Below are 57,671 nucleotides of genomic sequence, written 5' to 3' on the forward strand. Positions count from 1 at the left end.
AACCATTGGCCACCTCCTTAAAAGGGAGATGCTCTACCAGCTGAGCTAACGGGTCGTCTTAATTAAAATGGAGTGGAATTATAAGAAATTTTACCTTATTTGTCAAGGGTTTTTTGCAAAAATTTTGAAATTTTTTTCAAAGAGCTTTTTGCAGCTTGAATTTGGATTTCTTCCCTAGTACCAAAAAACTGAAAAATATCTATATCTTGAACCCCTAAAGAGTCCATAAAACCGATAACTACGCATCCTACAGGTTTGTTTTTTGTTCCACCATTTGGCCCAGCCACTCCTGAAATTGCAATTGCATAATCTGCATCAAATTTCTTTAGAACTCCACTTAACATTTCCTTAACAGTTTCAACTGAAACTGCTCCAAAATTTTCTAGAGTTTTATTTGATACATTTAACTCTTGATTTTTTATTTCATTTGAATAGGAAACTATGCTTCCATTAAAAATATTTGATGAACCAGAAATTCTTGTTATTAAAGATGCAACTAATCCTCCTGTGCAAGATTCTGCACAAGTTATTGATTTATTGTGTTTAAAAAGTAAGTCCTGCATCTTAATCATATCATCATCATTAAATATATCATCAAACATATTAAGCTCCTTTTTAAATGTCCCATTTAAAAAGGGACTCTAATCTTATGATTTCTTTTATCGTTGGAAGTAAATTCCAACTAAAGAAACCTTTTGCACTCTCTTTGAAAAATCCTAAAGTGAAGAACGAGTTCTTCTTGGTATAAAAAAAAAGAGTATGAGAAAACTCATACTCTTTTAAACTAGATTAATAGCTAATATTATTCAGTTAAATCAGCTAAAAATTGTTTTTCATCAAATTCTAGACCTAAATAATCAACAATATATCTTATATCTCTTTCTGCATTACCTAAACATGAAGTTGCTCCTGGACTTGGAGTCATGTTGAATATGATTCCATTACCTGGGTTAATAGAAGCTTCTCCAAGCATTAGTTTTTTCTCTGTTTTATTTAATACTTGTGGTCTTACTCCACCAAATCCTTTAGCATACTCTAAATCATCTGGAGTTAAAGAAGGAACAATTTTTTTAGCATCTTTTACAAATAGACCTTTATTGATTCCTGGAACTTCAAATAAGAAGTTTTTAAATACATAGTTTCTAATTTCACTATCTTTAATTAAATCCCACATAATTTTCATAATGCTTCCATCAAAATTCATAGTTTTTAGACATTGGAAGAATGATTTCCCACCTTTATATCTCTCTAATACTAATAGTGCAAGTGCTGTTGGTCCAAATCTTGTTTTTCCATCACATAAAATATCAGGGTCTCCATGAAGTGCAGCAAATGGAAGTTTTGGATTTTGTACCATATAAACTTTTCCATTTAAGTATTTGTTATTTGTAATATAAAAGCTTCCGGCCATTGATAAAGAACCCATATCTTTACCATAACCCATCTTATGAGCTAGAAATAAAGAGTGAGCACCAGCATTTACAATAACAAAATCAGCTGTATATACTGATCCGTCCATTGTACTTACTTTAAATTTATCACCAATTTTTTCAATATATTCAGCTTCTGAATTATAATAAATATCTGTGATTTTTTCTGGATCTGCTTTTTGTCCTGCTTTTGCTAACTCTTGAGTCATAGCACCAAAATCAACAGTTGTATATTCGTCTCTTGCACCCATTGCAACAATAGGTTCTGGTCTTTCTACTTTTTTGTCTTTATCTGCATAAACTAATAATGGCTCTAACTCTTTTAATTGTTCTTTATCCCAAAGTTCTAAATATGGAAATAGTTCTTTAAACTCGTTATATCTATTTTTAATAAACTCAACTTCTTTTTCTCCAACACCTAAAGCCATTTTTTGATGTTTGAACATTACTTTGTCTTGTAAATTATATTGAAGACAAAACTTTTCTATCATTTTTGCTGTTCTTTTAGTGATTTTTGCTTTATCTAACGTATAGTTAGTTTCAATATCACCTACATGGATAGTTTGTGAGTTACTTGTACCTTTAGAGTTTAGAGTTGCTAAACTTTCATATTTTTCAAGCATACAAATACTTTTTATATTTGTATATTTTGCAAATTCATAGAATGTCGCTGCACCCGAAATTCCACCACCTACAACTAATATGTCATAATGCTTATTATTCATGTTCAATTCCCCATAATAAAATATAGCAAAATAATATCATAGTTAACAAAAAGATTCTCTGTAATATAAAGTAAATTTATTCAGATGTGAAAAATTATTCTATTTAGTAACATAATATAGATAATAATTTGTCTCAAATGTGTACATTAGAAACAAAAAAAGGTTAATATGAGTAAAAAACCTAAGACAATGTACAATTATTGTACATCATGTGTTTTAGAATATAATCTATTTAATAAATTATTTATATGCAAATTTTGATGATAACTTTATATTAAATTATCTTTAGATATAATCACCCAATTTTAAGAAATAAGGTAATTATAATATGGATTACAAAGAGAGTATATTACTTCCAAAAACAGATTTTCCAATGAGAGGAAATCTTCCAAACAACGAACCAATAAAATATAAAAAGTGGGATGAGCAAAAAGTTTATGACAGAATGAAAGAGAACAGAGTTGGAGCTGAAACTTTTACTCTACATGATGGTCCTCCCTATGCAAATGGTCATATTCATATTGGTCATGCATTAAATAAAATATTAAAAGATATAATTAATAAATTTCACTATTTTGATGGAAAGTCAATTAGATATGTTCCAGGTTGGGATTGTCATGGTTTACCAATTGAGCAAAAAGTTGAAGAAAAAATAGGAAGTACAAAGAAAAAAGAACTTCCAAAGTCAAAGTTAAGACAACTTTGTCGTGATCATGCAACTAAATTTGTTGATATTCAAAGAGGTGAGTTTAAAGAATTAGGTATTATCGCCGATTGGGATAAACCTTATTTAACTATGGACTTTAAATTTGAAGCAAATATTTATAGAGAACTTTGTGCTATTGCAAAACAAGGACTTCTTGTGCAACGGTCTAAACCAGTATATTGGTCTTGGGCTGCTCAAACTGCCTTAGCTGAAGCTGAAGTTGAATATGAAGATAAAACTTCACCATCAATTTATGTTGCATTTAAACATGAAGAAATGGATGCAAGTCTAATTATTTGGACAACAACTCCATGGACACTTCCTGCAAATACTGGTATCTCGCTTAATGGCGAAGAAGAGTATGTCTTGACAAGTGATAAATTTATTGTTGCAAAAAAACTATATAACTCATTAGTTGAAAATGAAGTTATATCTGGTGAAGTTGTAAAAACAATTAATCCAAATGATTTAGAAAATACATTTGCAATTAATCCTTTAAATGATAGAAAATCTAAAGTTATATTAGGTGAACATGTAATGATGGACTCAGGTTCTGGGGCTGTACATACTGCACCTGGTCATGGTGAGGATGATTATAAAGTAGGTCTAAGATATGATTTAGATGTAATTATGCCAGTGGATGCATATGGAAAGTATGATGAAACAATTAATAGAGAAAAACTATTTAGAGATACGGAAAAATACTTAGGACTAAATGTATTTAAAGCAAATGAACTTATCCTTGAAGAGTTGGGTGATGCACTATTAAAAAGAGTTGATATTAGACACTCTTATCCACATTGTTGGAGAACACATACCCCTATTATCTTTAGAGCAACAAAACAATGGTTTATATCAATAGATGATAATTATGGAAAAGAGAATAAAACGTTAAGAGAAAATGCACTTAAAGTTGTGGAAGATTTAACTTTCTATCCTGAGTGGGGAAGAAATAGATTAAAATCTATGCTTGATGGGCGTCCTGATTGGTGTATTTCTAGACAAAGAGATTGGGGTGTTCCAATTGCATTTTTTAGAAATAAAAAGACTGATGAAATAGTATTTGACGAAAAAGTATTAAATTATACAGCTATGATTTTCGAGCAAAAAGGTTGTGATGCTTGGTATGATTTAGAAATCAATGAATTGTTATATCCAGGAAGTGGTTTAAATCCAGATGATTTAGAAAAAACAACTGACATTTTAGATGTTTGGTTTGATTCTGGTTCTACTCAAAATGCAGTTTTAAGATCTAGAAATTATGATGCAGGAACTTTTCCAGCTGATATGTATCTAGAAGGAAGTGACCAACATAGAGGTTGGTTCCAATCTTCACTTTTAACTACACTAGCTTCAAGTGAGATAGCTCCTTATAAATCGATTTTAACACATGGATTCACTGTTGATGAAAAGGGTGAAAAAATGTCTAAGTCAAAGGGTAACGTAGTTGCTCCTGATAAAGTTTTAAAACAGTATGGAAGTGAGATTTTAAGACTTTGGGTTGCAATGAGTGATTATCAAAGTGACTTAAAGATTTCTGATAATATTTTAAAACAGATGGCTGAGCAGTATAGAAAGATAAGAAATACAGCAAGATTCTTATTAGCAAATATCAATGACTTAGAAGCTTTAGTTGATGTAAAAGATTTTGGTATTTTAGATAAATGGATAATTGCAAAAGCAAAAAAAGTTTTTGATGAAATTGATGATGCATTTAAAATCTATGAATTTTCAAAAGGCTTAAATAAGTTAAATAATTTTTTAGTTGTGGATTTGTCAGGAGTATATTTAGATATTTGTAAAGATAGATTATACTGTGATAATAAAAATGATATTCATAGAACTTCTGCTCAAACAGCAATGGCATTGATTGCTAAAAAACTATTATTAGTATTGGCACCAATTCTTACTTATACAGTAGATGAGTTACTAGAGTATTCACCTAAAATATTAAAAGATGATGTAAGTGATGTATTTGATTTAGTTAAATTTGATTTACCTGAAGTTGAAAGTAAGCTTAACGAAGAAAATTTAATAAAAGTTAAAGAGAAGTTTTCTGAATCAGTAGATAAACTAAAAAAAGATAAAATAATAAAATCTACTTTAGAACTTGATATTTATACAAATTCTAATGATGTACTTGCTTTGCCTTCTATTGAAGCTGAAGATTGGTTTTTAGTAAGTGCAATTTTAGATTCAAAAGAAGAGACAGCATTAATAAGTTTTGAAATAGATGGAATAGTTTTTGAAGCATATAAAGCGAAAAATGCAAAATGTCCTAGATGTTGGAAGTTTAAATCACAAAGTGAAGATAAACTCTGCGCTAGATGTGATGAAGTTCTAGGTTAAGCATTTATGTTTGAACAAGAAGTTACACTCTCTACAATATTTATTACAATAGGAGTAATAGTCGTTCTGACAGCTATTGGAATATTTCTTGTAAAGAGAAGAATAGAAAAATAAAAGGTTTTTAAATGATGCCATTTAGTGATGAAGATTTACTTCCCGTTGTTAAAAATATCATTGATAATAAAATAGCGCCTATGCTTGCAAAAGATGGTGGAGCTATGTCATTATTAGATATTAAAGATGGGAAAGTCTATGTTCAACTACAAGGTGCTTGTGTTGGCTGTAGTGCAAGTGGAAGTACCTTAAAATATGTGGTTGAAAAAGAATTAAAAGCAGCAATTCATCCTGATTTGATTATAATAAATGTAGAAACAGGGATGGAAAATCGATTAGAGGAGCTATAATGATAAATGAAAAAAAATTATTAAATGATGCAAATAGCTATTTTTTAAATAAAGAATTCGATAAAGCTATGTTTATTTATGCTCAATTAACATCAGTATTTAAATATAATAAAGAATATCCAATTTATGCTCTTTTTTGTGATGTAGCAAGTGAAGATGTTGACAAAGCATTATCTTTATTTGATTATTTTACAGTTGCAAAAGATCAAAATATAGAAGAAGCAATTGCCTATGTACACAAGGTAATAGATGCATATGATGGTGATATTGATAAAATGATGGATATATTAAAAGATCTTACAAACTCAACAGTTGATTCACTTGATGCTATTAAATATGATGATTTCAAAGTTTTAATTCAATCAAGAGGCTCTTTTCGAGTTGCTTTTGAAGATATAATGTTTTCTACAAAAGTTGCAATAGATTCAAAAGATGATTTTTTTGATTTTGTAACAAAACTTATAGAAAATGATTTTAATACAACAGCTTATTCATACCTTGAGGGGTTTAATGAATATTTTGCATATGATTCAAAAATTGAAGAGCTTTATAAAATGCTAGAAGAAAAAAAACTTGCAACTAGTCATAAATAACAAAATATATACAGATAATTCTAAAGAGGCAGATGAAAATTCTGCCTTTGTTTATTCAAAACAAAATAAAATTTTTATAGAAGATGCTAAAAAAAATGGATGTAAAGAGTTTATTAAATCAGAAGATTTAAAAAATCATTGTGACTTTTCATCAATAAAAGTTATTGGAATAACAGGTACAAATGGTAAAACTACCACAGCAGCTGCTATTTATTCTATACTTTTAGACTTAGGTTATAAAGTTGCTCTTCAAGGAACTAGGGGCTTTTTTATAAACGAACAAAGAGTAGAAGAGTACTCTTTAACTACTCCTGTTCAACTTGGAAACTTTGCTCATGTACAAAAAGCTATAGAAAATCATTGTGATTTTTTTGTTATGGAAGTTAGTTCCCATGCAATAGAGCAAAAGAGAATAGAGGGTTTAACTTTTGAACTTAAAATTCTTACAAATATTACAAGAGACCATCTTGATTATCACAAAACCATAGAAGAGTATATAAATGTTAAAAACTCTTTTTTTGATGATGAGAGTAAAAAGCTAATTAATAAAGATGAAAAAAAAGCTAAATTCAATCCTAAAAATTGTTTAACTTATGGATTAGATGAGCCATCAACATATAAAGTTCAAGCATACTCTTTTAAAGATGGTATGCATGTTGCTTTACAAAACTTTGAAAAAGTAGAGAGTTTTACTTCTATGATGATGGGTATATTTAATGTATACAATTTAACCGCTGCAATAGCAGCTGTTCATATGACTACAAAAAAATCTTTAAATGAAATCTGTGAGGCTGTTGAAAACTTCGCAGGAGTTTCAGGAAGAATGGAAACTCTTAGTTTAAATCCATATATTATAGTTGACTTTGCCCATACTCCTGATGGTATGAAAGAGGTATTAGGAAGTTTTGGACATAAAGATATTATAGTAGTATTTGGTGCAGGGGGAGATAGGGACAAAGATAAACGTCCACTTATGGGAAAAGTTGCACAAAATTATGCAAAACATATCATAGTAACTAGTGATAATCCAAGATTTGAAGACCCAGATTTAATTATTGAAGATATTTTAAGAGGTATTAGCGATAAATCAAAAGTGGAAGTTGAGATAAATAGAAAGCTTGCGATAAAAAAAGCTATTGATTTATATACTAAAAATAGTGTTATTTTAGTTTTAGGAAAAGGGGATGAAGAGTATCAAATCATATATGACCAGAAACTCCCCTTTTGTGACAAAGAGGTTATCAACTCTTATCTATAAGCTCTTATAGTAAAACCTCTTTTATCAGCTGTGTCAGCAATATAATTTACATAAGTAATAATAGCTTCTTTTCCTAGTTGTTTCTTCACGTGCCAAGATGCCTCTAAAACTCTTTTTCTTGATAATCCTTCCATTAGATAATCTTTTAAAGGTTTTTTATCAATATCTTTATCTTTTATATTTGAAATTATATCTTTGATATAAACTTTATCTTTTATATCAACTACTGGAATTATTTGAAAAGAAGTTGCATTTTTATTTTTCTCTAAAAACTTATTGATTCTGTCTGTACATGAATTATAAAATTCATAAGTTCCTTCTGTCTCTGCATAACATCCAGTTGCATCATATCTATTAGGTCTATTTTTTTGTGCGTCAACTCTTATTTCATTTTTTTCGATATTTGCTAATTCAAACTTTTCATTGAGTACTGATAACTCTTCTTTAAGTTGTTTTACAATTAAATTAATTTCATCTTCTTTTGCTTGAATATTATTTGAAAGTTCTTCTTTTGTAACATAGTTTGCCTGTATATCTTTTGGTAAGTCTTCAAATATAAGAGTTGCTTTTTGGGCATTTTCTTTTTGATTTTGTGAAATTAATAAATAGCTGATTATTGCCATAAGTATTAAAATTATGTATAAAAATTTAAAGCCACTTTTACTCTCTTTAACTTCTGGTTCAGTTTTTTTTGGAGTAACTTCTTCTTCTGGTATTTCTTCTTCAACTGTACTTGCTTCATTTAAGCTCTCTTGGGAACTTTTCTTTAGCAAGTCAATTAATTCTTCTTTATTCATATATCTTCTTTTTCAAGTTTTTAATATTATAAGCTAAATTGTTTTAAAATTCAAGTTAATCTTTGTTTTTTAGGTAAATATAGAAAATTAAAAATATTATTCCCATAAATAGAGGATAAAAGAATAGATACTCTTTTAATAATAAAATATTATCGTCTATATCTGATTTTTCTAATGTATTTATACTCTCATAGACTTCAATTAAATCTTCTTTTGAATTTGCAACAAAAGATTTTGCTCCTGTTTCTTGGGAAATGAAATTTAAAATTTGTCTATTTGATTCACCTATACCAATAGTATATATTTTTATATTATATTTTACTGCAAGTTTATTAACAATTTGAAGTGGAATTTTACTTGCAGTATCTTCCCCATCTGTTAGTAGAATTATAATATTTGATTTTGCTTTTTTATTCTTTAATATATTTATAGATGTGGCAAGAGAGTCAAACATAGCTGTTTGTTCACCTACTATTCCAATATCAATATACTTAATTATCTCTTTTTGTGAATTTTTGTCAAAACTAAGTGGCGAAGCTGTTAATACAGAACTTCCAAATACTACAAGTCCAATGTTATCATTAATTCGTTTTTCAATAAAGTCTTGTACTACACTGTTTACTACATTCCATCTATTTTGGTTTATATTAGCTTTATTAAAGCCTCGCTCTCTCATAGAACCACTAGTATCTAAGTCTAAAATTATATTTATACCATCTTTTTTTAAAAGTTGTCTATCTAGGATTTTTATTGGTGAAGCAAGGGCAATAAGAGAAAAAATAATGGCTAAATACTTAATAATATAAATTAAAGTATTTTTATTTGAGGAGGAGTTTTTGAATATTTTAAGATGAACAAAATAGTAAGCAGGATTTTGTGCCTTACAATAGATATCACAAAAAATAAATAAAAATATTAGACATAAAAACCAAGGATACTCAAAACTAAAATTATCAAACATCTACATTTTCCATAAAGAGTTCATATTTTTGATATATAGTATTATCAAATTTTTTTACATCTTTTTTATATTTATATTCTTCTAATTCACTTATTAGCTCTTCTGCCAATTTGATTTCCCTATGGCTTTTTGCAAGTTTTTTAACATATTTTGTAATTTCATAAGCGGCATTTTTTGTATTATTTAAATCAAGATTTTCCAATCTTTTGTAATATCTTTTTCTAGGATTATTTTTGCTTTTGAAATATTTATATAATAAATATATAAAAGAAAATATAAGAATTAAAGAAACTCCTATTAGAAGTATAAAAAGATAAAAAGAGATATCAGGAATAGTCTCTAAAGCTTTTATTCCATTTATTTTTAATTCATTCATTTTCCAACCAAACTTGCAATTTTTGAAATAGGTTCTTCATGGGTATATATTTTAGTAAATTTTATATTACATTTTTGAAGATGATTAAATAAATCATGGTCATTTTTTTTGATAAATGCTTTATAGTTATTAATAGAAGATTTATCAATAACTCCATCAAATCTTAGGCCACTGTTTGTATCAACAAAACTGCTATTTCCTAGTTTTTGTGGATTTTCTTCAAATATATCCCTAACAATAATTACAAATATTTCATGTCTTTTTGCTAAAACTCTCAAATCTAAATTTGCTATTTCTATAAAATCTCCTATTAAAAATAGTATAGATTTCATTTTGATTAATTTAAATGAATCCTCATGAAGATGTTTATAATTAATAGATTTTCCTAAAGGATTATAATCAAATACTTTTTGACACATATTTGCAACACTTGACAATTTCTTACTTCTTTTAGTAATATTTTCAAAAGTCTCATTTATTATAAAAGAAGAGAAGGGGTCTGTTTGTTTGATACTTGAATATCCCAAAATCGAACAAACTTCAGTTACTAACTCCTGTTTTGATTTTTTAGTTCCAAAAATCATACTTCCACTTAGCAATGGAATTATATTAATATTGAGCTCTTTTTGAGCATGAAAAACTTTTACATAAGCAGTATTCATTTTAGCACTTATTGTCCAATCAATATTTTTAATATCTTCGCCAAATTCATACTCTCGTAACTCTAAAAAATCATAACCTTCACCTTTTAGGTTTGAACTATTATTTCCAGAAATTTCTGTAAAGACCTGTTTTTTTGTTTTGATTAAAATCTTTTTTAAATTTTTATTCATATCTTATGGAATATCTACTTTTTGAAGTACTTTTTGTAAAATATAATCACTTGATATATCCATAGCTTGTGCTTCATAGGATAAAACAATTCTATGTCTTACTATATCTTTAAACACCAATGCAATATCTATTGGAGTAACGTGATCATTACCTCGTATAAAAGCTTTTGCTTTACTAGCTTTAAACATATCTATTGTTGCCCTTGGACTTGCTCCAAATTGAATATAATCTTTTATATCATCTAATCCATATTTTTCAGGTTCTCTTGTGGCAAAAATAAGATTTACAATATATTGTTCTAACTCTTCATCAATATGAACATCAACAACTGCTTTTTTGAGCTTATCTAAATCCTCTTTGCTAGCTACAACACTTGGAGTTTCAAAAGTGCTTAAAGTTACTTTTTTTGCTATTTCAAACTCTTGTTCTTTTGAATTATAATCAAGTAAAATTTTATACATAAATCTATCAAGTTGAGCTTCAGGTAACTCATAAGCACCTTGTGATTCTATTGGGTTTTGAGTAGCAAGTACTAAAAATGGAAGCTCTAGGTTATATGTTTCATCGGCAATAGTTATCTGTTTTTCTTGCATAACTTCTAAAAGTGCAGATTGAACTTTAGCAGGAGCTCTGTTTATCTCATCTGCTAAAAGAAGATTTGTAAAAATAGGACCTTTTTTTATACTAAACTCTGCTGTTTTCATATTAAATATTTGGGCACCAATAATATCTGATGGAATTAAATCAGGAGTAAATTGAACCCGTTTAAAATTAAGACTTAAGCACTTGGATAAGGCTTTTACTGCAGTTGTTTTTGCAAGTCCTGGAACACCTTCTAGTAAAACGTGACCATCACATAAAAGAGCAATTATTAAGGCATCTACCATGTTCTCTTGACCAATAATAGATTTGGATAACTCTTTTTTTATCTCATTGATTTTTTCTAAATAATCCATTTAAAATTTCCTTTTTAAATCATTGGAAGATTTTATCTAAATTCATTTAATAAAATATTAAAGGTTACTTAGATAGAATCACGGTTCTATTTTTATAGAAACCTCACATGTGTCAATCCTGGTCTGGGTTGTGACAAGTTAATTTTAACTTGGCATTAAGGGGCACAGAGGCTAAACCCAAATAAAACATAAACAAGGAAAAAACATGGTTACAATGAAAGACCTATTAGAATGTGGTGTACACTTCGGACACCAAACGAGAAGATGGAATCCAAAAATGAAAAAATATATTTTTGGTGTAAGAAAAAATATCTATATTATAGATTTACAAAAAACGTTAAGATACTTCAGATACACATATACTCTTATTAGAGATGCTGCTGCTGAAGGTCAAACAATGATGTTCGTTGGTACTAAAAAACAAGCTAGTCAAGCGGTTAAAGATGCTGCTATCTCTTGTGGTATGCCTTACGTTAACCATAGATGGTTAGGTGGGATGTTAACAAACTACGGAACAATTAAAAAATCAATTAGAAAATTAGAAATTATTAAAAAAATGAGAGAAGAAGGTCAACTAGATCTTTTAACTAAAAAAGAAGCTTTAATGCTTTCAAGAAAAGAAGAAAAATTAGAATTATATCTTGGTGGTATCAAAGATATGACTAAAATCCCTGATATGATGTTTGTACTTGATGCAGTTAAAGAAAAAATTGCTATTCAAGAAGCAAGAAGATTAGGAATTACAGTTGTTGCTCCTTTAGATACAAACTGTGATCCAGATGTAGTTGATTGGCCAATTCCAGGTAATGATGATGCAATTAGATCAATTCAACTATTTTGTAAAGAAATGGCTGCTGCAATGAACGAAGGTAAAGCTGCATATGCAGAAGCTAACGGTGATGTTGCAGACGTAGAAGAAGAGCTATCTACTGAAGAAGTAGCTGAAGTTGTTGCAGAAGCAGTAGCTGAAGGTGAAACTGAAGTTGAAGCAGAAGCAGTAGAAACAACAAAGGAAGCATAAGATGGCTGGCGCAACTCCTAAATTAATAAAAGAATTAAGAGAAAAATCTGGTGCAGGTATGCTTGATTGTAAAACTGCATTAAATGAGTGTGATGGAAACATTGACGAAGCAATGAAATACTTAAGAGAATCTGGTTTAGCAAAAGCTGCTAAAAAAGCTGGAAATGTAGCAGCAGAAGGTTTAATCACTATTTTAGTTAATGATGATGCAACTAAAGCTACTATGACAGAAATCAATTCTCAAACTGACTTCGTTGCTAAAAATGATCAATTTATTGCTTTAGTAAATGATGTTACTGCTCATGTACAAGCTGAAGGTTGTAATGAAAAAGAAGAATTATTAAAAACTACTATCAATGGTGTAAACTTTGAAGAGTATTTAAATAGTAAAATTGCAACAATTGGTGAAAATATCGTAACTAGAAAAATGGCAACTATATCTTCTGATAATGGTGTTGTTAATGGTTATGTTCACTTAGGTAAAGTTGGAGTTATGTTAGCTGCAACTTGTGCTGATGGTGCAAAAGATAAAACTAAAGATATATTAAAAAAAGTTGCTATGCATGCAGCTTCTATGAAACCAACTGTTATTTCTTATAAAGATTTAGATGCAGAGTTTATAGAATCTGAAAACAAAGCAATTATTGCTGATATTGAAAAGTTAAATGAAGAGTTAGTAAGACTTGGAAAACCTCTTAAAAATATCCCTGAATTTGTTTCTCAAGTTCAATTAACTGATGAAGCTATTGCAGCTGCTGAAGCTAAAATGAAAGAGGAATTAATTGCAGAAGGTAAACCAGAGAAAATTATTGGAAACATCGTTAAAGGTAAAATTGCTAGATGGATTGAAGATAATACTCAATTAGATAAAACATATGCACTATTATCTCAAACTTACGTTATGGATGATTCAATGACAGTTGAGCAAGCTATTAAAGCTTGTGATGAGTCAATTGAAATTGTTGAGTATGTTAGATTTGAACTTGGTGAAGGTATCGAGAAAAAAGAAGAAGATTTCGCAGCTGAAGTTGCTGCACAAATGGCTTAATAAATATTATTAAGAAATTAATAAAAAGAGGGGTTTACCTCTTTTTATTTAAGACTGGAGAAAAATGAACGACCAGCCTATACTACATGCTAAAAACATCTCTCATAAATTTGATTATGAACTTTTTAATAATATAAATCTTACTCTAAATAAAAAAGAATCAATTGCAATTATTGGAAAAAGTGGAAGTGGAAAGTCTACTTTACTAAATATTATCTCATCTCTTTTAAAACCAAATATTGGTGAAGTAATTTTTGATAATAAAAATATTTATACAATAAAAAATAAAAACCTTTTAAAGATAAGAAGAGGAGATTTTGGTATAATATTTCAAGCACATTATCTTTTTAGAGGATTTACTGCAAGTGAAAATTTGCAAATTGCACAATTTTTAAGTGATGAAACTATAGATGATAACCTTTTAGAAAAGTTAGGTATAAGTCATGTTTTACATCAAGGTATTGGTGAATTAAGTGGTGGTCAACAGCAAAGATTATCTATTGCTAGGGTTTTAACAAAAAAACCTAAAATAATTTTTGCTGATGAACCAACAGGAAATTTAGATAAAGATACTGCACATGATGTGATGAATACCTTATTTGAATATATAAAATCTAATGATGCTGGATTAGTTCTTGTTACACATGAAGAAGATATTGCTTTTAAATGTGATAAAGTTTATAAACTAGTCGATTTGGAATTACAGGAGATTAAGTGACATTACTGTTGATTACAAAAACTAATATGGTAGTTAAAATTTTTGATTTAATATGTACTAAACTTGAAATAAAACTATTTGTACAAGATAATACAGGCATTAGTAAAAATTATGACTTTATTGTTGTTGACCAAGATTTGGTTGATGAGAAATTTAATATTATCAAACAAATGGCATCAAAAATTGGTGCAATTTCTAATGAAGAACTTCCTTTTGATAAGTCAAGAGACTTTTTAATTTCAAGACCATTTTTACCACATGATTTATATACTATTTTATCAGAGCAAATAGATAATATAAAAGAAGAAGCAAAACAAGAACGAGATAGTAAAAATAAATTTTCTCATGATGATGATATTGAAGGAATCTCAGACTATATAGAAACCTTAGCAGATGATATTGCTTATGATATTGAAGATGAGGGTGATGAAAGTATTATTTCAATAGCTGCATTAAAAAATGGTGGTATCTTAGATAAAAGTGAACTAGGAAAAATCAATTCAATACTAAATGATGATAATTTACAAGCAAGATTCCAAAAAGAGTTTGTGGATGAATCAGAAATGAGTGAGACAGATTGGAAAGATCTTTCACAAATTATTGATGATGCCTTAGGTGAAGTAAAAGAGTATGAATTTGATTTAAATCATAACGAACCATATGAACTTTTACTAAATAAATATAATATAGATGAATTAAGACCATTACTAACAAAGTGTAACCAATCAATTATTGATAGATTATCACAAGGTGAGGTTATAGATTTAAGATTATCAATCAACAAAGGCTAATAAATTGATAAATGAAAAAAAAGGTGCTATTTTAACAATATCAGGACCTAGTGGATGTGGTAAATCAACACTTTTAAAAGAGGTTTATAAAGATATAGATGATTATTACTTTTCTATTTCTACAACAACAAGAGCTCCAAGAGAGGGAGAAAAAGATGGTGTTGATTATTTTTTCGCTAAAAAAGAGGATTTTTTAGAAGATATTCAAGCTGGACATTTTTTAGAGTGGGCAGAAGTTCATGGAAACTATTATGGAACATCTTTAAAACCTATTAAAGAAGCTTTAGCAGAAGGGAAACTTGTAATTTTTGATATTGATGTACAAGGACATGAAATAGTAAGAAAAAAACTAAATGATATAACTACTTCAGTTTTTATTACAACTCCTTCATTGAATGAATTAAAAAATAGATTACAAAATAGAAATACAGACTCTCAAGATATTATTGATAATAGAGTTGAAAATGCAAAACATGAGATAAAATATTTCCAAAAGTATGATTATTTTATAGTAAATGATGATTTAGATACAGCAAGTAAACAGCTAGTAGGAATTGCAAATGTAACAAGAATCAAAAGTAAACTTTTTGATTCTAAATTATATGAGAGTTGGATAGGTTAAATCTTATCTTTAGCTTCAGGTTTTCCAAAATGGTAACCTTGGCAGTAATCAATATCTAGCTCTTTGATTTTTTCATAAATCTCTTCTGATGAAACAAACTCAGCCACAGTTTTAAATCCAAATTTTCTAGAGAAATCTGCAATTGTTTCTACAATAATTTGTTGGTTTTTAGAAGTATCGATTTTTTTGATAAGTGAACCATCAATCTTAACAAAATCAATATTTAAATTTGTAAGCATGTTAAAGTTAGAATATCCAGCCCCAAAGTCATCAACACCAACACTACAACCTAAAGATTTAACTTTATCAATAAATGTTGTAACCGTATCAAAGTTATTTATCTCTTCTGATTCTAGAATTTCAAACTCTAGAAGGTGAGTATAAGCTTTATTTTCTTCTAATGTATCATAAATCTTTTTAGTTGTTTTATTATTTGTTATATCATCAAAAGAGATATTAACGGCAACTCTTTTACCTTGTTCTTTAATAAGTCCAATGGCTTCTAAAAGCATAATCTCTATAATATAAGAGTAAAGTTTAGCTTTTTTTGCAATATCTAAAAATTTGATTGGAGCAATTACTTCACCTTGGTCATTTATGTATCTAATAAGTGCTTCATATTTATATATTTCTTGAGTTTTTGTATCAACTATTGGTTGATAAAAAGCAACAAAAAGGCCCTCTTTTAAACCTTTTTTTACCTCTTTTACCCATTTGATATTATCCTCAAAAGATTCTTGGATATTAAAAGAATTATCATAAACTAAAATTTGTTCAAATCTTTTTCTAGCATAGTTTATAACACGCTCTGTATATTTGTAAGCTAACTTGTTATCTGCACATGCAATACCAATAGTTACATTTAAATCTATTTCATTTTCTTCTATGAAAATAGCATTTTCTTCTATATGATTTGCAAACTTTTCACAAAGAGCTTCAAAAGCTTTTATATCCATAGCATAATCTTTTGCTACAACCGCAAACTTATCTGATTCTATTCTATAAACTCTATAATCTTCTGATGCAAAAAATTGTTTTATTATCATAGAAAACTCTATAAGAAGTTTATTACCATTATCTTCACCAAAAAGATCATTGATAGTTGAAAACTTATCAATATTGATAAGTGCCATCAAATCTTGAGCTGTTAATTCTAAATCTTTTTTTAGTTTATTTCTGTTTGGAAGCCTTGTTAGTTTATCAATATATAAATCTTTTAACTCATGATATAAAAGAGACTGGCTCATTACTTGTAAAAGTTTTTTCATATCTATTGGTTTTAAGATATATTTATCAACTCCAATATCAATAGCTTCAAGCAAATACTCAGTATTTGAAAAAGCTGTTGCCACAATTATTGGAATGTTTGAGTTTATCTTTTTAATCTCTTTAATCATGTCTAAGCCATTCATTTGTGGCATATTAACATCTGTAATAATTAAATCGATTTCTTCCTCATGTGCCTTGAAAAGTTCTAGTCCTTCAAGTCCATTTTCTGCAACAAACTGCTTATTTGTAAAACCTTTTAAAATATTTAGAGTTATATCTCTAAGAGATTTTTCATCTTCAGCATATAGTATTGTAATATTTTTCAAAATTGAAATATTATTAATCATTAATCAAAACTCCAAAAATTATAGGATATAATGTAAATTATATTATATCTAAATAGTAGCATAAAAAAATTAAAAATATAGACTTTAGGAATACTTGGGTGTCAAAAGTAAAATGTAATCACTGTCATTTAGAGTTTGATGAGAGTGTTATGATAAAAGAACAAACTCTAAATTTTTGTTGTAAAGGGTGTCAGGGTGTATATCATCTTTTACAAGACGAAAACCTTGATTCTTTTTATGATAAATTGGGAAATAAAACAATACAACCTCCCATTGAAGTAAATAGTGACTTAAATAAATTTGATACTCAAAGTTTTGAAAAAATATATGTATCTTCAAATGATGATGGATATAAAGAGGTTGATTTAATTATTGAAGGAATTCATTGTGCTGCTTGTATTTGGCTAAATGAAAAAGTTTTATTTAATACTGATGGTATAATCGATGCTAATATTAATTTTACTAATAATAAAGCAAAAATTATTTGGGATAGTGAAAAAATTGCTCTTTCAAAGATAATTGAAAAAATTAGAAGTATAGGTTATAACGCTTTTGCTTATAACTCTAAAATTGCTGATGAAAAAGCATCTCAAGCAAAAAGAGATTACTTTATAAGAATGATGGTTGCTGTATTTGCAACAATGAATATAATGATGCTTTCTGTTGCAAAATATACGGGTTTTTTTACTGGAATTACTCCTGAAGTTAAGCATCTTATTCATATAGGAGAGTTTATATTATCAACTCCTGTGTTGTTTTATAGTGGATGGATTTTTTACAGGGGCGCTTATTATGGCTTGAAAAACCGTATATTAAATATGGATTTTTTAGTTAGTTCAGGGGCAACATTCACATATATTTATTCTCTTTTTATACTTTTTGGTGCAAAAGGTGAAAGTTATTTTGACTCAGTAAGTATGATTATTACTTTTGTATTGGTTGGAAAGTATCTTGAAGTAATTGGTAAAAAATCAGCTGTAGATACTTTAGATACTATAAAAAGCCAAATACCACTTGAGGCTATAGTTATAAAAGATGGCAAAAGAGTTGAAGTAGCTGTTGAAGATATCTGCCTTGGAGATATAGTTGAATTAAAAACTGGGGACAAAGCATCAGTAGATGGAGTAATAGTAACAGGAGAAAGTTCTTTTGATGAATCATCTATTTCCGGAGAATCAACTCCTATTTATAAAACAATAGATGATGTTGTTTTATCAGGAACTTTAAACCAAGACTCTTTAGTACAGTATAGAGTTACCAAAACTTTTAAAGACTCTACCTTGAACTCTATTGTTACTTTATTAGAAGATTCACTTGCTTCTAAACCAAAAATAGAACATAAAGCAAATGAGATATCAAAAGGCTTTTCTGTTGCAATTTTGAGTTTATCAATTCTTACTTTTTTAGTTTGGTATTTTTTAGGAATAGATTTAGGCTTTGACTATGATGGAGTTAATCATTTTGAAAAATCATTTATAGTAGCTATTTCAGTTATAGTTATTGCTTGTCCTTGTGCCTTAGCCCTTGCAACCCCAATAGCAAGTTTGATAGGAATCTCTGAATTAGCAAAAAAAGGTTTGCTTTTTAAAGAAGCAAAATTTATAGAAGAGTTAGCAAGAGCAACAAAACTTGTAGTTGATAAAACAGGAACAATAACAAACGGTAAACTATCAGTAGTGAAAGCTAGAGTTATGGATGATAATATTCATAAATTAAATTTACTATATTCATTGCTTGATAGTTCATCACATCCAATTAGTATCTCTATAAAAGAGTATTTAAAAAATAATTATAAGAATTTAACTCTAAAGAACCTAAATGAAATCAAAACTTTACAAGCTAAAGGAATGATTGCAAAGTATAAAAATGTAGATGAAAAAGAGTTTGAGATACTTGGTGGAAATCAAAAGCTTATGGAAGAGTTTGGAATAAGGTATAAATTTGATTCTCAAAATTCCGTATATTTATTTGCTATAAATAAAAAAGTTATTGCAACATTTGAATTAAAAGATGAGATAAAAGAGTATGCAAGTGAATTTGTATCAAATAGCATAAAAAATGGTATTGAAGTGATAATGTTAACTGGTGATAATGAAAATGTGGCTAAACAGGTTGCTAAAAAAGTTGGAATTAAAAGTGTGGTAGCAAATATAAATCCAATACAAAAAGCCCAGTATGTAAATAAATTAAAAAGTGAAGGGCACACCGTAATTATGGCTGGGGACGGAGTAAATGACTCTGTTGCACTTAGTAGCGCAAATGTTTCAGTTGCTATGGGAAATGGAGCAGATATATCAATTGCTGTATCGGATATTGTATTATTGAATAACTCTTTAAAAAGTTTGAATGAAGCCTTTGTAATTTCGCGAAAAACCTATAAATTTATTAAACAAAATTTATCAATATCTTTAATATATAATTTAGTTACAATTCCTCTAGCAATGGCAGGATTTGTAATACCACTAGTTGCAGCTTTATCTATGAGTTTAAGTTCACTAATTGTTGTTGCAAATTCACTTAGAATAAAAGGAAAATAGATGATAGAAGATACGCTTTTTATGATGTTAATTGTTGGACTTATTGTCGCATTTGCAATTTTGGGAATGTTTATATGGGGTGCAAAAACGGGTCAATTTGATGATAGTAATAAGATGATGGATGGTTTGCTTTTTGATTCAAAAGATGATTTAAATGATGCAATTAACAGAGAAAATAAAAAAGAGTCACAAAAAGAAGAAAAAAAAAGTAAGCCAAAAAATTGACTTACTTTTAAGAAGCTATAATCAAATGATTATAATTTAGAGATTTGTTCTGCCATAGCTTTGATATCAGCATCAGAAAGTCTAGCAACTTGACCTTTCATAACACCTTTCATTGCTCCACCATAAGAACCATCTTTGTAACCTTTAAGAGCAGTTTCGATTTTTGCCGCATCCCAACCTTTTACGATTTGAGATTTACCTAAAGCAGCTTTCTCAAAATTTGCACCATGGCATCCTGCACATGCAGCAAGATTTGCAGCCATAAGTGAAGCAGCAGCAATCAACGTTCCTAAAACTATTTTTTTCATTTGTTCTCCTTATAATTTGAGGCTTAATTTTACCTAGAAATTCTTTTTTTTAGCTTAGATTATTTTAGTTATTTAATATAGAGATAATTTTGTATAAAGTCTAGTTGTTATATAGTTAATAAATAAATTATTTTGGATATAAAATGGATAATGATGGCTTTGTTCTTCAAATAAAAGAGCTAAACTTTGGATATAAAAAAGATAAATTAATATATGAAAACTTTTCTTTAGATTTAAAAAAATCAGAAATTAAAGCAATAGTAGGTTCAAGTGGAAGTGGTAAAAGTACACTGTTTGAACTTATAACTAATAATCTAAAACCACTAAAAGGAGAGATTAACTCTTCTAAAATTGCCTCCATATACCAAGACCCGTATAGCTCTTTTCACCCTACACACTCTATACTTGAACAAATAAGTGATGTAATTTTAAATCTTGATATGCTTGAATTAAAAGAGTTATTAAAACAGTTAAATTTAGAGTATGATTTAATTGAAAAAAAACCCCATGAGTTAAGTGGTGGGCAACTACAAAGATGTTCAATACTTCGAGCACTTCTAATGAAACCAGAACTTTTATTGGTAGATGAAGCTACATCTGCTTTAGATAATATAATAGCTCTTGATGTTATGAAGTTAATCTTGAAATTTTTGCCTAATTATGGAATACTTTTAATAACCCATGATTTACACTTAGCATCTTGGTGTAGTGATGAAATTATAAAATTGGAAAGTGATGAATAATGACAATAAAAAAGCCTTAGTTCTTTTGAATATGGGTGGTCCAAGAGACAAAGATGAACTAGAAATGTTTTTACGTAATATGTTTAATGATAAAAATATCATAACAGTAAAGAGTGATATCTTAAGATCTTTTATAGCCTCTATGATTGTATTAACCAGAAAAAATTCTGCATGGCAAAATTATGAAGCTATTGGCGGATGTTCTCCTTTAAATAAATTAACAGAAGATTTAGTATCAAAACTAAATAATGAACTTGAAGATTATGAAGTTTTTCAAGTCATGAGATATACGCCTCCTTTTGCACCAAAATGTGTACAACAATTAAGACAAAAAGGGATAAAAGAGGTAGTTTTACTCCCTTTGTATCCACAATATTCAACTACAACTACCAAGTCATCATTAGAAGATTTTTTTGATATTGCGAAAGATGAATTTAGTATAAAAATTATAGACCCTTTTTATAAAAATGAAAAATTTAATGATAAAATCACAGATGATATAATAAAAAGTGTAGAAGATACAAAAGCTTATAATCTTATTTTTTCAGCACATGGATTACCTCAAAAAATAGTTGATGCAGGTGACCCTTATGAAAACCAAGTTAATGAACATGTAATAATATTATCTGAAATATTAAAACAAAAGAAAATAGAATTTGAATCTATTTCCCTAGCATATCAATCAAAAGTTGGACCTTTGAAATGGTTGACTCCATCTTTAGAAGATAGATTAAGTGAACTAAAAGAGAAAAATGTGCTTATATATCCAATTGCATTTATAGTAGATAACTCTGAAACAATGTTTGAACTTCATATTGAGTATGAAGAGATTGCAAAAGAGATTGGTGTAAAAGATTATAAGGTAGTTAGTTGTGTAAATGATAGTGATGAGTTTATAGAGGTAATAAAAGATTTGATAAAGGGGTAATAATGTCTAATTCTATACTTTTAAAGATTGCAAAGGATGCAATCGAAGAAGAACTTTACAATAAATCAAAAATAGATAGAGTTGATTTGGAAGCTAGTTTTGATTTTTTAAATGAGCAAAGAGCCTGTTTTGTAACACTGAAATTGGAAGATAGACTTAGAGGATGTATTGGCTCATTATTACCAGATAAAAAATTAATTGATGATGTGATATCAAATGCCCAAAATGCAGCTTTTAGAGATTTTAGGTTTCAACCTTTATCTAAAAAAGAGTTTGAAAATGTAAAAATTGAAATTTCACTTTTAACTATTCCAAAGATGGTAATTTATGATTCAATTGATGAATTAAAAGAAAAAATTAGACCAAATGTTGATGGAGTGATTTTAAAACAAGAGCAAAACAAAGCAACTTTTTTACCTCAAGTTTGGGATGAACTTCCAAATTTTGATGAATTTTTTGAAAATCTAAGTTTGAAAGCTGGCTTAGATATAGATTCTCTTACCCACTTCCCTGAAATTTTTACGTATCAAGTAGAAAAGGTAAAATGACAAAGAACAAGATGAATTATTCTGGAAGTTTTTATCCAGATAAAAAAGATGAACTTTTAAAGTATTTTGAATTTTTTAATCAAAATCAACAAGAGATAAATTTAGATATAAAAGCAAGAGCCATTATTGTACCCCATGCTGGATATATTTATTCAGGAATTGTGGCAAATATTGCTTATAGTAAAATAAAAGATTTAAAACCTAAAAGAGTAATAGTAATAGGCCCTTCACATAGACACTATTTAAGTGGTGCTTCGGTTAGTCTATTTGATAAATATGAGACTCCTTTAGGTGATATGAATATTGATAAAGAGTTTGGTTTAGACTTGATTAAGAAGTATGACTGTTTAGATTTTGATGAAAATGCTCACATGGAACACTCAACAGAGACCCAAATGCCCTTTATAAAAAACTATTTGGATACAAAAGTTTTAGAGATAGTTTATGGGAAACTAGACTATAAAGAGTTATCTAATATTTTATTAGACCTCTTTAAAGATGAAGATAATTTTGTAGTTATAAGTACTGATTTAAGTCATTTTTATTCACTAGAAGAAGCAAATATTTTAGATCAAACTTGTATAGACGCAATAAAAAATAAAGATTTAATAAAAATAGATGAAGGCTGTGAAGCTTGTGGAATAATTGGAGTGAAAGCTTTACTTGAAACATCAAAAGAGTTTAATTTTGAAATAAAGTTTTTAGAGTATAAAACAAGTTGTGAAATGACAAAAGATAGAACAAGTGTAGTTGGCTATGCTTCATTTTTAGTAGGAGAGAATATTGGCATTTAGTTTAAAGAAGTTTATATCATTTTTTTTGGAGCCTTTTACTTTTGGTTTTTTAATATTATTGTTGGCATTTATTTTTTTATTTTTTAATAGTTACAAAAAAGCAAAAATCTTTTTATTTATAGGATTAGCATATTTTTTCTTGGTTTCAAGTTCTATATTTTCAAACCTTTTAATGTCACCTTTAGAAAATAAATATAAAAATCAAGAAAATATTGATATCTCAAAAGTTGAGTATGTGTTACTACTTGGTGGAGATTTTGAACGAAGAGCTTATGAAGTAATTAAACTAAGTAAAGAATTAAAAGATGCAAAAATAATCACATCGGGATATGAGGGAATTGATATAATACCAGAAGCCATTGAAGCAAGAGATAGATTAATAAGTTATGGAATTGACGAGAATAGAATAATTATACAAGAAAAACCAAAAGATACCATAGAAGAGGCAATATCCATAAAAAAGCTTTTAAAAGATAAACCCTTTATTTTAGTTACAAGTGCTTCTCATATGCCAAGGGCAATGGAGATATTTAAACAACAAGGCTTAAATCCAATTGCAATGCCAACTGCATTTACAGTAAAAGAAAAAAGTTCTAATAGTTATTTAAGTATTGGAAATATAAAGAAAGTAAGTATGGCTACGCACGAATACTTAGGCCTTGTTTGGTTTAAAATAAAAACGATTTTAAATAAGTGACTTTATTTAGATATACTTACAAAAATTAAAAGAAACGGAATAACTAACTTGAATGAAAAAATTGAATTAGGTGTAATTAATACCCTAAAAGTTAATAGATTAACAGAACCTGGAATATATTTAGAAGCCTTAGATGAAGAGGTTGTTTTATTACCAAACGCATATATTAGAAGTGACATGGAAATAGGTTCATTGGTTGATGTATTTATTTACACTGACTCAGAAGATAGACTTGTGGCAACTACACTTAAACCATACGCCATGAAAAATGAATTTGCCTGTTTAGAGGTTGTTGATACTGCAAAATTTGGTGCTTTTGTTGATATAGGACTACCAAAAGATTTACTTGTACCAATCAATAAACAAACTTCAACATACAATGTTGGAGCTAGAAAAGTTTTAAGAGTTATAGAAGATGAAAAAACACAAAGATTAATAGCCACAGAAAAATTTACTCAATATTTATCAAAAGAGATAAAAGATTTAGAACAAAATGATGAGGTGATGATTCTTTTATATTCTAAAACTCCATTAGGATTTAAAGTTATTGTAAATAATTTATATGATGGAATGATTTTTCATACAGAAATTTTTGAAAATATAAATATTGGTGATATAAAAAAAGCCTATATTAAAAACATAAGAGATGATGGAAAACTTGATTTATCATTACAAAAAATTGGACAAAAAAAATCTAGTGACAACTCTCAAAGAGTTTTAGAAATTTTAAAACAAAACAGTGGTAAACTAGATTTTACGTATAAAAGTGACGCTGAAGATATTAAAGAAGTTTTTGCCATGAGTAAAAAAGCTTTTAAATTGGCACTTACAAAACTTATATCAGAAGAAAAAATTATATTGGAAGATAGTTGCATAAAAGTTAAATAATTAAGAAAACAATATTTGAAATATCTAATTAAGATAATTTTTATCCTATTTAATTATAATTTCACAATAAATTTTTAATAAGGGAAGAATATGGCAACAACAAAATTACAAGGAAACCTAGTAAACTTAGCTGGGAATGACGTAAATGTAGGAGATAAAGCTCCAATAGTAAATGTAGTAGGACAAGATTTAGCTGAAATTGAAGTTGGAAATAAAGCACAAGTAGTGGTTGTTGTTCCATCATTAGATACTCCTGTATGTGCAGCAGAGACTAGAAAGTTCAATGAAGAAGCTGCAAAAACTGAAGCTGAAGTTGTAGTTGTTTCTATGGATTTGCCATTTGCTATGGGAAGATTTTGTACAACTGAAGGAATTGAAAACTTAAAGGTTGGTTCAGATTTTAGAAATAAAGATTTGGCTAATGCATATGGAGTATTGATTGCTGATGGACCATTAGCAGGTGCAACTTGTAGAGCTGTTTTTGTTATTGATTCAAATGGAGTTATTAACTACAAAGAGATTTGTGAAGAGATAACAGAAGAGCCTAATTATGATGCTGCATTAGCTGCAATCAAAGATGTAACATCTACTTCTTGTTGTGGGACTTGTCATTAATCAATGAATTAAATTAAAAAAAAATATACAATCTCTTAAATTAATAGGAGATTGTATTATGAAAAATTGGTATAACAAATTTATATCCCAACCCCACCAAGTATTTTTTACAAATGCTACACTTTTTTTACTACTTTTTATTTTAGCACTATTTTTAAACTATTCAAATGTTATAACTTTAAAAGTTCCTTTACAAGTATTTCATGCATATGCTTTGATATATATAGTTTTTATTCAATTCTTTTTAGGCTTTTTATTTGTAGTTTTTCCAAAGTTTTTGCTTCAAGCTGATATCTCTTCTAATGTTTATATGAAACAAGCTATTTTATATTTTATTGGTACAACACTTTTTTTTATATCAATATTTACAAGTGAGATTTTAAATATATTTGCGGCATTTTTTCTTTTTTGTATTCAATTAGTTAGTTTTAAACTTTTATACAATATTCATATAAAATCAACAATGAAAGATAAAAAAGATACAAAATGGATACTTATATCTTTTGCTTTTGGATTGTTTTTTAACTTAATATTTATTTGTTCATTTATTCAATCAGATATTTCGCAAGAGTTGCGACAACTTTCAATAAATAGTGGATTTTATCTTTTTATTTTTATGCTGATTTTTTCTGTTGCCCAAAGAATGGTTCCTTTTTTCACTTCTGCAAAAATACCAGGATATAAAATCAATAAATCAAAATATCTTTTAGAAAGTGTATTTATCTTATTGGTTTTAAAAGTTCTTATTTTAACTTTTTTAACAACACCATATAATCTTATAGTAGATGTTGCTTTATTTATTGTTTTTACAAGAGAGTTTATCAAATGGAAAATCTCAATAAGAAAAGTAAGTGCTATCATGTGGGTTTTATATCTATCTTTGTATTGGATTCCTATTGGGTTTTTCTTATCAAGTATAGAGTCAATTCTTTATTTATATGATAGTTCAATTGTATTTGAAAAGAGTATTATTCATGTTTTTGCCTTGGGATATTTTTGTACTATTCTTTTAGGTTTTGGTACTAGAGTTACTTTAGGACATTCAGGAGCCATTCCAACAGCAAACAACTTTACTATTATTTTATATTTAGCTTTTCAATTAGTGGTACTTTTGAGATTGTTTGCTTCCTATAGTATAAATTTTGCTTTTGATTATCTATTTTTTATAAATTTAAGTGCAATATCTTTTTTACTTCTGTTTATCCTTTGGTCATCAAAATATATTGTGATACTTCTAAAAGGAAAATAGTAATTTCAAAAACTACACATATCCTTAACGTTTTTAAAATAAAATAAATAAGAACAAAAAGGATATGTTATGAAAATAAATCAAAATGAAATAACTCCAGAAACACTATTTGAAAATAGAAGAAAGTTTATAAAACTTGGAGCAGCATCAGTAGTAGCAAGTTCTACTTTGATGGAACTTATGGCAAAAGAGAATTTGCCAACTTCAGACTTATCATATAAAAAAGATACAAATCCAAATAATCTAGAACTTAATACCTATAAACAAATCACTTCATATAATAACTTTTATGAATTTACCACTTCAAAAGAGGGCGTTAAACACATGGCTCACACTTTAGTGACAACTCCTTGGACTATTGAAATTGATGGACTTGTAGAAAAACCCTTCACAATTGATATGCAAGATATTATGAAAAAATATTCACTTGAAGAGAGAATATATAGATTTAGATGTGTTGAAGGGTGGTCTATGGTTGTACCTTGGATTGGCTTTGAATTAGGAAAATTTATAAAAGATTGTAAGCCTTTAAGTGATGCTAAATATGTGAGATTTGAAACTCTTTGGGATGATGAGATGTTTCCAGATCAAGCAAGGGGAGTTTTTGGGAATATAAAAAGATATCCATATGTTGAAGGTCTAAGAATGGATGAAGCCATGAATCCACTTACCATATTAAGTGTTGGACTTTATGGAAAAACCTTAGAAAATCAAAATGGGGCACCTATTAGGTTAGTTGTACCTTGGAAATATGGATTTAAATCTATAAAATCAATTGCAAAAATATCTTTTGTAAAAGATGAGCCTTTAAATAGTTGGCAGGAAATGGCTCCACATGAATATGGCTTTTATGCAAATGTAAATCCAAAAGTTGATCATCCAAGATGGAGTCAAAAAAGAGAGAGAGTTTTGGGTGAACTATTTAAACAAAAAACACTTATGTTTAATGGATATGAAAAAGAGGTTGCACATTTGTATAAAGGTATGGATTTAAGAAAGAATTTCTGATGAAAGTTTTAATTTTTTTATTACTGCTTTTACCCTCTTTTATTTTATCCTATGAGGTGTTTTATTTACAAAATGTTATAGACCCTATAAAGTACATCTATAGTGTAACAGGTGCAATAGCATTAATCTTGCTATTTTTCACCACAACGATATCTCTAATAAAAAGTTGGATAAATCTAATTTCTTATAGAAAAATGATAGGGTTATTTTCTTTTTATTATGCTTTTTTACATTTTCTAAATTTTATAATATTAGATATGGAATTAGATTTTATTTTTGCCTTTGAAGAGACACTTGATAAACCCTTTATTTATCTTGGTATGATATCTTTTTTAATACTTGTTTTTATGGCAATAACATCTTTTGGTAAGTTATTTAAACTCTATTTTAAATATCATAAGGTTATATATATTGCCTTAGCCCTTACAACTATCCACTTTATAATGGCTCAAAAAGCTTTATCAATTCCTCAAATGGGATATGTAGGAATAATATTAATCATTGCTTATTTTAAATTTAGACAAAGAATCCTATAAAGCACCATACTTATCATTTTTTAAAATTAGTTTAATATAGCATAAAAGTAGTTTAAAAGTTATATTAATACTTTATTTTAAATTTAAATTATCTTATTATTATATATAAAAGGATAAAAAATGGAACTAACTACAGAAACTAAAACTAGCAGTCTAAATGCCTATGTCCAAACACATCAAAATTCAAATACAAATAAAACAGAAAATAACACTCCAAAAACAATGGATGATTTAGAAAAAAAATATGGAGATAAGTTTGAAGACTATTTGCAGAAGTTTAATGAACTTACAAAAGATGATAATACAATTACCAAAGAAGAAGGGTATGAGTTAAAATATAAAGAGTCTGTTGCTTTGAAAGAAATAACTGATATAAAAAATGCAAATGGAGGTAATTTTGTAGATGAAGAAGTAATTTTGGGGTTAAACCCAAGTTTACCTCCTGAATTAGCTGAACAACAAAATGATTTAATGAAAAAAATTGCACAAAATCCTGATGATGCAAGTTATGTTTGGATGCTTTTTGAAATTCCTAAACAATACAATCAATACATGAATGGAGAAGAACCTACCTCTATTTTTCAAGTAGATGGTAACGGTAAATTTATGAGTGAATTAAAATCTACAAATAAAAAGTTTGATGCCCAAGAGTTTGTAAATAAGATGTTAGAAGTATTTACAAATGAACTGTCAAATGCAAAATCAAATGACCAAAAAGAGATATACCAAAGACTTGTGGATGGATATAAAGATATGAAAGAGCAATTAGAAAATCCACCTTATAAGGAAACAGTAGTTTATGGATGAGGATATAAAATGCAAGTAACAAATAATCAAGATGTACAAGCATACAATTATAAAGCCACAAAAACACAAGAAGTAAAAACTTCCCCTTCAGCTTTTGATTCACTTTTAGAAGAAAAAAAAGAAGTGTCTGAAAAGAAAGAAGGTAGAGTATTAGCTAATATTGATAAGTATAATTTATATGAAGATGAAACAAAAAGATTTAGAGAAATATTGGCTGATGATACTGTTAGCCTTGAAGAGATAGATACTTTATCTTATGAAGAAGCAAAAAGATTTTTTAGTCATATGTATCCTAAAGATATGGAAAGCATCATGAAATCGCCATTAGTAAAATATGGTGATAACCATAATCAAATATTTATGATGTCATCTTCAATGTCTATGTCATATGATGAAAATTTTAATGAAGCTATGTATAGAACATATAGAGAAATTGATACAGAAGAACAAAGAGATATTTTTGATTCTACCATACATAATTTAAATACTGCATATATAAATGACGAACAGTATGAACAAGTAAAAAACATGTATGGAGAGAATTTTATATATAATATGTTGAGCAATTTAAAAACTGAATATTCTCAAAATCAAGATTTAAGAACTAAGATGTTACTTGATAGTTATACTCTCCTTCAAAATAACTATAATGAAGTCTTAAATGAAAAGAAAGAGATATATGCTTAATATTTAGTTTAAGTAAAGAGTGATTTAGATTAAATCACTCTTTTTTATATACTCAGCCACTCTAAATGAGTTGGCATAGATTGTCCATGTATAAGGTACACTTCCTCCAGTAGGCATAAAGCTACCATCTGTTACAAAAAGATTTTTTATATCATGGCTTTGGCAGTATTTGTTTAAAACAGATTTTTTGGGGTCATCTCCAAATCTACAACCGCCTGCTTGTAAATTTGCAGAGGGAAGTGGTGAGATATTGCTTTGGATATCTTTTGTACCCATTTGTTTTAACACATCTATTGCTTTTTGTGCTAAGAAGTTTCCTACTTTTACATCTTGTGGGTGAGCACCTATTCTAATAGTGGCTACTGGAACTCCATATTTATCTTTGTAGTTTTCATCAATACTTACAAAACAATCATCATTTGGCATCCAGTCTGTAAAAATCTCAAAGTTTAGAACTCTTGATTTTGTGAAGTTTTTATATATCTTATCTTGTAACTCTTCACCAAATAAAAGATTACCATTATCATCAGATTTTAATCTTAGTGCTCTTCTTATTGGGTTTGCATGTTCAAATAGAAAATCTATAGTTCCACCTTTAAACTCTTTTGTAAAATACCAATCTTGTAGACCTCTATTTACAAAAAAACCAGTTTGAAATAGTTTATCTTTATTTAGTAAACTTGTATCTATCTCTGCACTTCCTTGTCCACCACCTGTAAAGAGCATATTTTTTCCAACTTCTCCTGATGAGTTTGCTAAGCCATTTGGAAAATCACTATTTTTAGAGTTTAGTAAAAGCCTTGAACTCTCAACTGCTTGGGCTGCTAGTACAAATAGTTTTGCTTCTACACTTTTTTGGATTTTTTCTTTAGTGTAGTAAAGAGCCTTTTGGATTTTTTTATCTTTATTTGTAAGAAGTTTAAAAACAAAGGCATTTGGTATTATTGTTATATTGTTTGTTTCAAGGGCTGATTGAATTAAAGCTGCTCTTGAACTTCCTTTTGCTCCACTTGAACATGCGTATGAACCACAATAATTAGAGTAATAGCAAGCATTTCTAGCGTTTTTCTTTTGGGAGATTATGGCTCTAGGAACTTTATATGAAATATAATCTAACTCTTTACATGCTTTATCTATTAGCTCAACTACTGGATGTTCTTGTAGTTTTGGATAGGCATATTTTTTACTACTTCTTGGTTCTGCATGTTCATATTTTGTATACTCACCTGATACTCCAATAACTCTTTCGACTTTGTCATAATATGGTTCCATATCTTCATAAGTTATAGGCCAATCTTCAACATTACTATTTGCATATTTCCCATAAGTTGATTTGAGTTTAAAATCATTTGGTTTAAGTCTATGAAAATATCCACTCATAAAGTTGGATGAGCCACCTAAGAAGTTCCCATTCCAAAAACTCCAGCCTGTTTCATATGTTGGGAACTTATACCATTTACCATCATCAAACTTTTCTTCTATAACATGGTATTCATCTTTTAAATTAGGAGTAAAGATATCTCTTCTAGCATAGGCTATCTCATCTTTTGAAAAATCTTTTTCACTATAAATATCTCCTTTTTCAAGGATTAGAACTTTTTTCCCCTCTTTTGCAAGGGTATAAGCAATAGGACCAGCTCCAGCACCACTACCTATAATACATACATCATAAATCAATTTTAGCTCCATATTTTTTCTTTGGTCTTGGTATTCCTGCTTTGTGTTTTAGTGCCATCCAACCTGACTGAAATTTATTTCCACCATAGATTGGGTCACTTAGCATGGCTTCTATTGCATAGTAGACTAAGATATTTAGCCATGTGTTTCCATATTCACTCTCATTTGCTTGTTTTATAATCTGTAGTTTCTCTTTTTTTAAAGCTTTGAAAAACTCTGGAAAACTCTCTTTAAATACTTTTGCTCCATTTAAAATAAGTTCTAAATCATCCTTATCAAAGGTTTTATGGTCAATATTTTGTTTTAAATATGCAACACTACCAAACTCTTTTGCACTTGGCATTTTGCCAGTTTTTGGCATAAGTATATTTTGTACTTCTAAAATAGTTTTCCAAATATCATCATCAATATCTTTTGCTAATAGATAATTATCAATCAATATTGGAGTTATTGTTGTAAGTTTTAAAAATGTTCTTCTTTTCATACTTTTATCTTATATAAAATTTGTAAATCTTTTGTGTAGTAATAATTGTAGCATAGCTTAATATTTTTACTATTTAATAAAGCACTTTATGATACTATTCGCAAATGACAATAAAAAAGAACTTACAATAAATGCCCTTATCTAACCTAAATGAAGAACAATTAGCCGCAGCCACATGTAAACCAGGTTTTAACCTTATAATTGCAAGTGCTGGCACTGGAAAAACATCTACTATTGTAGGAAGAATTGCAAACTTAATTAATGGTGGAGTTAAACCATCTGAGATTATTCTTTTGACCTTTACAAACAAAGCAGCCCAAGAGATGATTCAAAGGGTTTCAAAGTTTTTTGGAAAAGAGACTGCAGGTGAGATTATGGCTGGAACTTTTCATAGTTTAAGCTATAAACTAATAAAAAAACTAAAAATAAATATAACCCTAAAACAGCCAAATGAGTTAAAAACACTTTTTAAATCTATTTATGAAAAAAGAGTATTTTTTGAAAGGGATGACTCAACCTCTCCTTATGATGGTGGTTATTTATATGATATTTATTCACTTTATTTAAACTCTAAAAACAATGAAGAGTTTGGGGATTGGATAGTTGAAAAAAGTGCAGGTCATGAGATTTATACAGATATTTATGAAGATGTAATTCAAGAGTTTCATATGTTAAAAAAAGAGTATGGGTATGCAAATTTTGATGATTTGTTGACTATTATGCTTGAATTACTTGAAACAAATGAGTTTGATTTTAAAGAGATACTTGTAGATGAGTATCAAGATACAAACCCTTTACAAGGTAGACTCCTAGAAGCTTTTAAGCCAAAATCTCTTTTTTGTGTAGGTGATTATGACCAAAGTATTTATGCTTTTAATGGTTCTGATATTGGTATTATCTCTACATTTGCAGACAGATATGATGGGGCAGAAGTTTTTACATTACGAAAAAACTATCGTTCTACTAGACCCATATTAGAACTTGCTACAAAAGTAATTGAACACAATGAGAGAGTTTATGATAAAAATCTTGAAGTTGTAAGACAAGATGCTGATTATTCTCCAAGATTATTAACTTTTAGTGAACTTTTTGACCAGTATGAACATATCTCAAAACTGATTTCACAAAGTACAACCCCACATAGTGAAATAGCAATTATATTTAGAAACAATTCAAGTGCTGATGGTATTGAAGCAAACTTAAGAGAGTACTCTATTCCTGCAAAACGAAAAGGTGGAAAGAGTTTCTTTGATGCTTTAGAAGTTAAATTTGTACTTGATATTATAACTCTAATACAAAATCATAATGATATGATGGCTGCTATTCATATATTGGAGTATGGGAAAGGTATAGGAAAAGCCATAGCAAAAGACCTATTTGATGCTTTGATAAAACTAGGAAATGGAGATTTATTTCAAGGTTTATACCATCCAGATCCAAATATTAAAAATCCCTATGTATCAACCAAAACAAAAAATGTACAGCTTGGGCTTTTTGATGATTTTGCAGAGTTAGGTTCTGTATCTAAATTTAGAGATTGTGGATTTGATGAAAAGTTTTTAGGAAATCCAATTTTAAAACACCCAAAGCTTTGTGTTGAAGGTGGAGAGTTCTTATTTGAATTTTATTTGCTTGTAAGGGATTTAAAAAGGGTAAAAAATCCAAGAACTGCCATAGACAATATTTTTAAATCAAACTTATATGACCACTTAATAGAGATGTTGTCAACTAAAAGAGCCACAAGAAAAGATGGACAAATAGATCCAGCTATGAAACAAGTTTCAATTGTAAGAATAAATAAAAAAATAACACTTTTAAAGTCTCTAGCTTATCACTACAACGATATAGAGAAGTTTATAAATGCCATGGTTTTAGGTGGTAGTGAGATGAGTGAAGGTGAGGGCGTAAATCTTCTATCTGTTCATGCTTCAAAAGGTTTAGAGTTTAAAGAAGTTTATGTAATAGACTTGATGAATGGAAGATTTCCAAATCAAAAACTAATAGCCAAAGGTGGAAGTATAGAAGAGGAGAGACGACTTTTTTATGTGGCAGTAACTAGAGCAAAAGATATTTTGTATTTATCGTATGCTAAATATGACAAGGTAAAAAAACTAAGTTTCGTTCACTCACAATTTTTAAAAGAGGCTGGTTTGATAAAAAATGAGAGTACCTAATTCCTACATTTTGTAAATAAAATCTATTGGGATTAAGTTTATAATTAGTTAATTAGCTAATTAGTTATAAAATAATTATAGTTAATTATATTCACATTGGAGAATCATAATGAAATTTAGTCTCTCAAAAATCAACTTTTTAAATATCTTCTTTATTTTACTTCTTTTTTCAATTATATTAGGAATTTTTATTTATCAATTTAATGAAGAAGTATATAATAAAAAAGTAGTTTTACTTGAGAAAAATTATTATGAAAAAAATAAAGCAATTATAAAATATGAAGTTAAACGAGCAGTTAAAAGAATAGATGTTTTAAAAAATCTTGTTTATGAAAAGAATGAATTACTCTTAAAAGAAAAAGTAGTTTTTATAAAAAACTTATTTAACTCAAATCTAAAAGTAAATAATTTTGACGAAATATTATTAAAATACAAAAAAGAGTTAAATTTATTTAAATGGGACAATGGCTCGGGATATTTCTATATTTTTGATAAAAATGGAAAAGTTTTATTCCACGGAGGCAATAAAAAATATGTCAATTTAAATATTTTTAAATTAAGTGAATCAAATAAAGAACTATATAACTTTTTAAAAGACTCTATAGTTCAAGATGAAAATTTTGGTACTTATAAATGGTATAAACCGAATGAAAAACCCAACGAACTCCATAGTAAATATGTTTATGTTAAAAAAGATGAAAAATATAATATTTTTATAGCTGCTGGTGTTTATAAAGATGAACTTGATAAAGAAATTAAAAAATTAGTTTTTGAGAATCTAGAAAAAGATAGATTTGGTGATAGTGAATATGGCTATTTTTGGTTAATAGGATTGGATAATATTTTGAAGATGCATCCATTCTTACCTCATTTGGTTGGTAAAGATCAAAGTAATATGAAAAGTTTAGATGGAAAATCTCTTATGGATAAAATGAAAGAAGCTGGATTGAGAGGTGGAGATTTTATAAAATATAAAGTAAATAGACCTGATAACAATCAAATAGATGAAAAAATTTCATATACGGAATTATTGTATAATTGGGATATTGCAATTGGTGCTGGCTTTTATAGAAGTGAATTAAATAATTTAATAAAAGAAGAAAAAAATAACCTAAAAGAAATATCAGATGAATACATATCTGATATATTTATGATTCTTTTTGTATTAATTTTTGCAGCTTTAATAATAGCAAAATACATCTCTTTAAAAATAGATTTAATTGAAGTTCAGCGTGAAGAACAGATGAATATGCTTGAACAATATAAGTTTATATTAGATAAAAGTAGTGTAGTTTCAAAAACAGATAAAAATGGGATTATTACATATGTAAATAATAGTTTTGAAAAAATAAGTGGCTATAATAAAGCAGAATTAATAGGAAAAACTCACAGGTCTGTAAGTCATGCGGACACTCCTAAAAGTCAATTTAAAGAATTATGGAAGACTATTTCAAAAGGAAAAACTTGGAAGGGAATTCTAAAAAATAAAACAAAAGAAGATAAAAGTTATTATAGTAGCATAACTATTGTTCCTATAAAAGATTCTTTTGGGAATATAGTAGAATATATTTCATCAGGAAATATTGTAACTGAATTAATAGAAAATAGAACAAAACTCCAAAGTTTATTTAAAACGGATGTTTTAACAGGATTAAGAAATAGAGTAAGTTTAATTGATGATTTAACTAAAAGTAGTAGTACTTTAGTACTTATAGATATAGATAGATTTAAAGAGATAAATGATAGTTACAGTCATTTTGTTGGAGATGAAATAATAAAAGCTTTTGCTAACAGATTGTTTGATTATTTTAATGATAGAAACTATATTTTGTATAGAGTTCAAGCAGATGTTTTTGCTTTAGTTATAGATAAAAGTACAGTTGACAATGTTTTTAAAGATGTTAGTGAATTTATAGATACTTTAGGACAAGAGGCTTATTTTGTCAAAGATGATAAGTTTATACTTAGTTATACTTGTGGTATTGCTTCAAATAGTGAGAATTTATTAACTTATGCAGATATTGCTCTTGACGAAGCAAAAAATAAAAAAGTTAGAATCAAAGAGTACAGTGATTCAATGGCAGATATTAAAAAATTTAGAGATAATATTCAATGGGTTGATAGATTGCATAAAGCAATTAATGAAGATAGAATATTCCCTCACTATCAGCCAATATATAATTATAAAACTGGGAAAATCGATAAATATGAAGCTTTGATGAGGTTAGAAGAGAATGGAAAAATAATCTATCCAAATGAGTATTTAGAAATTGCTAAAAGAACTAAGTTATATACTGAATTAACATATAAAATGATTGAAAAAGCTATTAGTAAGTTTTCAACAAATGATTTAGAGTTTTCAATAAATTTGTCGGTTGAAGATTTAATGAATGAAGAATTGATGATTTATCTTTTTGATTATGCGGAACAAAAAGATGTATTTAATAGAATGGTTTTAGAAATTGTTGAATCAGAAGAGATTGAAGATAGTGATTATGTTAATAAACTTGTAAAGAGATTTAAAGATAATGGTGCAAAAATTGCTATTGACGATTTTGGATGTGGATATTCAAATTATGAATATTTAATAACATTACAGGCTGATTACTTAAAAATAGATGGTTCTATTATTAAGTTAATCCCTTCAGATACAAGAACACAAGATGTTGTAAAATCTATTCTAGAATTTAGTAGAAAATCAAATATAAAAGTTATTGCAGAGTTTGTTAGTGATGAAAATATTGATAAAATATTAAGAGAAATTGGTGTTGATTATGCACAAGGCTTTTATTATGGAAAACCAGAAGTAGAATTAGTTGATGAAATAAGTTAAGATAGTCTACTTCTTACTCTATTTTTTCCTTTTCTTTTTGCATCATAAAGCATCTTATCTGCATTGTTTATAATTTCATCAATTGATTTTGCATTAATAGAATCACTAACTCCAAAACTTGCAGTTACAAAAAGTTTTATGTGGGGTATGTTTATAACTACTCTTTCAATTTTTTTTCTAATATTCTCTGCAACTTTTTGTGCTTCTTCCAGAGTTGTATTAGGTAGTGCAATTGCAAACTCTTCTCCACCCAATCTTCCAAAAATCTCATCTTGAATTAATAACTCATTTATGCATTTTGCAAATATCTTTAGAATCTTATCTCCTACTTCATGTCCATAGGTGTCATTGAAGCTTTTAAAGTTATCAATATCAATCATAATAATACTAAGTATGCCATCTGTTTTAGAGAGTTTTTTAAATATATCATCAGCATGTAAAAAAAAGCTTCTTCTATTTTTTATTTGAGTTAAATAATCAGTGTGTGCTAAATCATAAAGTTGTAGATTTACCTTTTCTAACTCTTTCATTGTATGTCTTATTTGATTTGTTCTTTTTTCAACTTTTCCTTCTAGATTATCATTTGCTACTTTTATTTGACCTTGGTAGATATAACCAATAAATAGAGTTAAAATAAGAAATATCAATACAATTGAGATATATATTTTAATATTCTTTTTCCCCTCTGCAAAGAGGTTTAGATTTGTTTTAGTAACAAGTTGAAATAGAAGTTCATTTTTAGAATTAGTGAAATTAAATTCATTGATAATGTTAGCTTTTTTATAAAAGGTAAGAATATCTATGTTTTTACAAGCTGCATCTTTTATATCAATAGTTTGTTTGTTTTGAGTAGATAGGTTGTTTTTTATACCCTTACTACACTCATCAAAAAAATTAGAGCAAATTTTTTGGATATTTGCAAAGTCTGATTTTTTTATTGCCAAAAGATTTATATGATTATTTTTTAAAGTATAGATAAAGTTTTCAATATTTTTGCTATTTTGTTTTGTTTCAAGCTTAGTATAATTGTCCATAGAAAAGTTATAACTAATGTATAAAAACAAGAATGTAATAGCAATTAAAGGTAAAAAAAACGTTAATGATTTAGTAAACAATATCTTTTTCATAGTATCCTAATGTTAAAAAGTAATTATTATATCACTTTTATGTTTAAAAAGCTAAAATTAAGTCATTAATCTTTTCTATACCCAAAATTAGGTATAATCGCGGAATTTAGATAAATAGGACGATATATGAGTGAAAAGTACGAACCCTCAATTGTAGAAGATAAATTTTATAAAATATGGGAAGAGAGAGGTTACTTTGAAATTGATGGTAACAAAAATATTCAAGAAACTGGAAAAAATTTTTCAATAATGATGCCACCACCAAATGTAACAGGAAGCTTACATATTGGACATGCATTGACATTTACACTACAAGATATTATTACTAGATATAAAAGAATGGATGGCTTTAAAGCTCTATGGCAACCAGGAACTGACCATGCGGGAATTGCAACTCAAAATGTAGTCGAAAAACAATTATTAGCAGAAGGTACTACAAAAGAAGAGATTGGCCGAGAGAAGTTTTTAGAGCGAGCTTGGTTACAAAAAGAAACATCTGGTGGAAATATAGTTCATCAAATGAGAAAACTTGGAGTTACTCCTGCTTGGAAACGTGAACGTTTTACTATGGATGAAGGACTTAAAGAGGCAGTAAAAGAAGCATTTATCTCTTTATATAATGAAGGTCATATTAGCCAAAATAATTACATGGTTAACTGGTGTACTCATGATGGTGCCTTATCTGATATTGAAGTTGAACATGAAGAAGTTAATGGTAAGTTTTACCATATGATTTATAAATTTACGGATGGTTCTGGAGAATTACAAGTTGCAACAACTAGACCTGAAACATATTTTGGGGATACTGCAATTATGGTTCATCCTGATGATTCAAGATATACAAATATTGTAGGGAAAGAAGTACTTCTTCCTCTAACTGAGCGTAAAATTAAAGTTATTACAGACTCTCATGTTGATATGGAATTTGGAACAGGTGTAGTTAAAGTTACACCAGCTCACGATCAAAATGACTACGAAGTAGGGAAAAGACATGATTTAGAATTCATCAAAGTATTTGATGAAAAAGGTATTTTAAATGAATACTGTGGAGAGTTTGCTGGACTTGAAAGACTAGAAGCCAGAAAGCCAATCGTAGAAAAACTTCAATCTGAGGGTTATATTGTAAAAATAGATGAACATATTCATCAAGTAGGACATTGTTATAGATGTAAAAATATTGTTGAGCCATTTATCTCTCAACAATGGTTTTTAAGTTCTGATATGGCTCAAGAGTCTATTAGAAAAACAAAAGAGACTACAAAAGAAAGAGCAAAAAGTGGTGAGCACAATGGAACACTATTTCATCCTGCACATTGGATAAACTCATATACTGCATGGATGGATGAGTTAAGACCTTGGTGTATTTCTAGACAACTTTGGTGGGGACATAGAATTCCTGTATTTACCTGTGAAGATTGCAATCATCAATGGGCAGATAAAGCTGATGAGCCAGAAGAGTGTCCAAAGTGTAAAAGTAAAAAATTAACTCAAGACCCAGATGTACTTGATACTTGGTTTTCATCTGCCTTATGGGCAATGTCACCGTTGGGTTGGGGAAATAATGGAAAACTAGAAGATTTATATAATTCTACTGATGAGGCAGACTTTTATCCAAACTCATTATTAATCACTGGTTTTGATATTATGTTTTTCTGGGTTGCTAGAATGATGATGATGGGTGAGCACTTTAAAAAAGAGTTGCCATTTGAAGATATTTATATGCATGCTCTTGTAAGAGATGAACATGGGGCTAAAATGTCTAAATCTAAAGGAAATGTAATCGACCCACTTGATATGGTTGAAGAGCATAGTGCTGATATTATTAGATTTACTTTAGCATATCTTTGTGTTCAAGGTAGAGATATAAAACTAGGTGCTAAAAACTTAGAACAGTTTAGAAACTTTACAAACAAACTTTACAACGCATCAAACTTTTTACAACTAAATGTTGATACATTCCCTGATTTAAAAGATATCCAAATCAAAACACCTCTTGGTATTTATATGCAAAGTAGATTAAGTGATGCAGTTGATGAAGTTAGAACTACACTTGATACTTACAAGTTCAATGAAGCAGCTTCTATTTTATACAAATTTGTATGGAATGAGTTTTGTGATTGGGGTATTGAGTATGCAAAAGCTAGTAAAGATTCTGTTGTAGAATTAGGAGCTATATTTAAAGAAACTCTAAAAATGGTATCACCATTTATGCCCTTTATTTCAGACTTCTTATATCACAAGTTAAGTGGAACTTCTTTAGAAGAGGGTGAATCATTGATGATTACGAACTTTCCTAAAGAGATTGCAAAAAATCAAGAGATGGAAGATATGTTTGCAATCATCGAGGAAGCAATTACTTCTGTAAGACGTGCAAAAGTTGTAATTGATATGGGTAACAGCAAAATTGCAAAAGCCTATATCAAACTTGGTAAAAATATCGATACAGAGATTGCAAAACCATTTATAGAAAGACTTGCAAAAGTAGAAAGCATAGAGTTTGTAGATGCAAAAGTAGATAATAGTATTACAGATGTATCTGATAATCTAGAAGTTTATCTACCAACTGGTGAGATTGATATGACTCCAATTATCAATAAGCTAACTCGTCAAAAAGAGAAGTTAGAAAAAGAGATAGCAAAACTATCTGGAATGCTTTCAAATGAAAGATTTGTAGCAAATGCTCCTGCAAATGTTATTGAAGAGAATAAGGCTGGGTTAGCAAGTGCTGAAGAGAAGTTAGTTAAGGTTGAGGCTGAACTTAAGTCTTTGAGTTAGGAATTAACTTTTAATATTTTTTGTGAAGGCCTTTTAAGGTCTTCATCTTTCTTACTATTACTTTTCACAATTTACTTATTAAATATTATCTTAATACAACTAGCTATTTTGAATAGAAAAATCTTTTTAGTATCATATAAATTAGAATTTTAAATTCCCAAGACTATAACTAAAATGATACTATAAAATATAATATATAAAATTATTCTATAACTTTAAGAATATTTTATATAAAATATATTAAATTGAAAACTAGAACAAAAAACATTTTGAAGATGACAATTTTTATGATAAAATAAAATAATTTATAAAAAGAGATTATAAAAATAAAAAACTAGGCTGGCGTAAAAAAATGATAATAAAATTAATTACTATACTATCCCTAAAATTACTGCCATCTCTTAGTACGAAAGATTAATAATAATGTCTAAAAAGAACACAACCTATAATCAAATTACAGCAAAAATGATAATTGTTATTTTATTAATAACTTTAGCTCTTGCTTTTGCATACACTGAATATATAAAAAGAGATGTAATAATAAATCTTGCAAAAGTAGATGCAAAAAAAACAAGTAGATTAGTATTTGAATCCATGTATTCAGCTATGCAAAAAGGGTGGAATAAAGATGATATTCAAGAGGTAATTCACAGACTTAATAAAGTAGATGAAAATCTTGAGATCAATGTATACAGAAGTGAAAAAGTTGCTGAAATATTTGGAGATATTGAAAACGACAGATTAGTAAGAACTACCAATGAGCGTGTAAAAAGTACTTTTAATGGGCAAGAAACCTTAGATATTGTTAACTCAGATATTATAAAGTACTATTTCCCTGTAATTGCCAATGATAAGTGTAAGTCTTGTCATACTAATGCAGTTGCAGGTGACGTGTTAGGTGTTATAAATATAAATTATCCTATTACGGATTTAAAAATATCTCTTAATGATATGATTAATCTATTTTTGATTTTTATAGTTTGTTTTTCAATTATAATCTTTATACTACTATTTTTAAATTTCAATAAATATTTACTTGCTCCTATTAATAACTTTATTAAAACTGCAAATATCATCAAAAAAAGTACTGATATTAAGCAAAGGGTAACTATAGATCATGATATCAATGAGATACAATCTATGCAAGTTATTTTTAACGAAATGCTTGATTCCATAGAGCACCAATTTTATTATGATCATTTGACAGGCTTAAAAAACAGAAGAGCATTATTGGAAGATTTAGATGATCCAAAAGACTTATTATTTATGATAATAAATATAGATAAGTTTGAACAAATAAATAACCTATATGGTGATGAGGTTGGGGATAAAATACTCTTAGAATATAAAAATAAGTTTAAAGAACTTCTACCTTCAACTGCAATTTTATATAAAATGCATGCAGATGAATTTGGTGTAGTATCCCATGGAACATTGGATTTAGAGGAGTTTGAAAATATTGCTTCTTATATTATAAGTCACTTAGGAAAATATGAGTTTAAGGTATCTGATGAAAAAACTATTTTTATCAACCTTACTATTGGTATCTCTCATGGAACAACTCTCTTACTTCCAAATGCAGATATGGCACTTAAACTTGCTAAGAAAGATAAGAAACATTATCTTACTTATACAGAAGAAATGAGAAGCCTAAAAGATTATGAAAATAGGTTAAGTTGGACGCAAAGACTTATGAGAGCAATTGACGATGATAAGATTGTGCCACTATTTCAGCCAATTTTTGACTGTAATACCATGAAAATTATTAAATATGAAGCACTAATGAGAATTAAAAGTGAAGATAATGATTTTATTGCTCCTATACATTTTTTAGATATTTCAAAAGAAAATAAAATCTATTCAAAATTGACTTTAATAATGCTTCAAAAAACTTTTGCTATTTGTAAAGAAACAGACTACAAATTTTCTATAAATTTGACTAAAGATGATATGTTAAATAGTGAAATAATTGTATTTATAGAAAATGAGTTTAAAAAATCTGATTTTGCAAGTAATATTACATTTGAGATACTTGAGTCTGAAGGTATTAGTGATTATGATGAAATAATTAATTTTATAACAATTGTAAAAAAATATGGAGCAACTATATCTATAGATGACTTTGGTACAGGATATTCAAGCTTTGAACATCTTTTAAAGTTAAATTTTGATTATTTAAAAATAGATTCAAGCATGATAAAAAATATTGATAAAGATGAAAAGTCTCAACTAGTAACAAAAACAATAGTTGAATTCGCTAAAAAGATTGGCGTGAAAACAATTGCTGAGTTTGTATCTAGTAAAAATATTTTATCAAAAGTTCAAGAGTTTGATATAGATTATGCACAAGGATATTATTTAGGTGAGCCAACATCTTTAGATGAGAAGAAATAGTTTCCTATTTCAACTCAAAAGGTGTCTCTTGATACACGAAGTAATTCAACCAGTTTGCAAATAGTAAGTGAGCAGTTGAACGCCATTTTACTATTGGCTCTTTTGATGTGTCATTATTTTTAAAATAGTTTTTTGGAATATCAATATCAAGACCTTTTTCAAAATCTCTAAAATACTCTTTTTGTAAAGAGTCAAAGTCATACTCCACATGACCACTTATATATACATGTTTTCTATCCTTTGAAGCTACTAAACAAACCCCTGCATCTTCTGAATATAACAAGAGATCTAACTCTGGAATTTTTTCAATATCTTCTTTTAAAACAGTAGTATATCTTGAGTGGGGAATATAAGCTTCATCATCAAATCCTCTTAAAAGTGGATTTGTTTTATTGAAAAGTTCATGTGCAAAAACACCAAAAGTCTTTTTATCTTGCTCATACTTTTTTATTCCGTGATGATAATATAAGCCTGCTTGTGAACCCCAACAAATATGCAGAGTAGATGTTATGTTTGTCTTTGCATATTCCATTATTTGTGTTAATTCATCCCAGTATGAAACCTCTTCAAAGGGCATTGTTTCTATTGGAGCACCTGTTATTATTAGTCCATCAAAGTCATGCTCTTTTATCTCTTCAAATGTTTTATAAAAACTTTCTAGGTGATCTTCAGAAGTATTTTTAGACTGATAAGTTGCAGTTTTTAAAAGTGTAATTTCTGTTTGTAAAGGAGTATTTCCTAAAAGTCTTAAGAGTTGTGTTTCTGTTTCTACTTTATTTGGCATTAAATTTAATATAAGTATTTTTAGAGGTCGAATATCTTGTTTCATTGCTTTTTTATCATTCATGATAAAAATATTCTCATTTTGTAAAATTTTAACAGCGGGGAGTTTTTTAGGAATAACAATTGGCATATTAACCTCCTTAATGATTTTTGGAAATTATAGCATTAAAGTTATAAAAGGTACTGCTTGTAGTAGATAATCGAAGATAAAATAAGATAGATTTTATGTATCAATATGATAGAATAAAAACTAAATTTTAATAATATCGAAGGACAAATCTTGCCATATATAAAAAATATCGTTTTATTTTTACTTATTCTAAGTTTTTTTACTGGATGTATATCTATAAAAAAAGAGAATTTAGGAGAGGTATTTCAGTCAACTGGTGCCATTGAAATAAAAAAAGATTATAAAAAAGTTACTAAATTAGTTATAAAACTAAAAAATAAACTTGATAAGCGAAATCCAAGAGCATATGATAAAGATATGGCAAGTAAAATTTATTCTGAAATTGATAGTTTGGAAAATAATTTAGAGTTAAAATTTAAAAACAGCAGTGTGAACTCTTATAAAAGTTATTTACAAATAGCTTTTAGTAAAGATGATATTAAAAATAGAAATGACTATTTGATACTTGGTTTATATAAACAAATTTATGAAGCTTATGATATATCTAGTAGTTATAAAATTACTGCCTTTTCTTATGATAAAGAGAAACTTCAAAGACTCTACCATAACTTGCAAATCTTATCTTGGAAAATAAAAGTTGAAAAAGATTTAAATGATAATTACCTCTTTTTAACTTGGCAAAATAATTGGCAAATAGAGTTAGAAAGAAAAGTTAAAAATGGTCTAAAACCTACTTGGAATGATTTTCAAAATCTAGCTTATATCAAAAGTGGAGAAGAGAATATTTTTGGATACTCAAACTTCTCTTTTGAACATACAATTTTGCATATGAAAAATAGAGTAGAGATGACTTTGGAAAGACTTGGTATTGAGCCCACAGAGATGAGTATCAACGCTATAAAATCACTTTTTATCTTTTTATAGTTAGAAACTCTTTCTTAGCTTGTGGGTAATTGTATATAAAACTGGTAGATAAATAAGGTTTAATACAGTTCCCCATGCTAGTCCAAAACCTAGTGCTATAGCAATTGGTTGAAATATCACTGCCTCTCCTGATGGAAACAAAATCAATGAACTCATTCCAATTATAGTTGTAACAGTTGTAATTATAATTGGTCTAAATCTTTTAGTAGCTCTTGAAAAGATATCATTAAGTGTTTTTGCTTTTTTAAGATAAGTCATCATAATAATACCATCATTAATAACAACTCCAGATAGACCTAAGGCTCCAATCATTGATGGCATTGAAAGATTTAATCCCATAACTTGATGACCAATTAAAACTCCCAAAATAGAAAAAGGAATTACACTAATTACTATAAAAGTCTCTCTAAAAGAGTTAAACAAATAAAGCATTGATATCATAATTAAAACTAAAGCTAAGGCTGCTGCTAAAAGCATATCTCTTTTTAATTCAGCTTTCTTTTCTGCTTCCCCTTTGAATATAAGTTTCACCCCATTTTCTCTTATTTGGTCAAACATTGGTTTTAGTTTCTCTGTTACTTCTGTTGAAGTTATAATATCTGGATTTACATTTGCAAATACATAGAAGTTTTTAATTGTATCATCTTTTAAAAGTTGTTCAAATGCTCTTATGGTATTAAACTCTACTATCTCATTTAAAGCAATAAATGTGCCATCATCAAGAGGGATTTGAGTATTTTTAAATTTTTGAATATCATCTTTATTGGTAGATTGTATTTTGATATCTAACATCTCTTTTTCATCAAAAGAGACTGCTTTTTTCTTTAGTAGATATAAGTTTGATAAATAACTTCCTATAAATGACTCTGTAATACCTAATTGTTCTCCATATGAGTTTACTTTTATCTTAATCTCATCAATACCAAATTTTAGTGAATTTGAGACTGATTTTACACCAGTTATTTTTCTAAGTTCCTTATCAAGTAGCTCAACAGTTTCAATTGCTTTTTGATTATCAGGAGTAACAATTCCAACTTTTATGTCAGCTTTTATTGGACCTACTTTTTTCTCTAATACAGCTATTTCGTCAAGATTAAATTTCTTTTCATACTTTTTACTCTCAATATATTTTTTTAATCTTTTTGCAATCATATCTGAAGTTTGTTCTCTTGTTCTTCCTGTCTCATCATAATAAAAACTCAAGTTTGGAGTGATATATTTATCTAAAAAGTTACTTGGTTTTAGTTTATTAAGTTCTACTGTCATATACATAGCATATGGGAAATTTTCTGTATTGTTTCCTACATCTCTTCTATATCCAGCAACAGAGTTGATGTTTTTAATATAAAATTCATCTTTTTTTGTAATTAAGTCAGCTTCTATTTGACTTACTATTTTAAATGCCTCTTCAAGTGTTGTATTGCTATTTGCTTTAAGGGTTATTTTTATATCTGTTGAATCAAATTTTGGAAACATTTGAAATTTTGATGTGCTAATAAATGTAAAAGTAAGAAGTGGTACAAATATAATAAATATAGTTATAAAAGTTTTTTTCCAGTTCATGAAAAAATGAATTATCTTATTATAAACTGCATTTGCCTTTTCCCATGAAGTTACTTTTGAACCACTTTTAAGTACATGAGCTGCATGAATTGGCAAGAAAAGAAATGACTCTATTAGAGAGGCAACAACTAAAGCACTTAGGGCTATTGGGATAAGTTTCATAACCTCTCCCATTGTTCCACTTATCATTAAAATAGGAAGAAATGAAAAAAGAGTAGTTATAGAGGCAATAGTTACAGGTTTAACCATCTCTTTTGCACCCATAATTGCAGCAGTTTTTGGATCATATCCCTCTTCAATATGTTGTTGAATATTTTCACTTACCACAATGGCATCATCTACTACAATCCCAATTGCAATTAAAACACCAACTAGTGTAATCATGTTTATTGTATAGCCAGAAAAATAGATATAAATTGCTGCTATTACAAAAGAAGTTGGTATTCCAACAGCAATAATAAATGACATTCTTGCATTTATCAAAAGAGCTACAATGATAGTAATTAGTATCACACCAAAGAGAATATTTGAAGTTACTATATTTAATCTATCAACAATTCTTTCACTATTGTCATCAGTGATATCAATATCAATATCTGGGTTCTTTTTAGAGATACTTGGTAGTAGTTTTTTTATCTCTTTTACTATTTGTATAGCATCTGCTGAACTTGATTGGACTATTTGAAGAGAAAGAGCACTTTGCCCGTTTAGTGAATAAAGGGTTGAAGAGTCTTCATATTTTTTAGCTATTGTTGCTATATCTCTAACATATACAGTTTTATTTGAGAGTTTTAATAAAATATTTCCAAATTCATTGGCATTTTTTGCACCATTGTATGTTGAGATGTAAAAGTGCTTTTTAGGGTCTTCTATTTTTCCTATTGGAAAAATATATGAAATAGTTGAGATGGCATTAAATACTTCACTTTTATTTAGGTTTAGTGCATCAATTTTATCTTCATCAATTAATACTTCAAAAAATTTATCAGAATCTCCATAAATATTAATTTCACTAATACCATTTATATTTAAGATTTGACTTTTTAGGTTATCTGCAAATGGTTTTAACTCATCATTGGAGAGTTTACTTGAAGTAATAGTAACATCTGCTAATGTTCTTGTTCTATCTAGTACACTTACACTTGGCTCATCCATATCTGAGGGTAAATTTGTTTTTATGATGGTGATAACATCTTTTATTTTATCAGCTTCTCTAAATCTATCTTCACCTTTTTTAAGTTCTAAGATAATAGTAAATTTACCAGGACTAATAACCGTTGAAATAGTATCAATAGAGTCTACATTTTTAATATTATCTTCTATTTCAGTAACTGCCATTTTATCTAGAATATCAACTGAAGTTCCAGTATATGAGCCCTTGATAGATATCATGTCTAAGTCAAAGCTTGGAAATATTTCTTTTGGAGTTTTAGTATATGACCATATACCAATGGCAAAAACTAGTATAAAAAGGGTGTAGTTCATTCTAGAATTTTCTACAAAAAATTTCAAAAATTTTTCAAACATATTTTGCCTAATTTTAATATTATATGGAAATTATAAGTGATAAATATTAATCAATCATTAATATTTATCGCCATTATATCATCTATCTACTTGCAGCGTATAGGTCTAGTTCTTTAACTTTTTCTAAATCATCATCTGCTTTTACATTTTCAGCTGTTACTTTTATATTTACTAAGTTACATAAATCTTGCATAGACTCAACAAAGGCATGTTTACCTGAATCACTTGAGATACCATTTGTATAATCTCTTGCAAGTCTTATAAAGTCAAGATTTAAATCTTTAATACTTTGTAGTGGTATAAATTTAGATTCAAATCTTTTGACAACAATCTTAGCTCCCCATAGATTTATTGATTTTGCAAAGATTTTAAATCTTTCAATATCTTTTGCAACACCATATGCAGTAATTGAGAATGCAAGTTTATTAGCAATAGAAGTATTTACTTGCAGTGTAAATTTTAACCAATTTATGAAACTTAAATCAACAATTGAATCAAGAGATAGATTTATTGAGATATTATTTTCGATACTATTTTCTTTTATATGTTTTATTACATTTGTTACGACAGCTTTATCAAAATCTACAACTTTTTCATATTTTTCAGCAATAGAGATAAATGTACCAATTGGTATATCATTTCCATTTTTATCTTTTGCAGAAGTAAAGGCTTCTTGCATTACAAGTTTTCCTTCCTCTTCCCCATTTAAAAGATACTCATTATTAATAAATCCAACATTGAATCTAGAGTTATCAATTATGTCAAAAATCAACTCTCTCCAAGACTCCATATCCCTTGCTAAATCATTTGCATCTCTTATTACAAACTCATTTGGACCTACTTGTTTTGCACTCTCTCTTGCTTCTATTGCTGCACTTAACATCTCTGGTGTTGTTCCTATTTGATTAAACATTGTTACACCAATATTTGATAAGTTTGCTATTTTTATCTCTACTGAGACTTCATCAAATTTAGTTTTTAGATAATCAACTAATTTTTCAATATCTTCTTGTGAACAATTTTTAGTAATCATTGCAAACTCTGAACCAAAAAATCTATAAGCTTTTATATCAAAAACAAATGAATCCTGAGAATCTTTTAAAATATTTGCAAAATCTTTTATTAGTTTATCAACTGCACTATTTGAGTTGTTTTTTGCAAATTCTCCTAAAGACTCAATTTTTAGACTTATAACATAACCATCTGTTTTAGTAATAAACATATTCTTCATATCAGTTTCAAATGTCTGTCTCATCTCTAGTTTTGTAAGTCCATCTTGAGAGATTTTTTTAGTAACATTTTCAATATTTGAATTAAGTTTTTTGATTATTCCTTCTATTTTTCTTGACATGTCATTCATGGCAATTGCTACATTTTTTATCTCTGTTGTTACAGGAAGTTTTTCTATTATGCCAAATTTACCAACGGCGATATTCATAGCTAGTTTTTCTATATTTTTTAAAGGTTTTAGAATAAGTTGTAAAAATAGAACTAAAATACTCAAGGATATAAAAAATGCAATTAAAGAGTAAGTAATAGCACCTCTTGCTTGCTCATATAGTTTTGCATATGCATCACCAGCATTTGCACTTATATAAATAGTTGCAACATTATTCCATCCATCACTGATTTCACTAGATTTTTCTTCCATTGTAAGACTTATTAGATTTATAAACCATTGGGGTACATAATCAAATTTCTCTTCTCTATGCTCTTTTACTAATATTTTATTTAAATTTATTTGTGATGTTGCATCTACAGTTTTTTTATTAAAAGAGACTTTAAAATCTATATCAAATACTCCACCTTTTGCATACTCTTCATTAGGTATGAAAAGGTATTTTGTATTGGTGCTTTTTTTATCAGCTATTACTTCATCTTCTGTTACTGCACCAAGATTATCTAAGGCATTTTCAAAAAGATTGTTATCACTTTGTTTCTCTATTTTTCCATATTTTGGATCAATTGTTACTTCGCTAATAGAATTATAATTCTCAAGATTTAACTCTTTTGCATTTTTAATTAAATCTTCATTTGTAAATGAAATCTCAATGTCTTCTAATCTTATCTCTTTATAGAATCCTCTATTTGCAATTGCTTTAATAACAGTTTCTATTTCAGGGTCTTTTTTATCTGCAATTAATGGTTTAAGACTCATACCAATTGAGGTGGCTGTATCTTGTGCCTTTGTTGCTGATTCTATTTCTAAATACTCTTTAGTGTTTTTAACACTAATAATAAAGTTTCCTACAAATATTGCAAGAAATATTACAGAAATGATTAAATAAAGTTGTTTTGATAAAGACATATTTTTCCTTTTTTAAATTCTATTCATTAGATCTTTCCATGATCTAAGATTATTTTTACCGACAAGTTCTGAGGTTTTACCTTTGTTTTTCGCTTGCCACAGCCCTTGAGCATTAAAACTATAAACTGGCTTTAAATCTGGTCTTTTTGAGGCTAGTTTTAAAGTTTTATTAACATTGTCTAATACAACAGGAGTAGCTCCTGGTTTGTGATAATAGGTTAAAACCATGTGAGCTTGTTCGTATTTTGTTCCGCGTTGAAGTAGTTTAACATAGGTTATTCTTAGTTTATTTTCAGGCACACCTAGCTGTCTTAGTGTAAAGTATTTTGCTATTGCATAATCTTCACAATCTCCAGCGCCTGTACCCATAAACTCAAAGGGTGCTGCCCAATAATCTTTTTTATTCCAATGTCTTTGGTCTGTTTGATATTTGATTTTATTAAAAAAATCATTTACATCTTTTAATTTGTGTAGGATATCTTTTGTTTTTGCATCTTCAACCATTTTATCCCAAATTAATACTCTAGTTTCCGCTACTTCACCATATTTTTTTGTAAATTGATTTAATTTTTCCTGTGAAATATTAAATGTTTTTACAGCAAAGCTGAAAGTTAAAAGAGTAATAAAAAGAGAACAAATGATTAAATATTTTCTCATGCTATTTTTAAAGAGTCCTTTAACGTATCTTCACTAATTTTTTCTATATCATATTTTATGATTAACAAATTTTCTGTGTCATTAACATACCATTCATCAATTATATCATTATTATCATATTCTGTCATTTTAGATTTGTCATATTGTTCTAAATTTAAATAAGCAGTCTGTTTTTTAAGTGGATTTGGTAGTGTGAAAATCATAATTGCCCAAGCCACACAAATAGCAGCAATAGCAATAACAATATCAAACAAACTAACACTTTCAAAAAATACTCCACCAAGTAATCCACCTAAGAAAGTTCCAAAATATCCATACGAATTGAAAATTCCTAAAACAAAACCTCTTTGGTGAACTTTTGCATATTTTGAAGCTAGGGATTGCATAATAGGTTCATGTACATTAAATCCAACAAAAAATAGAACAACACCAATTACAAAAGCAAGAGGAGTGGAGGCTGTTCCAATTAATAAATATGAAATTCCAAAGAAAATAATACCAGCAATAAGTACCTCTTTGAACTTACCTTTTTTCTCAGCTAATATTGCAGCTGGTGCCATAGCTATTACACCAAAAATAGTTGCAGGTAGATACACTTTCCATAAATCAGACATTACCCACTCATAATTATTGATTAAAACCATAGGAATAATCATAAAAGCAAAAGTCATAAAACCTTTTTGTAAAAAGTTAGTGATGTTCATTTTTATAAGGTTTTTGTTAAATAGTACAGATGTAACTGCACCTTTTTTGTTATAAGTATGAGTTATCTTAGGAGGATTTGGAACAGCTTTTAATAAAACAAAAATTGAAGCAAAAGCAATAATGGCTGTAATAATAAATAAAAACTCTACACCAAACCAAGAACCAAGTGTTGGCCCTAAAATCATAGCAAAGGCAAAGGCCATTGCAATACTTCCACCCATCAAAGCCATAGCTTTAGGACGTTGTTCTTCTTTTACTAGGTCACTAATCATGGCAGTTACTACTGCCCCAATAGCTCCAGCACCTTGCATAAGTCTACCAAGTAGTAAAGTTAAGACATCAGTTGATACAGAACAAAGAATAGAACCTAAACCAAATAGAATAAGTCCTACGATAATTGTTCCTTTTCGTCCAAGTTTATCACTCATAATTCCAAATGGAACTTGAAAAATCATTTGTGTTAGGGCATATCCGCCCACTATAATTCCAACAATACTAGTTGTTGCACCTTGTAAATTCATTGCGTAAACAGAGATAACTGGTAATACAATAAAGAGACCAAAAAATCTTAGTGAAATAATTGCGCTTAACGGCATAATCGATTTAATCATTTATAATCCTGAAGTTTGATAAAATAAGCAAAAATTATATAGTAAATAGATTAATATAATCATAAAGAAGGAAAGTAATGAGAATAGTTTTGGCAACTTCAAATAAAGGCAAGATATCGGAGTTTAAAAAACTTCTTCCAAATGAAGAAGTTTATACATTTAAAGAGTTAATTGGAGATATGGAAATAATTGAAGATGCTGACAGTTTTAAAGGTAATGCAATCATAAAAGCAAAAGCAATATATGAAAAACTAAATAGTGAAGATTATATTGTAATATCTGATGATAGTGGCATAACAGTTCCTGCAATAAATAATGAACCAGGAATCTATTCAGCTCGTTATGCAGGTGAGGGGTCAAGTGACAAAGATAACAACAAAAAACTTATCTCAAAACTACTTGAAAAAAACCTCAAAAGTACAGCAGCGTATTATACAGCTTGTATATGTATTATCTACAAAGGTGAGGTATCAACAGTACATGGTTGGATGCACGGGAGTGTTATTACAAAAGAGATTGGAGATGGAGGTTTTGGATATGACCCAATGTTTATTCCTAAAGGTTTTGATAAAACTTTAGGAGAATTAAATCATGAAATAAAAAAAGAGTTTTCACATAGAAGCAAAGCTTTAAAATTAGCAAAAAAAGTATTGGATGTAATTTTATAAATAACTATTTGTTAAATGAACAACTCCTGAAACTATAAACTGCACAGCTATTGCACCAACTATAAGTCCCATTAGTTTTGTGACAATATTTTGTCCTGTAATTCCTAAATATTTTTTAATATAAATGGAGTTTTTTAGGACAATATAAAATATAAGTGCATTTATACAAAAGGCAAAAGAAATTGATACTAGGTCAACCAAATTTGCTGCTTGGCTTTTAAAAATAATAATTGTAGTAAATAGTCCAGCTCCAAAAGCAATAGGGATTCCAATAGGAATAAATGCTAGTTCTGTATCATTTTTTGATTCATTTCGTGTTTTTTCTTTATCTTTTCCATTTACCATTGAAATAGCCATCAATATAAGAACAATTCCACCCATGACTTTTAGTGAATCTTCACTAATACTAAAGATTTTTAGTATTAAATCACCACTAATGAGTACAACAAAAAATGCAATAACAATAGTCAAAGAAGATCTTTTAGCAATCATATTCATTTGAGTTTTTGTAATATTTTCATTTAGTAAAGATAGAGCTATTGCACTAACTCCTATAGGATCCATGATGGCAAAAAAAGTTATTGATTGTTGTAAAAAGTTTTGAATAAATTCCACTTAACTTATCCTTCGTTGATTAAAAGAATATACTACAATAAGCACAATTAAATTTACAACAATCTTAGCTACTAATTTAATTGTTTGATAATCCTTTCATGTAAATTTACTTCATTGTTTAAAGTTTTTGCATTTGCAAAAATGTCTATGGTGATATTTTGAGGAAGTTGACTTTCACAAGATAACTCAAAACTTACATTTGCATTTAGTTTATAAATATCATCACTAAAAGATAAGTCATGTAGGCAGGTTGTTTTTAAATCTAAACTATTGATATATTTTTTAAAAAAATCAAGATGAAGTTTTGTTTGAGTTTGTAAATAAGAGTTGCTAAGGTTTAATATGGAGAGTGATTTTGTTTGAATGATAAATATTGTAAAAAATGAGAATATAGTTATTAAAATCAGTGTAATCAATAAAGAAAAAGAGTTTTTCATTTTGTTATAACCAACTCTTGACAGACTCTTTTTTCTAGACAAATATCTATAGATACATAATCGTTATTGCTCTTTAGTGCATATTTGTTTACGTTTTTTAATAATAAAGAGTTATCATAATAGATGTTTTGTTTAGAATAAGAAAGCTTATCAAAGTTTAAGCTCTTTTCTAAAAAGAGTTTAAAGTTTAGAAGTTCTAATTTTGTTTTTTCATCTTGGAAAAGTTGTTCATTTTTAAAGAAAACTTCTTTATAAAAATATATGGAATAAATAGATATTAATGAAATTATAAATAATGAGACAATTAATTCTATAAGAGAAAATGATTTTTTATTTGATAAGTTCATATTTAGTTAGTTTTATATTGTTTTGGTTTGAAGTGATTTTACTTACAAGAACTTTTTTCTCTATGCCATTTTCAAAAATAGTTAATTTATTTTGTGAAATTTGCATATTTTGATAATTAGATTTTTTAAGTTTGTTTGAGAGTTCATTTAGAGTTTGGAATTTTTTGTTAGCCCTATTATCGTAATTTAATTTGAAAAATATGCTTACGATAATAGATATAACAACTAAAGAAACAATTGTTTCTAAGAAGATAAAACTATTTTTTAGAGATTTCAACTGCTTTGTTGTGTGCATCTTCAATAGCTTTTATCATTGCATTTCTTACGCCATTTTCTTCTAGTGCAGCAACTCCTGCTATTGTTGTTCCACCTGGGCTTGAAACAGAATCTTTTATAACTGCAGGATGAGTTTTTTCTAATAATGCGGCAAAACCTTCAAAAAGACCTTGAACTAAAAATGAGCTATACTCTCTTTCTAATCCAGCTTTTACAGCACCATCTGCAATTCCTTCTGCAACTAAAGCTAAAAATGCAGGACCGCTTCCAGCAACTGCTGTTGCAATATCTAATTGCGTCTCTGTATTTACCCATAAGGTTTTACCAATTGAGTTAAATAGTTCCAATGCTATATTTTTAGCTTCTCTATCTCCTGTAATAGTTGTCATTGATTTTTTTAGAGATGCTGCAACATTTGGCATTACTCTAATATATGAAGTTGAAGATATATGTTTTTTTAGACTCTCAATTTTTGTACCTGCCAAAATTGAAATAAATAAGTTTGCTTTTCCCTCAAGTCTAACTGCTACACTTTGCAGGGCATAAGGTTTAACACAAAAAATTATATTTTTATTTGTAATATCTTCTTTATCATCAAGAACTTTTATTTCAATTTCTGGAATAAGCTTTTTGAGTTTTAATAATTTCTCTTCATCTCGCCCTAAAATTTCAACACTATGGTTCTCTATTAAACCTTTGGCTAAAGCTTTTGCCATCATTCCGTTACCAATTAATGTGATTTTCATATTGTACCTTGATATTGTTTTTATTATTATAGCAAATATTTCCTAAGCTTCATTTAGTTAAAATACTTCTTTTTACAAAAGGATAATAATAATGCTTACGTTAAATAAATTAGTAAAGAAGAGTTTGGCTGTTTTAATGATAGGTGGATTAGCACTTACGCTTACATCTTGTTCATCAAAAAAAGGTCCAAAAGAGTACGGACAACCAGCTATTTATTGGTACAATAAAATTGCAAATGAGATTGCAAACGGTGATTTAGAAGCTGCTGATGATACATATATATCTTTAGAGAGTGAACATAAAAACTCACCATTATTGGCAACTGCATTGCAAATATTAGTAAATGCTCACATTGATGAAGAAGAGTATGCCTTAGCAAATTTTTATATTGACGAATATACAAAAAAGTTTGCAGTTAGTAAAAGTATTGATTATTTTAGATATCTAAAAATAAAAGCAAACTTTTTATCTTTTTCTTCTCAATTTAGAGAACAAGATTTAATTTATGAGACTCAAAAAGAGATAAATGAGTTTATGGTTAAGTTTCCAAACTCTCCATATATGCCCCTAGTAGGAACAATAAATGCACGTTTAGCTATGGCAAAAGCCTCTTTTGATAAAGAAATAGCTGATTTATATACAAGAATTGATAAGCCAAAAGCGGCAGAGTATTATAATGAAAAACTATCAAAAAACTGGGTTGAACCAACAGAGATAAAAGAAGTAAATGTTCCATGGTATAGAGCATTATTTGAATAATATAAAATATTTTAGGAGTTAATTTTAATGGATTTAACAAATTATGATGAATTTCCACAGGAATTACCATTAATTATTGAAGATGAGGTATTTTTATACCCATTTATGATTGCACCACTTTTTTTAAATAATAAGACAAATATTAGTGCAGTTGAAAAAGCAATAGATGAAAACAAATTGGTAATTGTAGCAGTTAGTAAAGATGGGCAAGAGAGCCAAGATAGATTTGATGGACAGTTTTATGATGTTGGTGTAATAGGTAATATTATGAGAAAAGTATCTCTGCCTGATGGTAAAATCAAGGTACTTTTTCAAGGTTTAGCAAAGGGAAGAATTAGTGAGTTTAAAGAGTCTAATCCTGAAGTTTGCCAAGTAGAGTTAATAGAAACAAAACCTTATTCACTAGAGGGTGTTTCATCTATATTAAATATACTAAGAGACAATGTAGGAAAATTATCTAAAATCAATACAAAATTTCCAGTTGATTTGATAAAAACAATAGATGAAAATAATGATGCAGTTAGAATTGCAGACTTAATCTCTTCTGTTTTAAAAGTAACAAAATCACAAGCTTATAAACTATTTTCACAAACTGATATCGAAGCTAGATTAGTAGCTATTATCGAGATAATTCAAAAAGAGATAGAAAACTTTAAAATACAAAAGGATATTACTCAAAAAGTAAACTCTAAGATTGAAAAAACTCATAAAGACTATTTTCTAAAAGAGCAGATAAAAGCTATACAGCAAGAACTAGGTACTGGAAATAAAAAAGATGAAGAGGTAAAATCTTATACAAAAAGATTAAAAAAACTTAAACCTTTTATGGGCAAAGATGCATTTAAAGAGACTAAAAAACAAATTGAAAAACTTTCTCGTATGCACCAAGATTCGCCAGATGCATCACTTTTACAAACTTATGTAGAGCAAGTTTTAGATATACCTTTTGGTCAATATTCTGATGAAAAAATATCTGTTGATGCCGTTGAAAAACAGCTAAATAAAGATCACTATTCCCTAGAAAAAGCAAAAGAGAGAATTTCTGAATATTTTGCTGTAAAACAGCTTTTAGAGCAAAGAGAAGTTAAAAGTGAAAAAGCAAGAGGTACAGTTTTATGTTTTGTTGGACCTCCAGGTGTTGGTAAAACTTCATTGGCAAACTCTATTTCAAAAGCACTTAAAAGACCTCTTGTAAGAGTAGCATTAGGTGGTATGGAAGACGTAAATGAACTAAGAGGGCATAGACGAACATATGTTGGAGCAATGCCAGGAAGACTTGTAAAAGGTTTAGTTGACGCTAAAAAAATGAACCCAGTAATGGTTCTTGATGAAATAGATAAATTAGGAGCAAATCACAGAGGTGATCCAACTGCTG

Annotated in this window: 53 protein-coding genes (1 of these 53 running past the window's edge); 31 read left to right on the forward strand and 22 right to left on the reverse strand. The window is 28.2% G+C overall.

Annotated features, from left to right (window positions below):
- Positions 1-95 precede the first annotated feature (95 nt).
- Together Q0617_RS13205 and Q0617_RS13210 are read right to left on the reverse strand one after the other, a co-directional pair.
- Complete coding sequence (locus Q0617_RS13205; protein ID WP_298753824.1) at positions 96-602, reverse strand: CinA family protein; 507 nt, start codon at positions 600-602, stop codon at positions 96-98.
- 200 nt (positions 603-802) lie between these two features.
- Positions 803-2,155, reverse strand: a complete 1,353-nt coding sequence (locus Q0617_RS13210; protein ID WP_298753826.1) for an FAD-dependent oxidoreductase — start codon at positions 2,153-2,155, stop codon at positions 803-805.
- A 328-nt stretch (positions 2,156-2,483) separates the two neighbouring features.
- On the opposite strand from Q0617_RS13210, the gene ileS reads away from it, so the two are divergent.
- The 4 genes from ileS to Q0617_RS13230 all read left to right on the forward strand — a co-directional run bounded on the left by ileS (position 2,484) and on the right by Q0617_RS13230 (position 7,465).
- Complete coding sequence (gene ileS, locus Q0617_RS13215; RefSeq protein WP_298753828.1) at positions 2,484-5,210, forward strand: isoleucine--tRNA ligase; 2,727 nt, start codon at positions 2,484-2,486, stop codon at positions 5,208-5,210.
- A gap of 125 nt (positions 5,211-5,335) precedes the next feature.
- A complete protein-coding gene (locus Q0617_RS13220; protein ID WP_298753830.1) occupies positions 5,336-5,614 on the forward strand; it encodes a NifU family protein in 279 nt (92 codons plus the stop codon).
- Positions 5,614-6,207 (forward strand): hypothetical protein, encoded by a 594-nt coding sequence (locus Q0617_RS13225; RefSeq protein ID WP_298753832.1) that lies wholly within the window; start codon positions 5,614-5,616, stop codon positions 6,205-6,207. The genes Q0617_RS13220 and Q0617_RS13225 overlap by 1 nt, the downstream gene beginning before the upstream one ends.
- Positions 6,188-7,465, forward strand: coding sequence for a UDP-N-acetylmuramoyl-L-alanyl-D-glutamate--2,6-diaminopimelate ligase (locus tag Q0617_RS13230; RefSeq protein WP_298753834.1), 1,278 nt, complete (start codon positions 6,188-6,190; stop codon positions 7,463-7,465). Before Q0617_RS13225 ends, Q0617_RS13230 begins: the two co-directional genes overlap by 20 nt.
- On the opposite strand, the gene Q0617_RS13235 is transcribed toward Q0617_RS13230, so the two are convergent.
- From Q0617_RS13235 to Q0617_RS13255, 5 genes are read right to left on the reverse strand one after another with little or no spacing between them, the layout of a single operon-like run.
- Positions 7,456-8,262 (reverse strand): hypothetical protein, encoded by an 807-nt coding sequence (locus Q0617_RS13235; RefSeq protein ID WP_298753836.1) that lies wholly within the window; start codon positions 8,260-8,262, stop codon positions 7,456-7,458. The two genes, Q0617_RS13230 and Q0617_RS13235, sit on opposite strands and share 10 nt — an antisense overlap.
- A gap of 55 nt (positions 8,263-8,317) precedes the next feature.
- Positions 8,318-9,223 carry a VWA domain-containing protein gene (locus Q0617_RS13240; protein WP_298753838.1) on the reverse strand — a complete coding sequence of 302 codons (906 nt, stop codon included), beginning with the start codon at positions 9,221-9,223 and terminating at the stop codon, positions 8,318-8,320.
- Complete coding sequence (locus Q0617_RS13245) at positions 9,216-9,599, reverse strand: hypothetical protein (RefSeq protein ID WP_298753840.1); 384 nt, start codon at positions 9,597-9,599, stop codon at positions 9,216-9,218. Before Q0617_RS13245 ends, Q0617_RS13240 begins: the two co-directional genes overlap by 8 nt.
- Positions 9,596-10,432, reverse strand: a complete 837-nt coding sequence (locus Q0617_RS13250) for a DUF58 domain-containing protein (RefSeq protein ID WP_298753842.1) — start codon at positions 10,430-10,432, stop codon at positions 9,596-9,598. Before Q0617_RS13250 ends, Q0617_RS13245 begins: the two co-directional genes overlap by 4 nt.
- Before the next feature lie 3 nt (positions 10,433-10,435).
- Positions 10,436-11,389, reverse strand: a complete 954-nt coding sequence (locus tag Q0617_RS13255; protein WP_298753844.1) for an AAA family ATPase — start codon at positions 11,387-11,389, stop codon at positions 10,436-10,438.
- A 205-nt stretch (positions 11,390-11,594) separates the two neighbouring features.
- On the opposite strand from Q0617_RS13255, the gene rpsB reads away from it, so the two are divergent.
- The 5 genes from rpsB to gmk all read left to right on the forward strand — a co-directional run bounded on the left by rpsB (position 11,595) and on the right by gmk (position 15,589).
- Positions 11,595-12,410, forward strand: coding sequence for a 30S ribosomal protein S2 (gene rpsB / locus Q0617_RS13260; protein WP_298753845.1), 816 nt, complete (start codon positions 11,595-11,597; stop codon positions 12,408-12,410).
- Between the two features lies 1 nt (position 12,411).
- Positions 12,412-13,458 (forward strand): translation elongation factor Ts, encoded by a 1,047-nt coding sequence (gene tsf / locus Q0617_RS13265; protein WP_298753847.1) that lies wholly within the window; start codon positions 12,412-12,414, stop codon positions 13,456-13,458.
- A gap of 64 nt (positions 13,459-13,522) precedes the next feature.
- On the forward strand, positions 13,523-14,176 hold the full coding sequence (locus tag Q0617_RS13270) for an ABC transporter ATP-binding protein (protein WP_298753849.1): 654 nt from the start codon (positions 13,523-13,525) through the stop codon (positions 14,174-14,176).
- Complete coding sequence (locus Q0617_RS13275; protein WP_298753851.1) at positions 14,173-14,967, forward strand: hypothetical protein; 795 nt, start codon at positions 14,173-14,175, stop codon at positions 14,965-14,967. The genes Q0617_RS13270 and Q0617_RS13275 overlap by 4 nt, the downstream gene beginning before the upstream one ends.
- Before the next feature lie 7 nt (positions 14,968-14,974).
- Positions 14,975-15,589 (forward strand): guanylate kinase, encoded by a 615-nt coding sequence (gene gmk, locus Q0617_RS13280; protein WP_298754786.1) that lies wholly within the window; start codon positions 14,975-14,977, stop codon positions 15,587-15,589.
- Here the strand turns inward: gmk and Q0617_RS13285 are convergent.
- Positions 15,586-17,205 (reverse strand): EAL domain-containing protein, encoded by a 1,620-nt coding sequence (locus tag Q0617_RS13285; protein WP_298753853.1) that lies wholly within the window; start codon positions 17,203-17,205, stop codon positions 15,586-15,588. The two genes, gmk and Q0617_RS13285, sit on opposite strands and share 4 nt — an antisense overlap.
- A 98-nt stretch (positions 17,206-17,303) precedes the next feature.
- On the opposite strand from Q0617_RS13285, the gene Q0617_RS13290 reads away from it, so the two are divergent.
- Both Q0617_RS13290 and ccoS read left to right on the forward strand, forming a co-directional pair.
- Positions 17,304-19,742 (forward strand): heavy metal translocating P-type ATPase, encoded by a 2,439-nt coding sequence (locus Q0617_RS13290; protein WP_298753856.1) that lies wholly within the window; start codon positions 17,304-17,306, stop codon positions 19,740-19,742.
- The gene (gene ccoS / locus Q0617_RS13295) at positions 19,743-19,967 is read left to right on the forward strand and encodes a cbb3-type cytochrome oxidase assembly protein CcoS (RefSeq protein ID WP_298753858.1); all 225 of its coding nucleotides are present in this window, start codon (positions 19,743-19,745) and stop codon (positions 19,965-19,967) included.
- 29 nt (positions 19,968-19,996) lie between these two features.
- Here ccoS and Q0617_RS13300 read toward each other — a convergent pair whose 3' ends face one another.
- Entirely contained in the window at positions 19,997-20,275 is a 279-nt protein-coding gene (locus tag Q0617_RS13300) for a c-type cytochrome (protein ID WP_298753860.1), read from the reverse strand.
- A gap of 143 nt (positions 20,276-20,418) precedes the next feature.
- Here Q0617_RS13300 and Q0617_RS13305 point away from each other — a divergent pair, with 143 nt between their 5' ends.
- The 12 genes from Q0617_RS13305 (at position 20,419) to Q0617_RS13360 (ending at position 29,775) form a co-directional block, all read left to right on the forward strand.
- Positions 20,419-21,018, forward strand: a complete 600-nt coding sequence (locus Q0617_RS13305) for an ATP-binding cassette domain-containing protein (protein WP_298753863.1) — start codon at positions 20,419-20,421, stop codon at positions 21,016-21,018.
- On the forward strand, positions 21,011-21,946 hold the full coding sequence (gene hemH, locus Q0617_RS13310) for a ferrochelatase (RefSeq protein ID WP_298753865.1): 936 nt from the start codon (positions 21,011-21,013) through the stop codon (positions 21,944-21,946). Before Q0617_RS13305 ends, hemH begins: the two co-directional genes overlap by 8 nt.
- 2 nt (positions 21,947-21,948) lie before the next feature.
- Positions 21,949-22,494 carry an AmmeMemoRadiSam system protein A gene (gene amrA / locus Q0617_RS13315; RefSeq protein ID WP_298753867.1) on the forward strand — a complete coding sequence of 182 codons (546 nt, stop codon included), beginning with the start codon at positions 21,949-21,951 and terminating at the stop codon, positions 22,492-22,494.
- Entirely contained in the window at positions 22,491-23,288 is a 798-nt protein-coding gene (gene amrB / locus Q0617_RS13320; protein WP_298753869.1) for an AmmeMemoRadiSam system protein B, read from the forward strand. Before amrA ends, amrB begins: the two co-directional genes overlap by 4 nt.
- Entirely contained in the window at positions 23,278-23,985 is a 708-nt protein-coding gene (locus tag Q0617_RS13325; protein WP_298753873.1) for a YdcF family protein, read from the forward strand. The genes amrB and Q0617_RS13325 overlap by 11 nt, the downstream gene beginning before the upstream one ends.
- 48 nt (positions 23,986-24,033) lie before the next feature.
- Positions 24,034-24,873 carry a S1-like domain-containing RNA-binding protein gene (locus Q0617_RS13330; RefSeq protein ID WP_298753875.1) on the forward strand — a complete coding sequence of 280 codons (840 nt, stop codon included), beginning with the start codon at positions 24,034-24,036 and terminating at the stop codon, positions 24,871-24,873.
- Positions 24,874-24,963: 90 nt separating this feature from the next.
- Positions 24,964-25,488, forward strand: coding sequence for a thiol peroxidase Prx-SUH (gene prx-suh / locus Q0617_RS13335; protein ID WP_298753878.1), 525 nt, complete (start codon positions 24,964-24,966; stop codon positions 25,486-25,488).
- Between the two features lie 58 nt (positions 25,489-25,546).
- On the forward strand, positions 25,547-26,737 hold the full coding sequence (locus tag Q0617_RS13340; RefSeq protein ID WP_298753879.1) for an NnrS family protein: 1,191 nt from the start codon (positions 25,547-25,549) through the stop codon (positions 26,735-26,737).
- Between the two features lie 69 nt (positions 26,738-26,806).
- A complete protein-coding gene (gene msrP, locus Q0617_RS13345; protein WP_298753883.1) occupies positions 26,807-27,745 on the forward strand; it encodes a protein-methionine-sulfoxide reductase catalytic subunit MsrP in 939 nt (312 codons plus the stop codon).
- Positions 27,745-28,281, forward strand: a complete 537-nt coding sequence (locus Q0617_RS13350) for a ferric reductase-like transmembrane domain-containing protein (protein WP_298753885.1) — start codon at positions 27,745-27,747, stop codon at positions 28,279-28,281. The genes msrP and Q0617_RS13350 overlap by 1 nt, the downstream gene beginning before the upstream one ends.
- A gap of 120 nt (positions 28,282-28,401) precedes the next feature.
- A complete protein-coding gene (locus tag Q0617_RS13355; protein WP_298753888.1) occupies positions 28,402-29,088 on the forward strand; it encodes a hypothetical protein in 687 nt (228 codons plus the stop codon).
- 9 nt (positions 29,089-29,097) lie between these two features.
- The gene (locus Q0617_RS13360; protein WP_298753889.1) at positions 29,098-29,775 is read left to right on the forward strand and encodes a hypothetical protein; all 678 of its coding nucleotides are present in this window, start codon (positions 29,098-29,100) and stop codon (positions 29,773-29,775) included.
- 24 nt (positions 29,776-29,799) lie between these two features.
- Here Q0617_RS13360 and Q0617_RS13365 read toward each other — a convergent pair whose 3' ends face one another.
- Both Q0617_RS13365 and Q0617_RS13370 read right to left on the reverse strand, forming a co-directional pair.
- Positions 29,800-31,464: a GMC family oxidoreductase gene (locus Q0617_RS13365; protein WP_298753890.1), complete on the reverse strand. Its 1,665-nt coding sequence runs from the start codon at positions 31,462-31,464 to the stop codon at positions 29,800-29,802.
- Positions 31,442-31,936 carry a gluconate 2-dehydrogenase subunit 3 family protein gene (locus tag Q0617_RS13370; RefSeq protein ID WP_298753891.1) on the reverse strand — a complete coding sequence of 165 codons (495 nt, stop codon included), beginning with the start codon at positions 31,934-31,936 and terminating at the stop codon, positions 31,442-31,444. Before Q0617_RS13370 ends, Q0617_RS13365 begins: the two co-directional genes overlap by 23 nt.
- A gap of 131 nt (positions 31,937-32,067) precedes the next feature.
- Between Q0617_RS13370 and Q0617_RS13375 the strand changes: the two genes are divergently transcribed.
- Both Q0617_RS13375 and Q0617_RS13380 read left to right on the forward strand, forming a co-directional pair.
- Positions 32,068-34,110, forward strand: a complete 2,043-nt coding sequence (locus tag Q0617_RS13375) for an ATP-dependent helicase (protein ID WP_298753892.1) — start codon at positions 32,068-32,070, stop codon at positions 34,108-34,110.
- 109 nt (positions 34,111-34,219) lie between these two features.
- Positions 34,220-36,943: an EAL domain-containing protein gene (locus Q0617_RS13380; protein WP_298753894.1), complete on the forward strand. Its 2,724-nt coding sequence runs from the start codon at positions 34,220-34,222 to the stop codon at positions 36,941-36,943.
- Here the strand turns inward: Q0617_RS13380 and Q0617_RS13385 are convergent.
- Positions 36,940-37,977: a GGDEF domain-containing protein gene (locus Q0617_RS13385; protein WP_298753896.1), complete on the reverse strand. Its 1,038-nt coding sequence runs from the start codon at positions 37,975-37,977 to the stop codon at positions 36,940-36,942. The genes Q0617_RS13380 and Q0617_RS13385 overlap by 4 nt on opposite strands.
- Before the next feature lie 219 nt (positions 37,978-38,196).
- Here Q0617_RS13385 and Q0617_RS13390 point away from each other — a divergent pair, with 219 nt between their 5' ends.
- Entirely contained in the window at positions 38,197-40,845 is a 2,649-nt protein-coding gene (locus Q0617_RS13390) for a valine--tRNA ligase (RefSeq protein WP_298753898.1), read from the forward strand.
- A gap of 423 nt (positions 40,846-41,268) precedes the next feature.
- The gene (locus tag Q0617_RS13395; protein ID WP_298753902.1) at positions 41,269-43,239 is read left to right on the forward strand and encodes an EAL domain-containing protein; all 1,971 of its coding nucleotides are present in this window, start codon (positions 41,269-41,271) and stop codon (positions 43,237-43,239) included.
- A gap of 4 nt (positions 43,240-43,243) precedes the next feature.
- Here Q0617_RS13395 and metA read toward each other — a convergent pair whose 3' ends face one another.
- Positions 43,244-44,152 carry a homoserine O-succinyltransferase gene (gene metA / locus Q0617_RS13400; RefSeq protein WP_298753904.1) on the reverse strand — a complete coding sequence of 303 codons (909 nt, stop codon included), beginning with the start codon at positions 44,150-44,152 and terminating at the stop codon, positions 43,244-43,246.
- 150 nt (positions 44,153-44,302) lie between these two features.
- Here metA and Q0617_RS13405 point away from each other — a divergent pair, with 150 nt between their 5' ends.
- Positions 44,303-45,076 carry a hypothetical protein gene (locus tag Q0617_RS13405; RefSeq protein ID WP_298753906.1) on the forward strand — a complete coding sequence of 258 codons (774 nt, stop codon included), beginning with the start codon at positions 44,303-44,305 and terminating at the stop codon, positions 45,074-45,076.
- Here Q0617_RS13405 and Q0617_RS13410 read toward each other — a convergent pair whose 3' ends face one another.
- The 4 genes from Q0617_RS13410 to Q0617_RS13425 form a co-directional block, all read right to left on the reverse strand.
- Positions 45,077-48,166, reverse strand: coding sequence for an efflux RND transporter permease subunit (locus Q0617_RS13410; RefSeq protein WP_298753908.1), 3,090 nt, complete (start codon positions 48,164-48,166; stop codon positions 45,077-45,079).
- An 82-nt stretch (positions 48,167-48,248) separates the two neighbouring features.
- The gene (locus Q0617_RS13415; protein WP_298753909.1) at positions 48,249-50,474 is read right to left on the reverse strand and encodes a LapD/MoxY N-terminal periplasmic domain-containing protein; all 2,226 of its coding nucleotides are present in this window, start codon (positions 50,472-50,474) and stop codon (positions 48,249-48,251) included.
- Positions 50,475-50,486: 12 nt separating this feature from the next.
- Positions 50,487-51,131 carry a transglutaminase-like cysteine peptidase gene (locus Q0617_RS13420; protein ID WP_298753911.1) on the reverse strand — a complete coding sequence of 215 codons (645 nt, stop codon included), beginning with the start codon at positions 51,129-51,131 and terminating at the stop codon, positions 50,487-50,489.
- On the reverse strand, positions 51,128-52,447 hold the full coding sequence (locus Q0617_RS13425) for an MFS transporter (protein WP_298753914.1): 1,320 nt from the start codon (positions 52,445-52,447) through the stop codon (positions 51,128-51,130). The genes Q0617_RS13420 and Q0617_RS13425 overlap by 4 nt, the downstream gene beginning before the upstream one ends.
- Before the next feature lie 77 nt (positions 52,448-52,524).
- Between Q0617_RS13425 and rdgB the strand changes: the two genes are divergently transcribed.
- On the forward strand, positions 52,525-53,115 hold the full coding sequence (rdgB, locus tag Q0617_RS13430) for an RdgB/HAM1 family non-canonical purine NTP pyrophosphatase (RefSeq protein WP_298753916.1): 591 nt from the start codon (positions 52,525-52,527) through the stop codon (positions 53,113-53,115).
- Here the strand turns inward: rdgB and Q0617_RS13435 are convergent.
- The 5 genes from Q0617_RS13435 to Q0617_RS13455 form a co-directional block, all read right to left on the reverse strand.
- The gene (locus Q0617_RS13435) at positions 53,110-53,730 is read right to left on the reverse strand and encodes a MarC family protein (protein ID WP_298753920.1); all 621 of its coding nucleotides are present in this window, start codon (positions 53,728-53,730) and stop codon (positions 53,110-53,112) included. The genes rdgB and Q0617_RS13435 overlap by 6 nt on opposite strands.
- 71 nt (positions 53,731-53,801) lie before the next feature.
- Positions 53,802-54,209, reverse strand: a complete 408-nt coding sequence (locus tag Q0617_RS13440; protein WP_298753922.1) for a hypothetical protein — start codon at positions 54,207-54,209, stop codon at positions 53,802-53,804.
- Positions 54,164-54,514 (reverse strand): prepilin-type N-terminal cleavage/methylation domain-containing protein, encoded by a 351-nt coding sequence (locus Q0617_RS13445; RefSeq protein ID WP_298753924.1) that lies wholly within the window; start codon positions 54,512-54,514, stop codon positions 54,164-54,166. Before Q0617_RS13445 ends, Q0617_RS13440 begins: the two co-directional genes overlap by 46 nt.
- Complete coding sequence (locus tag Q0617_RS13450; RefSeq protein WP_298753926.1) at positions 54,498-54,809, reverse strand: hypothetical protein; 312 nt, start codon at positions 54,807-54,809, stop codon at positions 54,498-54,500. The genes Q0617_RS13445 and Q0617_RS13450 overlap by 17 nt, the downstream gene beginning before the upstream one ends.
- Positions 54,772-55,536 carry a pyrroline-5-carboxylate reductase gene (locus Q0617_RS13455; RefSeq protein ID WP_298753928.1) on the reverse strand — a complete coding sequence of 255 codons (765 nt, stop codon included), beginning with the start codon at positions 55,534-55,536 and terminating at the stop codon, positions 54,772-54,774. Before Q0617_RS13455 ends, Q0617_RS13450 begins: the two co-directional genes overlap by 38 nt.
- A gap of 91 nt (positions 55,537-55,627) precedes the next feature.
- On the opposite strand from Q0617_RS13455, the gene bamD reads away from it, so the two are divergent.
- Both bamD and lon read left to right on the forward strand, forming a co-directional pair.
- The gene (gene bamD / locus Q0617_RS13460; protein WP_298753930.1) at positions 55,628-56,296 is read left to right on the forward strand and encodes an outer membrane protein assembly factor BamD; all 669 of its coding nucleotides are present in this window, start codon (positions 55,628-55,630) and stop codon (positions 56,294-56,296) included.
- Between the two features lie 27 nt (positions 56,297-56,323).
- Positions 56,324-57,671: the 5' portion of an endopeptidase La gene (gene lon, locus Q0617_RS13465; protein WP_298753932.1), read on the forward strand. It continues 1,070 nt past the right edge of the window; the window shows 1,348 of its 2,418 coding nt (coding positions 1-1,348); it begins with the start codon at positions 56,324-56,326; its stop codon lies beyond the right edge, outside the window.

This window comes from uncultured Arcobacter sp. (assembly GCF_937982575.1).
In the GTDB taxonomy this organism is placed as follows: Bacteria; Campylobacterota; Campylobacteria; order Campylobacterales; family Arcobacteraceae; genus Arcobacter.

What these genes read in the sequence shown, in the direction of transcription:
- Q0617_RS13205 (WP_298753824.1), bottom strand. Translation starts at nt 602, where the DNA reads ATGTTTGATGATATATTTAATGATGATGATATGATTAAGATGCAGGAC.
- Q0617_RS13210 (WP_298753826.1), bottom strand. Translation starts at nt 2,155, where the DNA reads ATGAATAATAAGCATTATGACATATTAGTTGTAGGTGGTGGAATTTCG.
- ileS (WP_298753828.1), top strand. Translation starts at nt 2,484, where the DNA reads ATGGATTACAAAGAGAGTATATTACTTCCAAAAACAGATTTTCCAATG.
- Q0617_RS13220 (WP_298753830.1), top strand. Translation starts at nt 5,336, where the DNA reads ATGATGCCATTTAGTGATGAAGATTTACTTCCCGTTGTTAAAAATATC.
- Q0617_RS13225 (WP_298753832.1), top strand. Translation starts at nt 5,614, where the DNA reads ATGATAAATGAAAAAAAATTATTAAATGATGCAAATAGCTATTTTTTA.
- Q0617_RS13235 (WP_298753836.1), bottom strand. Translation starts at nt 8,262, where the DNA reads ATGAATAAAGAAGAATTAATTGACTTGCTAAAGAAAAGTTCCCAAGAG.
- Q0617_RS13240 (WP_298753838.1), bottom strand. Translation starts at nt 9,223, where the DNA reads ATGTTTGATAATTTTAGTTTTGAGTATCCTTGGTTTTTATGTCTAATA.
- Q0617_RS13245 (WP_298753840.1), bottom strand. Translation starts at nt 9,599, where the DNA reads ATGAATGAATTAAAAATAAATGGAATAAAAGCTTTAGAGACTATTCCT.
- Q0617_RS13250 (WP_298753842.1), bottom strand. Translation starts at nt 10,432, where the DNA reads ATGAATAAAAATTTAAAAAAGATTTTAATCAAAACAAAAAAACAGGTC.
- Q0617_RS13255 (WP_298753844.1), bottom strand. Translation starts at nt 11,389, where the DNA reads ATGGATTATTTAGAAAAAATCAATGAGATAAAAAAAGAGTTATCCAAA.
- rpsB (WP_298753845.1), top strand. Translation starts at nt 11,595, where the DNA reads ATGGTTACAATGAAAGACCTATTAGAATGTGGTGTACACTTCGGACAC.
- tsf (WP_298753847.1), top strand. Translation starts at nt 12,412, where the DNA reads ATGGCTGGCGCAACTCCTAAATTAATAAAAGAATTAAGAGAAAAATCT.
- Q0617_RS13270 (WP_298753849.1), top strand. Translation starts at nt 13,523, where the DNA reads ATGAACGACCAGCCTATACTACATGCTAAAAACATCTCTCATAAATTT.
- Q0617_RS13285 (WP_298753853.1), bottom strand. Translation starts at nt 17,205, where the DNA reads ATGATTAATAATATTTCAATTTTGAAAAATATTACAATACTATATGCT.
- ccoS (WP_298753858.1), top strand. Translation starts at nt 19,743, where the DNA reads ATGATAGAAGATACGCTTTTTATGATGTTAATTGTTGGACTTATTGTC.
- Q0617_RS13300 (WP_298753860.1), bottom strand. Translation starts at nt 20,275, where the DNA reads ATGAAAAAAATAGTTTTAGGAACGTTGATTGCTGCTGCTTCACTTATG.
- Q0617_RS13305 (WP_298753863.1), top strand. Translation starts at nt 20,419, where the DNA reads ATGGATAATGATGGCTTTGTTCTTCAAATAAAAGAGCTAAACTTTGGA.
- hemH (WP_298753865.1), top strand. Translation starts at nt 21,011, where the DNA reads ATGAATAATGACAATAAAAAAGCCTTAGTTCTTTTGAATATGGGTGGT.
- amrA (WP_298753867.1), top strand. Translation starts at nt 21,949, where the DNA reads ATGTCTAATTCTATACTTTTAAAGATTGCAAAGGATGCAATCGAAGAA.
- amrB (WP_298753869.1), top strand. Translation starts at nt 22,491, where the DNA reads ATGACAAAGAACAAGATGAATTATTCTGGAAGTTTTTATCCAGATAAA.
- prx-suh (WP_298753878.1), top strand. Translation starts at nt 24,964, where the DNA reads ATGGCAACAACAAAATTACAAGGAAACCTAGTAAACTTAGCTGGGAAT.
- Q0617_RS13340 (WP_298753879.1), top strand. Translation starts at nt 25,547, where the DNA reads ATGAAAAATTGGTATAACAAATTTATATCCCAACCCCACCAAGTATTT.
- msrP (WP_298753883.1), top strand. Translation starts at nt 26,807, where the DNA reads ATGAAAATAAATCAAAATGAAATAACTCCAGAAACACTATTTGAAAAT.
- Q0617_RS13350 (WP_298753885.1), top strand. Translation starts at nt 27,745, where the DNA reads ATGAAAGTTTTAATTTTTTTATTACTGCTTTTACCCTCTTTTATTTTA.
- Q0617_RS13355 (WP_298753888.1), top strand. Translation starts at nt 28,402, where the DNA reads ATGGAACTAACTACAGAAACTAAAACTAGCAGTCTAAATGCCTATGTC.
- Q0617_RS13360 (WP_298753889.1), top strand. Translation starts at nt 29,098, where the DNA reads ATGCAAGTAACAAATAATCAAGATGTACAAGCATACAATTATAAAGCC.
- Q0617_RS13365 (WP_298753890.1), bottom strand. Translation starts at nt 31,464, where the DNA reads ATGGAGCTAAAATTGATTTATGATGTATGTATTATAGGTAGTGGTGCT.
- Q0617_RS13370 (WP_298753891.1), bottom strand. Translation starts at nt 31,936, where the DNA reads ATGAAAAGAAGAACATTTTTAAAACTTACAACAATAACTCCAATATTG.
- Q0617_RS13375 (WP_298753892.1), top strand. Translation starts at nt 32,068, where the DNA reads ATGCCCTTATCTAACCTAAATGAAGAACAATTAGCCGCAGCCACATGT.
- Q0617_RS13380 (WP_298753894.1), top strand. Translation starts at nt 34,220, where the DNA reads ATGAAATTTAGTCTCTCAAAAATCAACTTTTTAAATATCTTCTTTATT.
- Q0617_RS13385 (WP_298753896.1), bottom strand. Translation starts at nt 37,977, where the DNA reads ATGGACAATTATACTAAGCTTGAAACAAAACAAAATAGCAAAAATATT.
- Q0617_RS13390 (WP_298753898.1), top strand. Translation starts at nt 38,197, where the DNA reads ATGAGTGAAAAGTACGAACCCTCAATTGTAGAAGATAAATTTTATAAA.
- Q0617_RS13395 (WP_298753902.1), top strand. Translation starts at nt 41,269, where the DNA reads ATGTCTAAAAAGAACACAACCTATAATCAAATTACAGCAAAAATGATA.
- metA (WP_298753904.1), bottom strand. Translation starts at nt 44,152, where the DNA reads ATGCCAATTGTTATTCCTAAAAAACTCCCCGCTGTTAAAATTTTACAA.
- Q0617_RS13410 (WP_298753908.1), bottom strand. Translation starts at nt 48,166, where the DNA reads ATGTTTGAAAAATTTTTGAAATTTTTTGTAGAAAATTCTAGAATGAAC.
- Q0617_RS13415 (WP_298753909.1), bottom strand. Translation starts at nt 50,474, where the DNA reads ATGTCTTTATCAAAACAACTTTATTTAATCATTTCTGTAATATTTCTT.
- Q0617_RS13420 (WP_298753911.1), bottom strand. Translation starts at nt 51,131, where the DNA reads ATGAGAAAATATTTAATCATTTGTTCTCTTTTTATTACTCTTTTAACT.
- Q0617_RS13425 (WP_298753914.1), bottom strand. Translation starts at nt 52,447, where the DNA reads ATGATTAAATCGATTATGCCGTTAAGCGCAATTATTTCACTAAGATTT.
- rdgB (WP_298753916.1), top strand. Translation starts at nt 52,525, where the DNA reads ATGAGAATAGTTTTGGCAACTTCAAATAAAGGCAAGATATCGGAGTTT.
- Q0617_RS13445 (WP_298753924.1), bottom strand. Translation starts at nt 54,514, where the DNA reads ATGAACTTATCAAATAAAAAATCATTTTCTCTTATAGAATTAATTGTC.
- Q0617_RS13450 (WP_298753926.1), bottom strand. Translation starts at nt 54,809, where the DNA reads ATGCACACAACAAAGCAGTTGAAATCTCTAAAAAATAGTTTTATCTTC.
- Q0617_RS13455 (WP_298753928.1), bottom strand. Translation starts at nt 55,536, where the DNA reads ATGAAAATCACATTAATTGGTAACGGAATGATGGCAAAAGCTTTAGCC.
- bamD (WP_298753930.1), top strand. Translation starts at nt 55,628, where the DNA reads ATGCTTACGTTAAATAAATTAGTAAAGAAGAGTTTGGCTGTTTTAATG.